Raw genomic sequence first — 55,819 nt, forward strand, 5'->3', positions numbered from 1 at the left:
AGATGTGTATAAGAGACAGGGCCACCATCGCCCCATACATTCGCTCCCGATACCGGTCGGAGCGCTCGCGCCGCAGGATGAGCCAGGCAACGCCCGCCGCCACGCCGGCACCAGCAAGCGTCGCGACCAGCGTGGACACGAAGCTCGGCCAATCCCTGCCCCCCCCCCACATGGACGCGGTCAGCTGGTCGATCGATTCGCGCAGGTCGCGTATGTCACTCACAGTCGAAAGCTAACGGACCGTTGTGCGCACACGCAGCGACACAACGACAGCAAACTCGATCGCGCCCATCTCGGTAGCCGATCGGCTACCGCACGTGCGTCGACGACACCCACCGCGGGTGAGTTGCGCTCAGTGAACGAACGACTCCGTGGACCCGAAGCAATCGGTTACCGACCTGGGAACTATGCGGCCAGGCGTCAGACCTGGAGCTGCTTCCCCCAGTAGGCGTAGCGCCTGTCGCCGTCAAGGTTTATGCCCTCCTCCCAGCCGTTGCCTGCGGCGAGTCGTTGCGCTGGGAGATTGTCGACGTGGATTGCTGCGGCGAGTTCCAGGGTCTCGCGGCCGTCCGCGTGGGTCCGGCACCAGCTGTCGAAGTCAGCGAGCATGTCGTCGCCAACGCCGGCTTGTGCTACTCGCACGTCTCGGGCCAGGGCAACGATGGCGAAGTCGTACGTGTCTTTGCGGGAGCCGACGGCACCGATGAGGGCCGCCTGGAGGGTCGGGGAAGATGCGTCGTCAGCGAGCAACAGTCTGGTGAACTGGGAACCGCGAGCGGGCAGTCGGGTACTACGGATGACGCCTTCAACGTCGGCTGCCCACGGCTCGGATTGGTAGGGACGAGCCGCGGTTCCTCTGCCGCGCATCACGGCAAGTGGTGCGCAGGTGAAGCCCGGTTGAACAGTCGGTGGACCGCGTCTCCATCGACCCAGTGGCTCAACGAGCAGTCTTGTGCTGTGCGGTCCGAGCGCGCTTTGCCCTCAGCGACGCTGCGGCTGCGTGGTCGTTGCGCAGCAGGGCGAACGCGTGCAGCTGGTCCGAGCCGGAGTCCTGAGAGCGGACTGGGGAGCGGAAGATCCACCGGGAGTGACCTGCGCCGACGCCGTGCGGGCGCAGTTGACTCGTCAAGTGCGCTGCGCGTTGTGCTTTCGTATTCATCGCGATCCTCCTCTGTCGATAGTAGTCAATGACGACTCAAGGCGCCTAGGCGTGGCTGGCGACGCTTCAACGAAACCCTCACCCCGCCGCCTGGCGCCTCGGGCAGCCGATCAACCACGCGCCGGTTGCTCCCAGCTGTGGCGCGTCGGTCCGCATGGCCGTAAGCGGATACGGCCAGGAGGCCTCCATGGCGCTGACCGGTAGCCGATCGTCTAACGGGCGCCCGATCTACGGGTTTCTGGCCGACCGCTCTGACCCTCGGGCCTGTCCACCCAGAATCGATCGTTTTTGACAGCTTTCTGACTCCGATTGCCACCGACAGCCGACGGAGGTGCGCCACACCGGCCAGCTCTCGTTCCTCCAAAAGCTCACATGACAGTCATTTAGATTACGTCGAACCTTAGACTTAGTCCATACCGCTCGACTTAGCGCACGATTTCTGAAAGAAGATCCCGCATGCCCCAGCTGCCTTCCGTCGCCCCGCGCTCGAGCACGCGCTTTCCCCGCCTGTGGACGCTTGCCGCCGTAGTAGCTGCCGCGCTCGGAGTCGTTGTGACACTCCTTGCTGCCGCGAACTTGTTCCCGGCGTCGTCGAACATCTTCACGCTCGCCGGCACCTACGTGTGGGCAAGCGCAGCCCCACACCTGGTCCTCGTCAGCTTGGTCGCTGCGCTGCTGACGATCCCGCTGTGGCGGGCGCGGCGACGACCCGTGCTCCGCGGCATCGCGTCCGGGGCTGCGGCGCTCGCCCTGGCCGCCTCGACCTTCATCACCGGTTCGTTGGCCATGGCCGTCACCTCCAACGGCGGATCCGTGGATCTCGTTCAGGCCGTCACGCTCTCGACGCCGACGGAGCCTCCGACCGAGGTCACCACCTACGTCACCGCCGGCGGCGAGCCGTTAGAGGCACGTGTGTACGAGCCCGAGGGCGGCGCTGCGGGCGCGCCGGTGATGATGTACGTCCACGGTGGCGGTTGGGAGACGGGTTCCGCCAAGGAGTCCGAGTCCACAGCCCAGCACTGGGCGGCGGAGGGCTGGTACGTCGTCAGCGTCAACTACCGCCTCTCCAGCACGCGGCAGCCGACGTGGGACAAGGCGCCGGCCGATCTTGCGTGCGCTCTCACCTGGACCGACCGTCACGCAGCCGAGGCCGGCGCTGACAACGACCGGCTCACTATCATGGGCGACTCCGCTGGTGGTCACCTGGCCGTGCTCCTCGGCTGGTCTGCCGCTGACGGTGCCGCGGCGTCGACGTGCGCCGATCAGGGTGAGGTTCCCGTGCCCGACGCGATCGTGGCGAGCTACCCCGCGATCGACGTCCAATACAACTACGACCACGGCGTCGCCCCGGTTCCGGGGATCGATCCTCAGGAGTTCACGCACCTCTTCCTCGGTGGTACGCCGGCCGAGTTCCCAGACCGCCTGCGGGCCATCTCCCCGCTGGCCTACCTTAGTGCGAACACTCCGTCGACCCTGGTGTTGCAGCCTGACCGGGATGACTTCATCCCGGCCGAGGGTAACTATCGCTCGATCAAGACCGCCCAGCAAGCGGGTGTCGACGCGAGGATCGTCTCCGTCCCGTTCGCGTGGCATGCCTTCGACGCCCTCCAGGGCAGTCTCGGCGGGCAGGTGAAGAACAGCGTCACCAAGACCTGGTTGGAGCAGCGCGACCTCGCACCCCAGCAGCGACAGGGGCCCTAGGCCGCAAGTCGGCCCCGGGTTCTTCTGGAACACGGGGCCTAGCGGGAATCGGCGTCCGGTTCGAGGTGCCTCCATCTCCTGCACCTCTCCGTGCTGTTCGCCGGTGACGCCCCTGCGTGCAGAAGGCGCCGCTCTGGTCGTCGTGACCGAAGCGGCGCCCTGTGCGCGTGCGGAGCTAGGGAGCGAGGTCGAGCCCCTGCAACCAGTTCACGACGATGCTGCTGCGGGTTTGGCCGCCGACGCTGCCCGGCAGGCTGTCGAAGCCGTGGTAGCCGAAGGGGACGCGGGCTACCGTGACGTCGGCCCCGGCCTGACGTGCCTTGTCAGCCACGGCGTAGTTGCCTGCTGCGGGGATGAAGTCGTCCCGCTCGGGCTCGACGATGAGGGTCGGCGGGGTCTTGTCCGAGACGTACGTGAGCGGGGAGACCGCCTCGAGTCGCTCGGGCTGCTCCGCCGGGGAGCCGCCGAGGAAGTCCCGGATGAACTCCTCCGGGTCGACTCCGAGAGGCGCGGTCCCGTTCTCGGACGTGTATGTCAGGTCGGCGACCGGGTAGGAGGCGATGACGGCGTCGGGGACGGGCACGTCTCCGAGCTCAGGGCACGAGGACGCGGCGGCGCCGTCGGCGGCGGACCAGCCGAGGAGCATGGCCAGGTGCCCGCCGGCAGAGTCGCCGATGACGGTGAGCTTGTCGGTGTCGGCACCCGCGGCGGCAGCTTGCTGCCCGGTCCAGGCCAGGCCGCAGGCGACGTCCGCGGGGGCCTTGTCCCAGGTCGGGTCGGTGGCGTCGGAGAGGCGGTAGTCGATGTTGACGACGTAGAAGCCCTTGCTGGCGAAGGAGCGGGCGATCTGGTCGGAGCCTTCCGCGGAGCCCATGTACCAGGCGCCGCCGTGGATGTACATCAGCACCGGAGCACCCTCGGCACCACCCTCGGGCTCGAAGACGCGCGCCTGCTGCTGCTCACCGTCGACGGTGACGTAAGCCGTGACCTCATCCGGCCCCTCGGGCGACGATGAGAGGGTCAACGCCTGCGCGAGGTTGACCGAGCCGCCGTTGTCCGACGCGGCCTTGACCATGATCCCGGTGATGACGGTCGAGGAGACGAGTGCGATGACCACCAGGCCCGAGGCAACGCCCCGCAGCACAGGGCGGCGCCTCGCCCGCCAGAGCGGGATGCACAGCAGAGCCGCGATCACGCTCAGCACGACGAACTGGGGGCCGAAGAACGACCACGCGAAGGCCGATGCCAGGGTCCCGAGGAACTCACCCGGCCCGAACGCGGTCCCGAGTGCGAGGAGGGCGATGATCCCTCCGATGATCGCCGCGACGACAGCGGCAGCGGTGCGCGCCTTGGCGAACCGCGCCGGGTGGGCGCCGGTGCCGCCTTGGTGCTCTCGTGCCGATCGTGGTGCTGCGTCGTGCTCGTGCATGTTCCTGGTGCCTCTCGATCAGTCTGCGGGGTGGGTGGTGCCGGCCCGATGGTGGTGCCAGCAGGTGGTGCGGGTGGTGGTGCGCTGCGGTCAGGGTGCGAGGTTGCGTTCCGCGAGCCAGTTCGTCGTCACGGTCGTCTTGATCTGTCCGCCGATGCTGTCGCGGGTGGCGTCGAACCCGTGCCAGGCGAACGGCACCTGGGCGATCGTGGCGTCGACGCCTGCGTCCTGGGCCTCCTCGATGACCTCGTCGTTGCCCTCGGCGGGGATGAAGTCGTCCCTCTCGGGCTGGAGGACGAGAGTCGACGGGGTGTCCGCGCCGAGGTAGGTGGAGGGCGAGACCGCGCGGGCACGGTCAGGGAACTCCGCCGGTGCCCCGCCGAGGAAGAACCGCGTGAACTCCTGCGGGTTGTAGGCGGCCAGGGGCGCTGCGCCGTCCTCGTACGTGTACTCGATGTTGCTCACGGGGTAGCCAGCCACGACAGCGTCGGGAACGGGCACGTCGCCGAGCTCGGGGCAGGTGGAGGCGGCGCTCCCGGCGGCGGCGGACCACCCGAGGAGCATGGCCAGGTGCCCACCGGCGGAGTCGCCCATGACGGTCAGCTTGCTGGTGTCCGCGCCGACCTTCTCCGCCAGCTGGTCCGTCCAGGTCAGTGCACACGCGACGTCGGCCGGGGCCTTGTCCCACGTCGCGTTCTCGGCGTCTGCGAGACGGTAGTCGACGTTGACGACGTACCAGCCCTCGTCAGCCCACCGCTGGGCCATGCTGTCCGACTCCTCGGCGGTACCGATGTACCAGCCACCACCGTGGATGTACATCATCACCGGCGCCCCTTCCGGGCCACCCGCTGGCTCGTAGATCCGGGCCTGTTGGGGCTGCCCGTCGGCGGTGACGTAGGTCGTGATCTCGGTCGGGGTCACGGGCGGGTTCGTCGTCGCCAACGACTGGGCCAGGTTGACGGACCCACCGTTCTCCATCGCAGCGTTCACCAGCGACGCGGTGATGGCAGTCGAGGCGACGAGCGCCACGGCCACCAGCCCGGAGGCGATGCCCCGGAGCACCGGGCGCCGCCTGGCCCGCCAGAGAGGAATGCAGAGAAGAGCCGCCACGACGCTGACGATCACGAGGTGAGGCGCGAAGCTCGCCCAGGCCATCGTGCCGCCGAGCGTCACAATGTTCGTCGCCGCGGGAACGAGGTTCCCCGCCGCGAGCAGCACCACCAACCCAGCGAGGACCGCCGCAACGACAGCCGCGAGAGTCCACACCCACCGGAACCGTCGGGACCAGTCAGCGCCGGCGCCTGGCTCACGGGTTGCCTGGATCTTGGGCGACTGCTCGTGCGCCTTCATGATGCCCTTCCTTGTGGAGCGACCCACTCAACGAGGAGACTACGTCTAAACATAGATGCCGTCTACCTATAGACGACTAGGCTGAGCGCATGAGTTCCTCTGCTCCCCCTCAAGGTCGTCGCGAGATGTTGAAGGCACGCTCGCGGCGCTCGATCCTCGACGCCGCGACGGCACTGGTCATCGAGCGCGGAGGCCCCACGTTCACCGTCGAAGAGCTCGCGGAGCGAGCCGACGTCTCACGGGCGACGGTGTTCAACTACTTCCCCTCGGTCTCAGACGTGCTCGTGACCGCGAGCGTCGAGCAGTTCGAGAACGCCTGGGCGACCTTCGACGAGGCCACGTCAGCGGCACCGGCAACTGACGGATCGCGTGCGGCCGTGTTCAACGAGGTGTCGCAGTCGCTCCGAGCGACGAGCATGCCCGACGTGATCCTGTCCGTTGGAGCAGTCGTCGGGAGAGGCGACCAAGCATCACCCCGCCACGAAGCCCTCCTCCGACAAATCATGGATCGAACCTCGCTGCACATGGCCGAGCACGTCTCTACCCGCTACCCGAGCTGGAACCGGCTCGAAGTGGATCTGCTCGTCGGCTCACTGATGAGCGGCGTCACCGTCGCCGCGAGCCACTGGCTCCTGAACGAAGGCGGCGACCTCAGCCCAGATTCTCGAGCCATCTGGGCCCGGATGCTCGACAGCGCCATCGAAGGCTCACGATCCGGATACGGCAACAACGACAGGCCCACCTGATCGCAACGCTTTTGTTCGATCAAGAATCCTCTACCGGACATTCGAGCGTTCGATCGAACGCCGCGAGGTATGAGCAGCTTTGCTCGGTGTCGCCCTTTTCGCAGCGCTACATGTCGTGATGGCGTCCCGCATGGGCGCCGCGTTGTCGCTCGAGGAGGGTCGTCCATCCAGGCCCCGGTGGCGGAACGGCTACGTCGAGATCGCTCAGCGCGCTCGAAGTCATGACCAGTCCCGCGAGCTGATTCTCGGCCGGTCTGACCTCGCCGAGTGAAAGCGTCCCTGCGCCCAACTAGTCCGGGTCGTACTGCATGCCGCGGGGCATCGTATGCATCGAGTACGTGGCCTTATGAGAGCGACCTGCTCGATACTGTTCGGCGTAACCGCGGTACTGCCGATCAGCTGGTGACTTCGCGGTGAACGAATCAAGCAACTGCCATTCCACGACGCCTCGGGCCGGCACCTCCACAGGCAGGTCCGGGCCCACGTACTGCGCGCGCTGCTCCGGCCCACCCCTCTCCGCTTGCTCTCGGTTCGTCATCTGCATCAGCTTCAACGAAGTCGAGACTCCCTGCTCGAGTTCGAGGAGGCCGGCGTCGTAGACCGTCACCCCACTGGCTCCTGAATTGGAGATCGTCAAGGTGAACTCGACGATGGTGTCACCCCGTTTCACGAGTGTCTCCTCGTCAAAGTCGAACTGGGTAGCACGAACGAGGCCGACCTTGATCCGGCCTAGCCGCCAGACTGCGGCCCCAATCTGCCAAGCGAGGGACACAACCGACAGCCCAAGAGCCGCGATTGCGACCCAGGTCACTCCCGAACTCATGACTGTGCGGCTCGCCGCCCTGGTGGACGCTCGCGCTCATGGCGAGTGCTGCCGGGCGCAGCTCCGCGCGCCTTGTCGATGTACAGCGTCCCTGCCCAGATGAGCACGATGCACGTGATGACGTTGAGGAGAGCGAGGGCCCCACCAACGAGGACGAGCGTCAGCCCAAAGCCGGTCAGGTCCCCTGAGAAGTCTGTGATCTGCACGGCGCAAGCCTATGAGCAGGCCGCGCAGCGATTGCGAGGAGTAGGGCATCATCACAATCGGCATCGGCTCGTTCGCTTCGCCTGGTGTCGCCCTAGCTTGTTCGGGACTCATCGTCGGGGACGTCGCGCGAACCACTGTCGTCGTGAGGTTGCCGTCGAGGCTGCCGACGGGCGCTCTGCAAGCGCCTGCTCATAGGCACCAAGCCAGACCACGGCGCGAGCGCGGTTCCGGTTGCCGAGCACCGCACGCTTCACTGACGGCAATGCCAGCGCTACGGCCACCGCGGCCAGCACGACACACACGATCGCAAATGCAGCAGTTCCAACCCACCCAGACCCAAGGTTTGCTGTTGCACTCCCGGAGGTCGGGACCCGGGAGAGCATGATTGCGAGGATTGTGACGGTGGCCGCTTCGAGAGCGAGGACCAGCGTTGCCTCCTGGTCCGCAGCTTGCGACCGCAATTCGGCGAGGACCAGCAGCTGCACAGCGTCATCGTCGCTGACGAACGCGTCCAGCTCGTTCCGGGTGACGATGATGTGTTCGTGCAGGTGCCGCGAAACCTCCGGCCGATCCTTGAGTGCCGTCCGCTTGCTCATCCGGCATCACTTGACTGCAGGAGGCGGATGCGCCGGTACAGGGTGGCGCGGGACATGCCGAGGTCGCGGGCGACTTGGGACGCCGACTCGCCGGCATCGAGGAGCCGGATCGCGGCGCGGACCTGGCTGTCGGTGAACACCGCGCGGCGGCCGCCGAGGTCCTGACCGGCGGTGCGGCGCTTCGTCACCGAGTCACGAACCCGTTCACGTTTGATCTCGAGTTCCATCTGCGCAAGCGCCGCCATGACGGAGAACACCATCGACCCCATCGGCGTTGCCGTATCGACATCGCCACCACCGAGATTTAGCACGCGGAGCCCCGCGTTCCGGTCACGGAGCTGCGCGGCGAAGCTGAGCATGTCGATCGTGGATCTGCCGAGCCGGTCGAGTGTGGTGACCGCCAACGTGTCCCCGTCGTGCAGCGCGTCCAGCGCCCGGTCGAACGCTGGGCGCGAGGCACGAGCCCCGGACACCCCCTGGTCGACGTACAGGTCATCCCTGCGCACTCCCGCGGCAAGCAGATCCTGTTCCTGCCGATCGGTGTCCTGCTGCCGGGTCGACACGCGCGCATACCCGATCAGCTTCACCACGATGCGGCAACTGTCTCACAACCAACCTTCATGACAGCGATCATGGCCCACACTTGCGACACATAGTTGCGAGACTCGCCGTCCCTCGGACTCTCGCGGAACTCGCTTGCACGATCTCGCCGCCGACGAGACCTCTCGCAACCGTAGGGATACAAGACTTGTCGCGGACCCCGTACAGGCATCAGCCCCCATCGAATTCCCATCAGTGCTACTGATCCCGCTCGTCGACTCAGGAGGAGACCCATGTCGGAACCACAGGACTTTGCATTCACCGCCGGTACAATGCAGGACTCACCGGCGATTTTCGGGCCATCATCCGCGGAGTTGCTAATTTCAGAAGTGCTCCCGATTTTAGTCGCTCCTCGACGGTACCAACCCGTACAACTCACGGCAACAGAACAATACGGCAGCCAGCTCGCGGAGTACGACGTGTGGGGCAAACCCATTGACTGGGGCTTGGCGAGCGGAGGACCGGAACACTGGTGACCTTGATTCCTACGATCCCGCCACACGGGAGTATCGACTGGCGGGAGAGCTGCAGGAGACGCATCCCGGCCAGTGGGGACTTGAGCCAGAAGTGGTCCGGCTTGCCCTCCCTATAACGTTGGGAGTCTGGGGCCGCGGAACGGACCCTTGGCGGATGGTCTCAGCGGCAAGTACCGGAGAAGAACTCTTGGTCACTCTCAGGAACACAAGAGACGACCACCTGCTGGGCTCACTGACCGTGAGTAAGCGCCTCGAGATGGTCACAAGATTCGATACCCCGGCAGGTTGTATTCGCTACCGGGATATCGAATCTGCGGATGGCTAGATGCCAGCCTCCTTCTTGTTCGGGTACCAGCACCGCTTGCCACATGAGCTGCAGTGGAAACGGTGAGAGGCGACGTTGGAACCGACGCCAAGCACCTTGTGGATCTTATAGGTGGGGTCATCTACGACCAGGTCCTCGATCTTCACAGATCCCGAGCCGTTGTAACCCTTGTACCTACCAACTAGATAGGAGGTGCCCTTCGCGCCCCCGGTCAGGCGGAAGAGGGAATGCGCCATTTCCTTGGGCTCCTTGAACGCACCGCGTTGCTGCTGGCTCGTCACGGTACCGCTCAGAGTGGGCTTACCTGCTGCCGGCACAGTCTGAATCTTGTTTTGAGCCGAGGGGTACCCGGCATACATGTCCCAGTAAACGAGAATGCTGCGGCTCCAGCTCTTCTTCCCGCCGCCGGTCTGACCGCGCTGCCCCGCACACACCGGCAGACCGGCCGGGTGCGCCACGCGGTGGGCTACGTGCTGCTCTGTCTGGTGGCCCTGCTGTTCGTCTCGCCGCTCATCTACATGGTGGCGACGAGTCTGAAGCCGTCGGCCGACGTGTTCACGACCCCGCCGACGCTCTGGGGCTCGTCCATCGAGTGGGGCAACTACGCACAGGCGTTCACGTACCTGCCGTTCGCCCGGTTCATCCTGAACGGTGTCTTCGTCGCCGCGGCCGGCACGGCGATCAACGTCGCCGTCGCGGTGCTGTCCGGCTACGCGTTCTCGCGACTGCGGTGGCGCGGCCGGAACACGGTGTTCGTCCTGTTCCTGGCGACGCTGATGATCCCGCAGGACGTCCTCGTCATCCCGATGTACGTGATGATGCAGGGCTTCGGGTGGGTCGACACGTTCCAGGCGCTCATCATCCCGTGGGCGTTCACGGCACTCGGCGCGTTCCTGGTGCGGCAGTTCTTCCTCACCGTGCCGCAGGAACTCGACGACGCCGCCCGGGTGGACGGTGCCGGAGCGATCCGGACGTTCTTCTCGGTGATGCTCCCGCTGGCCCGGCCGACGATGGCAGTCCTCGCCGTGTTCTCGTTCATCGCGTACTGGAACTCGTTCCTCTGGCCGCTCGTCATCGTCAACGACGTCGAGGCCCGTGGCACCATCCCGCTCGGCCTGCAGCAGTTCTTCGGGCAGCAGGGCTCCGAGTGGAACCTCGTGATGGCGGCCTCGGTGATCTCGATGCTGCCCACGGTGGTCCTGCTGATCCTGCTCCAGAAGCACCTCGTCAAGGGGATCGTCACCAGCGGTCTCGGCGGCCGGTGACACCGCCGACCGTCCCCCCTCGCCCTCCACTGAAAGGAACACTGGCCTCATGACCATCACCGCACCTGCCGAGCCGCAGACCGCGACCGACTCCGCGGGGTTCCCCGCGTGGTTCTCCCACGACCGGTTCGGCATGTTCATCCACTGGGGGCTGTACGCCCTGCCGGCACGGCACGAGTGGGTGAAGAACCGCGAACGGATCACCGACGAGGACTACCAGAAGTACTTCGACCACTTCGACCCGGACCTGTTCGACGCCGCGGACTGGGCACGTCGGGCACGGCAAGCGGGGATGAAGTACGTCGTCCTCACCACGAAGCACCACGAGGGCTTCTGCCTGTGGGACACCGCCCTGACCGACTACAAGTCCACGAACACCCCGTTCGGCCGCGACATCGTGCGCGAGTTCGTCGACGCCGTCCGTGCCGAAGGGCTGCGGGTCGGCTTCTACCACTCGCTCATCGACTGGCACCACCCGGACTTCACCGTCGACGGCGTGCACCCCCGGCGCGACGACTCGCCGGAGGAGATCGAGGCGTTCAACGAGGGCCGCGACATGTCGCGCTACCGCGAGTACCTCCACGGTCAGGTCGAGGAGCTGCTCACCGACTACGGGCAGATCGACTACCTGTTCTACGACTTCTCGGACCGGGACAACGACCACGAGGACATCTGGGGCGGCAAGGGCCGGGACGAGTGGGGGTCCGAGGAGCTCATGGCGCTGACGAAGCGGCTGCAGCCCGGCATCATCGTGAACGACCGGCTCGACATCCCCGGTGACCTGGTCACCCCCGAGCAGTACCAGCCCGACAAGCCGATGGAGGTCGACGGCGTCCCGGTGCCGTGGGAGGCCTGCCAGACGCTGAACGGCTCGTGGGGCTACGACCGCGACAACCTGAACCTGAAGCCGGTCGACCTGCTCGTCCGCATGCTCGTCGACGGCGTCTCGAACAACGGGAACATGCTGCTCAACATCGGCCCGACCGGTCGCGGCGAGTTCGACGGGGTCTCGCGGCAGACACTCGACGGCATCGGGACGTGGATGCACCAGCACGCTCGCTCGGTGTACGGGGCGGGGCCGTCGCGGTTCGTCGCCCCGCGGAACACCGTCTACACACAGAACGGCAACCGCCTGTACCTGCACCTGTTCGCGTGGCCGTTCGAGCACGTACACCTGCCCGACCTCGCCGGCCGGGTGGCGTACGCGCAGCTGCTCAACGACGCATCGGAGATCCACTTCCGCGAGATCCCGCCGGGCACTCGGGCGCAGAACACCGGGCTCGGCGGTCAGCCCGCCGGCACGCTCACCCTGACGCTGCCGATCGTGCGGCCCGACGTCGCCGTGCCCGTCGTCGAGCTGTTCCTGCGCGACTGATGCAGCGGATCCTGACGCGGACGCGACTGCGGGCCGGGAACGAGGCGGCGTACGACACCGTGCACGCCTCGGTCCCGCCCGCGCTCGCGGCGCGACTGCGCGAGGCCGGCGTGCACGACTGGACGATCTGGCGGGACGGGCTCGACCTGGTCCACCTGATCGAGGTCGAGGACCACCGGGCGATGCGCCGGGCGCTCGCCGACGACCCGGTCAACGCCGAGTGGCAGGAGACGATCAACCCGCTGCTCGAGGCGGACGACGACTACTCGGGCGACGACGACGGGGTCCCGCGGGTCTGGTCGCTGGCGGACCAGGTGCACCACGCGGATCAGGTGGACCCGTGACCGATCTCGACCTGGACCGTGGCCCGTTCTGGTTCGGCGGGGCCGGCATCGGCAACCTGCTCCGTCCGGTGTCCGACGACGACGCCCGCGCCACGGTCGACGCCGCGTGGGACGCCGGGGTGCGCGGGTTCGACACCGCCCCGCACTACGGCCTGGGCCTGTCCGAACGGCGGCTCGGGGCGGCGCTCGCCGGACGGCCCCGGCAGGAGTTCCTCGTGTCGACGAAGGTCGGGCGGGTGCTCGTGCCCGGGCGCGGTGACGGCGACGACCTGGCGTCCGGGGGTTTCGCGGTGCCGGACGACACCGTGCGGCAGTGGGACCCGTCGCCGTCGGGCGTGCGGCGCTCGCTCGACGAGTCGCTCGGCCGCCTCGGGCTCGACCACGTCGACGTCGCCTACCTGCACGACCCGGACGTGTACTCACTCACCGACGGTCTGACCCAGGCGCTGCCGACGCTCGCCGAGCTCCGCGACGAGGGCGTCGTGCGGGCGGTCGGCGTCGGGTCGAACTCCGTCGAGGCGCTGTCGGCGGCCGTCGACACCGGGCTCTGCGACGTCGTCATGCTCGCCGGGCGGTACACCCTGCTCGAGCAACCGGCGGCGGCGCTCGTCGACCGGTGCGCGTCGCTGGGCGTCGCGGTCGTGGCGGTCGGCGTCTACAACTCGGGGCTGCTCGGGCAGGAGCGCCCTTCGGCGGGTGCGACCTACGACTACGCCGAGGCCTCCGCGCAGCTGCTCGCGCGGGCGAATTCCGTCGCCGACGTCTGCGAGCGCCACGGGGTCACGCTGCCCGAGGCCGCGCTGGCGTTCCCGCGTCGGGCCCCGGCGGTCGCGGCGATCGCGCTCGGGGTGCAGTCCGCCGACCAGGTGCGCTCGAACGTCGCCCGGGCCGCCGCCGTCGTGCCCGAGGCGCTCTGGGACGACCTGCGTGCAGCGGGCCTGCTCGCGATGTGACGCCACGTACGACGAAAGTCACCCCGAACCACGCGTCTGCGTGGTTCGGGGTGACTTCGGTGGTGCGCCGGTCGGACCGGCAGCGTGGTGCCTAGCGGCGCGAACCGCGGCCGGCGACGCGCGTGTAGATGAACAGCACGATGATGGCGCCGATGATCGAGCCGATGATGCCGGCGGGCTGGAAGAAGCCGTCGTTCCCGTCGTGGTTGAAGATCAGGTAGCCGAGGAACCCGCCGACGAACGAGCCGACGATGCCCAGGACGATCGTCATGAGGATGCCGATGTTCTGCTTGCCGGGGATGATGAGCCGGGCGAGAGCGCCGGCGATGAGTCCGATGATGATCAAGCTGATGATGAGACCGAGCACGGTGTCCTCCTCGTGGGTGCGGTTGCCGCGGCATGGTTGCCGGAGTCAGGGCCGAGGACCGACACAACTCCGAGGTTCCTGGGAGGATTGTCGGGTTCAGTCGAGGGAGCGCCGCAACCAGCGCTCGACACCTTCGACGTGGGACACGACGAGGGCCTGCACGAGCTGCGGATCCCGGCGCCGGATGGCGTCGACGATGGCCGCGTGCTCGTCGAGCGTGCGCTGCACCGACCCGTTCTGCGTCAGTCCGCGCCACACCCGCACCCGTACCGTCTTGCTCGACAGTGCGTCGAGCAGCCCGGACAGGTACTGGTTGCCGCCGATGCCCGCGATGGTCGAGTGGAACAGCAGGTCGTGGGCGACGAGGTCCTCGACGCCGGTGTCCTCGCCGACGGACTGCATCAGGGTCGCGAGTTCGTCGATCTGCTGCTCCGTGGCACGGGCCGTCGCCAGGACGGCGGACGCCGGTTCCAGGATGCGGCGCACCTCGAGCAGGTCGACGAGCGACCGGTCGTGGTGCATGTCGACGACGAACGACACCGCCTCGAGGAGGACGCCCGGTTCGAGCGACGTCACGTAGGTGCCGTCGCCCCGTCGGACGTCGAGCACGCGGATCAGCTCGAGCGCCTTCACCGCTTCACGGAGGCTGTTGCGCGACAGCCCGAGCGACTCGCTCAGTTCCTTCTCGGGCGGGAGGCGCTGGCCGGGTTGGAGCTCGCCGCTCACGATCATCTGCTGGATGCGTGCGATCGCATCGTCGGTCAACGACGCCACGTCACCACCTCCTGTGGACCCGGCCGCGTGCGCGACGGGACGTCCCGACGATACCCGGGACGGGCCTCCAGGCCGGTGCGGCGGAGCCGCGGGACGACCATCAGGCCGGCCGCAGCCGGAGCGCCTGCATCCCGCCGTCGACCGCCAGCTCGACGCCCGTCGTCGACCGGGCGAGCGGGCTCGTCAGGTAGGCGACCGCCTCGGCGACCTCCGCCGCCTGCACCAGACGTCCGTGCGGCTGGCGTGCCTCGAGCGCGGCGCGTTCGGCGGCCGGGTCGTCCGCGGACGACAGGAGTCGCGCGATCCACGGGGTGTCGGCGGTGCCGGGGTTGACGGCGTTGACGCGGATGCCCTCGCGGACGTGGTCGGCGGCCATCGCGCGGGTGAGTGCGGAGATCGCCCCCTTCGTGGCGGAGTAGAGCGCCCGCTGGGGCAGCCCGGCGGTGGCCGCGACGGAGCACGTGTTGACGATGCTCGCGCTGTCCGACGCTCGGAGGTGGGGGAGCGCGGCGCGGGACAGGCGAACGGCGCCGAGGACGTTGACCTCGTACACGCGGCGCCACTCGTCGTCGGAGTTGTCCTCGACCGTCCCCTGGGCGCCGATGCCGGCGTTGTTCACGAGCACGTCGAGACCGCCGAGCTGGTCGACGGCCGACGCGACGGCGGCACGGACGGACTCGTCGGACGACACGTCGCAGGTGACGGAGACGAGTCCGTCGGCAGCGGACGGCTGCAGGTCGAGCACGGCGACCGCCGCGCCGCGCTCCTGCAGTGCGGCCGCGATGGCCGCGCCGATACCGGAGGCGCCGCCGGTGACGATCGCGCGGAGACCCGCGTGGGTGCTGGGCATCCCGGTCGCGGTGGTGTCGGTCATCAGGCTGCTCCCACTGTCTGGCGCTGCGAGCCGAGCCCGTCGGCGGTGAGCTCGACCACGTCGCCGGGCTGCAGGTACGGCGCGTGCCCAGCCAGGGCGACCCCGGCCGGGGTGCCCGTGCTGATGACGTCGCCCGGGTACAGCACCATGAACTGCGACAGGTACCGGACGATCTCGACGGGTCGGAAGATCATGTCCGCCGTGGTGCCGTCCTGCCGCACCTCGCCGTTGACGGTGAGCCGGAGTGCGAGCGCCGCCGGGTCGACCTGGTCGGGGGTGACCAGCCACGGGCCGAGCGGGTTGAACGTCTCGCAGGACTTCCCCTTGTCCCACTGCCCGCCGCGCTCGAGCTGGAATGCGCGTTCGGAGACGTCGTTGGCGATGGCGTAGCCGGCGATGCAGGCGCTCGCGGCCTCGTCGGAGTCGCAGTAGCGGGCGGTCTGCCCGATGACGACGGCGAGTTCGATCTCCCAGTCGGTCTTCTCGCTGCCGCGGGGGATCAGGACCTCGTCGTCCGGGCCGATCACCGTCATCGGGTCCTTCATGAACACGATCGGCTCGGTCGGGATCTCGGCGCCGGTCTCGGCGGCGTGGTCGCGGTAGTTCAGGCCGATGCAGACGACCTTGCCGGGACGGGCCACCGGTGCTCCGCGGCGGAGACCCTCGGCGTCGGGCAGCGCTCGGAGGTCCCCGGCGCTCCGCGCGTGCTGGACGCGGGCGACCGGGTCGGACGCCAGGAAGGCCCCGCCGATGTCGGTCGTGATCGGGCGGAGGTCGAGGACCTCGCCGTCGGTGTCGACCGCGACGGGGATCTCGCCGCCCGCGGGGCCGAGTCGTGCGAACTGCATCGTTCCTCGCTCTCCGGCTGCACCGGCGCAACCAGAGACATCCTATGTCTGCGCCGGGTTGCCGACAAGGTCGCCGGCGCTGAGGGTCCTCCCATGCAGGTACGTGCGCTCCGCCGCCCCGCTCAGCACCGACTGCCGTTCGTCCGCGGTCAGGTCGGCCAGCGCGTCGGTGGTCCGCCGCACCACGTCGTCGTAGGTCGTGGCGAGCGTCGAGACGGGCCAGTCCGACCCGAACAGCGACCGCTCCGGGCCGAACCGCTCGACCACGGCACGCACGTACCGGTCGACGGGCTGCTGTCGCCACTCCGGTCCGGCCTCGGTGAACAGTCCGGACACCTTGCAGGCCACGTTCGGCCGTGCGGCGAAGTCGTCGATCCGGGCCGCCCACCCGGGGGCCCCGCCCGCGATGTCGGGTTTGCCGGCGTGGTCGAGGACGAACGATCCCTCGGGCACGGCGTCGAGCAGCGCGAGGGCAGCGCGGTGCTCACGCGCTCGGACGAGCACGTCGAACACCAGACCGGCGGCGGCCACCGCACGGACCCCGCGGACGACCTCGGGGCGGGCGAGCCAGTCCGGGTCCGGTTCATCGTGCGCCTGGTGGCGGATGCCGACGAGGCGGTTGCCGGCCAGTCGGTCGCCACCCGGTCCCGCGATGAGGGCGGCGAGCCGGTCGACGACGTCCGGGGCGGTCAGGTCCACCCAGCCGACGACCCCGACGACCGGCTCGGGCTGCCCGAGGAGCCAGGCGGTCTCGCCGGGGTCGTGCACGGCCTGCACGACGATCGTCCGGGTGACGTCGGTGCTCCCGGCGGCGGTGCGGAGGTCGTCCACGTCGAACCGGCGGCGGATCGGAGCGACCGAGTCGTCCATCCAGGGGTACGACCGGTCGGCGGGATCCCAGAGGTGGTGGTGAGCGTCGATGATCACGCGATCATGATGCCCGATTCATCCGATGTCCGCCCGGTGCGGCCGGTGCCGCCGGTGCGGCGACCTTTCGCGCTCAGCGACACGTCACGGACGCTGCGGCGCGCGAGGTGTCGCGCAGCGCGTGGGGTCGCGTCGGCGAGCGCCGATCAGACGACGCCCGAGGCCTCGAGTTCGGCCCGCAGCTCGGCGTCCGACGGCTCGACGAAGTGCTTGCCGTTGGGCAGCACCACGACGGGGATGTTCTTCCGGCCGCTGATGGCCTCGGCACGGTCGGCCGCGGACAGGTCCTGCTCCACGTCGACGTACTCGTAGTCCACGCCGAGGGTGTCGAGCAGCGCCTTGGACCGACGGCAGTCGCGGCACCAGTCGGCACCGAACATGGTCACGCGGTCGGGGGCAGTCGTCGCATCGCTCATGTGCAGAGAGTACGTCGGAGCGCCCCCGGGCATTCCCGTGACACCCCTCGCCCTGCCCGGAGCACGATGTGCCCATGAGCCTGCCCTGGGACACGCCCGTCGCACACCCCCACCACCGCCACGGCTGGTGGTGGAAGACCCTGCTCGTCGGCTTCGTGCTGTGGGTCGTCACGATCATCGTCACGGTGTCGACGCAGAACACGAACCTCGTGCCGACGATCATCCTCCTCGGCAGCTTCCTCGTGCCGTTCACCGTCGTGCTGTTCGTGATCGAGCGGGTCACCGGCACGGTCAGCACCATGCAGCTCGTCACGGCGTTCTTCGTGGGCGGGATCCTCGGGGTGCTCGGGGCGTCACTGCTCGAGGCCGACCTGGAGCAGGGAGCGGGGCTGTACCTGGTCGTCGGCTTCGTCGAGGAGTTCGTGAAGGGCGTCCTGCTCGTCGTCGTGGGGTGGCGCGTCCGCCCGAAGACGGCGAGGCAGGGTGCGCTGCTCGGCGCGACGATCGGTGCCGGGTTCGCCGCGTTCGAGTCCGCCGGCTACGCCTTCAACGCGGCGATCACGGCCCGGGGGATCGACCTGGCGTCGCTCCTGCAGACCGAGGTGGTCCGCGCGGTGCTGGCGCCGGTCGGGCACGTGCTCTGGACCGCGATCCTCGGTGCGGTGCTCTTCGGTGCGGCCACCGGGCGTGCCCGTTTCCACTGGTCGTGGCCGCCGATCGTCGCGTACGTGGTGGTCTCGGTGCTGCACGGGCTGTGGGACGCGAACGGCACCATCGCGACGTTGATCGCGTTCGTCGTGTCCGGGGTCCCGTTCTCGGCCGCGCAGTACGGCATGGTCCCCGCGGCGGTCGGCGGGATCGTGACGACCGTCTACGTGATCGGGCTCGCGATCGTGAGCCTGATCGGGGTGGCCGTGCTCGTCGGTGTACTCCGCCACCACCGCGGGCGAACCCCGGCCGAGCCGACACCCGACGGCTGGGACACGACGCCAGGACCCGGCCACCTGCGCTGAGCCCTATCGCCGCCGCCGGTCGCCCTACGATTGGCACATGCCGCCAGCACCCGACGCCGAGACGCTGGCCTGGGCCTCGGCGGCCGTCCGGCGCTTCGCCGCAGCGACCAACCTGATCGTCGCCGCACGCCGGTTCCGCATCGTCGGCGGCGACCCCCGTGACGCCAACGCGCTCCGGCACCTGCTGACCGCACTCGGCGCACGCGAAGCCGAGCCGCAGCGGCAGTCGAACCAGCGGCAGTCGTCCGACCTCGTCGACCAGCTCTGGTGCCTCGGCACGCCCGGCGAATCGACCGCTGCGGTCGAGCAGGCCGCCGACCGCCCACGCGGCACCACCCTGGTCGTCATCGACGCCGGCCGGTACCTGCCCGCCGTCGACGAGGACGCCTTCGGCCCCGTCGCACCCGCCCGCCCCGGCGTGCTCGCCGTCCCGATGCTCTCCGACGACGTCTTCCTGGTGTCCACCGGTCGCGACCCCGAGGACGACCCTGCGGCCCACGCCCGCCTGCGCTGGGCACGACGGTCGATGCCGGTCGCCCGGTCGGTCGCCGCGGAACTCCGCGACGGCGGACTCCTGCGCGGCACCCGCATCGGCGTCGCGATGTTCCTCGAGCCCAAGACGGCGGTGCTGAGCCTGCTCCTCCGTGACGCCGGCGCCGAGGTCGTCGTCTACGCCCACGCCGACGAGACCGACGACGCCGTCGCCGACGCACTGCGGTCCGCCGGCCTGACGGTGTTCGCGAGCAGCACGGCGACGCTCCCCGAGCAGAAGCAGCTGGCCCTCGCGATGCTCGACACCGCGCCGCACATCCTGCTCGACGACGGCTCGCACGTCATCCGGCTCGCCCACCAGGAACGCCCCGACCTGCTGCCGACGATGCTCGGAGCCGCCGAGGAGACCACGAGCGGCCTCCGGCCCCTGCGTGCACTGGCAGCGCGCGGCGAGCTCGGCATCCCGGTGATCGCGGTGAACGACGCCCGCACCAAGACGTTCTTCGACAACCGGTACGGCACCGGGCAGTCGACGGTGTTCGCGGTGCTCGACCTGGTCGACGGGCTCGCGTCCGGCACCCACCGGGTGATCCCGGGAGGCGCGGCGGCGGTCGCCGGGTTCGGGCACGTCGGCGAGGGGGTCGCCCTGGTGCTCACCGCCCTCGGGTTCCGCGTGACGGTCGCCGAGACCGACCCGGTCCGCGCCCTGCAGGCGCGCTTCGCCGGGTACGCCGTGGCCCCGCTCGTCGAGGCGGTGCGCGACGCCGACCTCGTGATGAGCGCCACCGGGGTGCCGGACACCATCGACCTCGAGGTGCTCCGTGCCTGCGCGGACGGTGCGGTCCTCGCCGTCGCCGGAGGGGTCGACCAGGAGATCGCCGTGGACGACGCGCTCGCCGCCGGGGCCGAGCGCCAGGACGTGGGCCCGAAGGCCGAGCGGTTCGTGTTCCCCGGGTCCGACGGTGGGCCGATCGTGCTCGACGACGGTGGCTGCATCAACATCACCGCGGCCGAGGGCAACCCGGTCGAGATCATGGACCTGTCGTTCGCCGTGCAGCTCGGCGCCGTCCGGATGCTCCTGGAGCGCGGCGACGAGCTGGAGCGTGCCGTCGTGCCGATCGACCCCGCGGTCGACGACGTGACCGCCCGCACGGCGCTCGCCGCCTTCGGGAGCCGACCCGTGCCTCCCGGCCTTCCCGCTGAGCACCCGGCGGACCGCGAGCCGGACGTCCGGACGCACCGTTTCGGAGCCCCGTCGTGAGCGCCCGACAGCAGCCGGTCACGGTGCACTCGGCGCGCGTCGTCGTCCCGATGACCGCACCACCGATCGCGGACGGTTCGGTCGCCGTGCAGGACGGCCGGATCCTGCACGTCGGCGACCGGTCGTGGGTCATCGACCAGCTCACCGGGTCCGGCGCGACCTTCACCGAGCGGCAGTGGCGGGGGGCGCTCCTGCCCGGACTCGTGAACGCGCACTCGCACCTCCAGTACACCGGCATGGCCAGTGTCGGCCGAGAGCAGTACAGCGGATTCGAGGACTGGGCCGCAGCGTTCAACGTCGACTACGCCGAACCGCACGACTGGCGGGCCGAAGCCGCGGACGGTGCACGGGCGTCGATCCTGGCCGGCGTCACGAGCATCGCGGACATCGTCACCGACATCGAGGCCTCGACCGCCCTGCAGGACGCCGGGCTCGGCGGCATCGCGTACTGGGAGGTGATGGACTGGGAGAACGACGCCTGGCAGTCGCACGGTCGCGACCAGGTGCTGGACGAACTCGACCGGATCCCCACGACACCCGGTGCCGGCCTGTCGCCGCACGCGCCGTACTCGCTCGAGGTCGCCCCGCTGCTCGAGCTCCCCGACATCGTGCGGCAGCGCGGTCTGCGACTGCACCTGCACCTCGGTGAAGCGGCATTCGAGGGGGAGCGCACCGCCCTCGGTCCGGTCCCCGGGCTCGACGGGGTCGACGGCGTCGGCCACGGGAACGACTGGCACCTGGCGAACGTGCCGTCGTTCCGGGCGCTTCGGGCCCTGGGCTTCGGTGCCAGCGCGACCGCGTTCGTGGACCGCCTCGGCGTGCTCGGGCCGGACTGCCACATCGCCCACGGGGTGTACATGACCGCCGCCGACCGGGCGCTCCTGCGTGCGCGCGGCACCGCGGTGGCGCTGTGCCCCCGCTCCAACGCCGTCATCGGCCTCGACCCGCCGCCCGTCGCCGACTACCTGCGCGAGGGCAGCCCCATCGCGATCGGTACCGACTCCCTGTCGTCGTCGCCGTCCCTCGACCTGATGGCCGACGTCACCGCGCTCCACCGCATCGCTCGTGCCCAGGGCTACGGGCACCGTGACCTGCACGAGCGGCTGCTCGCAGCGGCGACCCTCGGTGGTGCGCACGCGATGGGGCTGGCCGTCGGGCCGGACCGCATCGGGCACCTCGCCGTCGGGGCGCGTGCCGACCTGGCGGTCTTCGACGTCGACGCCCGCACGGTGCCGGACGCGCTCGCCGAGCTCGTCGAGGACGGCGCCGGGCGGGCGGCCGCCACCGTGATCCGCGGGGTCGTCCGCGCCGCGGCGGGCGTCGTCACCGAGCCGGGCTCACCGCACATGGACACCCCCGCACCGCACCAGGAGGAACGATGACCGAGTCCGCACCCCACCCCGGCATGGCCGCACGCCGAACCGTCACCGGTGAGCTGATCGAGTGGCTCGACGTGCCGAAGCGCGCGATCGCCCTCGGCATGGAACCGCACCCCGAGGGTGGCTGGTACGTCCGCACCTGGACCTCGCCGGCGACGGTCACCACCCCCGCGGGGGAGCGTCCCGCCGCCACCCTGATCCACTTCCTGCTGCCCCCGGGCGAGGCCTCCGCCTGGCACCGGGTCACGAGCGACGAGATCTGGATGTGGCACGGGCCGGACACCGTCGACCTGCAGCTCGGCGGCGACGGTGACGTCCCCGAGCCCGGCGCGACGATCACCCTCGGCCCGGACGCCGGGCGCGACCGGGTGAACGATGCGCAGGCGTTCGTGCGCGGCGGGGTGTGGCAGCGGACGATCCCGGGCGACGGCGAGGTGCTGCTGAGCTGCCTGGTGTCGCCGGGCTTCTCGTTCGACGACTTCACGATGGCCGACTGACGTACCACATTGGTATGTTGGCTGGATGGAGTCCGGTCGTGTCCCTGCCCTCGCTCGCGCGGCGCTCGACGCGCCGTTCGAGTTCGCGTACGTGGACGAGACCGGAGACAAGGGTGACCCGGCTGCGTCTCCGGGCGCGACTCGTACCTACACACTGGGGTGCGTGCTCGTCCCGGGCGGTGACTGGACCGATCGGCTCGACTGGCTGACGGGGGTCCGTCGTGAGATCCGTGACACCTACGGCATCCTCCTGCGCCATGAGCTCAAGGCGAACGTGCTGCTGCGTGGGCGAGGAGACCTGCGTGACCTCGGGCTCGGAGACGGCCAGCGGCGTGACGTGTTCAGGAGGTCGCTCGGTGCGTTGACCGTCGTGGCATCGGGGGTCTTCGCGGTGGTGATCGACAAGGAAGCCCGGCCGATGGACTACCGGCCCGAGGACCGAGCGTGGACCTACCTGCTCCAGCGTCTGCGGATCCGGTCCGAGCAATCCGGCAAGCCGATCATCCTGGTGCACGACGCGGGCGACGACGCGACGGTCCGCGCGATCCACCGGCGCTTCCGTCGGCACAGCTTCGCGCCGGGCGGTTCTCGCGTCAGTGCGCCGCTGCTCGTCGAGGATCCGGTCCCTCGTGACTCGGGGTCGTCGTACTTCGTCCAGGCGGCCGACCTGGTCGCGTACGCAGGGTTCCGGCGGTTCCAGGCGCCCGGCACGAAGACCGGCAGCGTCTGCGACGAGACGATGTGGGACGAGCTGCGACCCGTCTGGCGCACCGAGGTGACGAACGCACGGCGCGACGCCGTCGTCGTCTGGCCGTGACGGCGTTCGGGGGCGGTCTGGAAACAGAAAGGGGGCGCCCCGTGCTGGGACGCCCCTTGATCTCAGACCTCAGCCGAGCATGCGCCCGGTTCAGCCTGCGTCGCCAGATTACCAGCCCGGTCCCGACCCGTCGACTGGTGTGTGACACGAGACCAGGGCACCAGGGCCGCCCGGAGTCGCGTTGGTATCCCACTGCGAAGTACACTTCGACCTGCCCCCACCCCCCCCTCGCACGAAGGCCCGACCGTGACCCGTCACCTCCGCTTCACCCTCGCCGTCGCCACCGCCGCGGTCGCCGCCCTCGCCCTGTCGGCCTGCTCCGCCGGGGGCAGCAGCAACGCCGACGGCACCGTGACCGACGGCAAGCTCACGATCGCCACCGGTGACCCGGCGTACTCGCCCTGGGTCGAGGACAACAAGCCGCAGTCCGGCAAGGGCTTCGAGTCCGCCGTGGCCTACGCGGTCGCGAAGGAGATGGGCTACGGCAAGTCCGACGTCGTGTGGAAGCGCAGCACCTTCGACAGCGCCATCGCGCCGGGCCCGAAGGACTGGGACCTCAACGTCCAGCAGTTCTCGATCGACGCGAAGCGCAAGAAGGCCGTCGACATGTCGAGCGCCTACTACACGACGACCCAGGCGGTCGTGACGACCTCCGGGTCGAAGGCCGCCGGCGACACCACGATCGCTGCCCTCAAGCAGGACGCGATCGGCGTCGCGACCGGTTCGACGAGCATCGCGAGCGTCAAGGACGTCCTCGGGGTCACGCCGCAGGTGTTCAACTCCAACGACGACGCCGTGCTCGCGCTCAAGTCCGGGCAGATCGACGCGATCGTCACCGACCTGCCGACGGCGTTCTACATGGCCTCTGCCCAGGTCGACGACGGCACCGTGTCCGCACAGTTCCCCGACGACGGCAAGGGCGACCAGTTCGGCTTCGTCCTGCCGAAGGACTCGGAGCTGACGAGCAAGGTCGACAAGGCCCTGAAGACCCTCGACGACGACGGCACCCTGCAGGACCTGCAGACCAAGTGGCTGTCGTCGGAGACCGGCACGCCGGTCCTGAAGTAACCGGATGACCCTGCCAGCAGGGGCCGGCACCCCGGTCGCCGCACCCGCGCCGAGCCAGGTCGAGCTCGAGCGTCGGCTCTACCGCCGCCAGCGTGGCCGTCGCTCGGTCGTGGTGTCGGTCGTCTCCACCCTGGTCGTGCTCGCCGTCGTGTACTTCGGCGTCGTGAATACCCCCGGCTGGGCGGCGGTGCAGCAGTCGTTCTTCGACCCGCAGACCGCGGTCGACACGTTCCCGGACATCCTGCTGGGCCTCTGGCTGAACGTCCGGATCCTGTTCTTCAGCGCCATCGGCGTCGCCGTGTTCGGCACGCTGCTCGCGGTCGTCCGCGGCCTGCGCAACCCGGTGTTCTTCCCGCTGCGGATGCTCGCGACCGGCTACACGGACCTGTTCCGCGGTCTGCCGCTCATCATCGTGCTCTACCTGGTCGGCTACGGCATCCCCGGGCTCGGGGTGTTCCCGCGGCTCCCCGCCGAGGTCTGGGGCACGATCGCGATCACCCTGACCTACTCGTCGTACATCGCCGAGGTGCTCCGGGCCGGCATGGAGGCCGTGCACCCCTCCCAGCGCCTGGCCGCCCGGTCGCTCGGACTCTCGCACGCCAAGACGCTGCGGCTCGTGGTGCTGCCGCAGGCGATCCGCAAGGTCACCCCGGCGCTCATGAACGACTTCGTGTCGATGCAGAAGGACGTCGGTCTGGTGTCGATCCTCGGGGCCGTCGACGCGGTCCGCTCCGCCCAGATCGCGCAGGCCGAGACCTACAACTTCACGCCGTACTTCGTCGCCGGGCTGCTGTTCGTGGTGATCAGCCTGCCGCTGATCCGCGTCACGGACGCGATCGCGCGTCGCCAGCAGCGGCGCGAGCAGATCGGAGGGACCGTATGAGCGAGGCCGGCCAGGAGGCCCGTGGTGCGTCCGGTACGGACGCCGCGGTCCTCGAACTGCGCGGGTTGCGCAAGGCCTTCGGCGAGCACGAGGTCCTGCGCGGGATCGACCTGACGGTCCACCGCCACCAGGTCATCTGCGTCATCGGGGCCTCCGGCTCCGGCAAGTCGACGCTGCTCAAGACGGTCAACCTGCTCGAGGGCATCGACGACGGCGAGATCCTGCTGCAGGGCACGGACATCGCCGACCCGCGCGTCGCCGTCGACGCCGTGCGAGCGCGCATCGGCGTGGTGTTCCAGCAGTTCAACCTGTTCCCGCACATGAGCGTGCTCGACAACGTCACGCTCGCCTCCCGCCAGGTGCACGGCATCGGACGCGCCCAGGCCGAGGGCACCGCGCGCCGGCTGCTCGACCGGATCGGCCTCGCTTCGTTCGCCGATGCCTACCCCGACCGCCTGTCCGGTGGGCAGCAGCAGCGCGTCGCGATCGTCCGGGCGATCGCGTCGGACCCGGAACTCCTGCTGCTCGACGAGGTCACGAGCGCCCTCGACCCGCAGCTCGTGGGCGAGGTGCTCGACCTGGTCACCGAGCTGAAGCGGCAGGGTTCGACGATCCTGATGACGACGCACGAGATGCACTTCGCGCGGAACGTCGCCGACCGGATCGTGTTCCTGCACCGCGGCGAGGTCGTCGAGCAGGGATCCCCCGCCGACGTCCTCGACCACCCGCAGCACCCGGCGCTCGTCGAGTTCCTCGCCCGCGTGCACGCCTAGGGCGTCAGCAGCACCTTGCCGATCACCTCGCCGTCGCGCACGCGGCGGTGGGCTTCCTCGACCTCGGCCAGGGGCAGCACCGAGTCGATGACCGGGCGCACCCGGCCGTCGGCGACCAGCGGCCAGACGTTGTAGCGGACCGCCTCGACGATGGCGGCCTTCTCGGCGAGCGGCCGTGGACGCAGGGTCGTGCCGCTGATCGTCGCGCGCTTCCGCATCAGCACCCCGAAGTCGAGCTCGGCGGTGCGGCCGCTGCCCGAGGCGATGACCGCGATGTGCCCGTTCGGGGCGAGGGCCTGCAGGTTCCGCTCCAGGTAGGACGGACCGACGACGTCGAGCACCACGTCGACGCCGACACCGTCGGTGAACGCCATGACGCGTTCCACGAAGTCCTCCGTGCGGTGGTCGACCACCAGGTCGGCGCCGAGGTCACGGGACGCGGCGACCTTGCGGTCGCCGCCGCTCGTCGCGATCACCGTCGCACCGAGGGCCTTGGCCCACAGCACCGCGTGTGAGCCCATGCCGCCCGTACCGCCGTGGACCAGGAGCGTCTGCCCCGGTCGGAGCCCGGCGAGCATGCCGATGTTGGAATAGACGGTGCAGGCGGCCTCGGGCAGCCCGGCCGCCTCGACCAGGTCGACGCCCTCGGGGACCGGCAGCACCTGGGTGACCGGCGCGACGACGAGCGACGCGTACCCGCCGCCGGAGAGCAGTGCGCACACCCGGTCGCCCACCGCCACGGTCGTGACGCCCGCACCGACGGCCCGCACCGTGCCGGAGACCTCGAGCCCGAGGATCTCCGAGGCCCCGGGCGGCGGCGGGTAGTTCCCCGCGCGCTGCTGCAGGTCGGCGTTGTTGACGCCGGCCGCGGCGACCTCGATCAGGACCTCGTCCGTGCCGGGTTCCGGGTCGGGCAGGTCGGTGACGGACATGGAAGCGTCGTCGAACGTGATGGCTCGCATGCCCTCGACGGTACGCGCCACGTGCCTCCGGCCGGGTGCCGGTCGCCCACAACCCGGCCGGTCTCCCTGTGGATGTTCCCTGTACGCTCGATGACGGATCTGCACCTCATCCGGGGGAGTGCGGACAGATCGAGGGGGACTCTCCACCATGCCCAAGAAGCTCATCGCGCTGGCCACCGCCGGCCTCGCACTCACGCTGCTCGCCGGTTGCTCGACCGGGCCGTCCAAGGCCGAGCAGTGCACGCAGTTCGAGAAGACGGTCAAATCCGCCGCCCAGGGCGTCCAGTCAGAGGCCGCGAACCTGCAGTCCGACCCGGACGCCGCCGTCACGAAGCTCAAGGAGCTCGACGAGAAGATCTCCGACGGCGTCGACGACCTGTCGGACGACGACCTGAAGGCCAAGGGCGACGCCTTCGAAGAGGCGTACGGCGACCTGGTCGACGACATCGAGGACATCGCCGACGACCCGCAGTCGGCCGACGTCTCGGCCCTGACGAAGTCCAGCACCAAGGTGCAGGACGCCGGCAACGCGTTCCAGAAGGAGTGCAACTCCTGATGCGCCGCACCCTCACCGCGCTCGCCACCGCCGGCCTCGCGCTCACGCTGCTCGCCGGCTGCTCGGGCGGCGACGGCGGTTCGTCCGACGGCGGCTCTTCCGGGGGTGACTCGGGCTCGTCCAGCGCCCCGTCGGCCTCGAAGACCGCCGCCGCGGCACCCGCCCAGACCAAGCAGGAAGCCTGCTCGCTGCTCGAGAACGAACTCGCGTCGTTCCTCAAGGAGCAGGGTTCCAGCTCTGCCCCGGCCGAGCCGAAGGCCCGTGCGGCGCTCATCGACGAGTTCGTCCAGCGCATCGACTCGGCGCTGACGAAGGTCTCGAACCACCAGGTGCACGACACGTTCGAGGACTTCTCCGGCGCGGCCAAGGGCTACAGCTCGGCCATCCGCTCCGGCGCGGCCGAGGACTCCACCGAGGTCACGAAGGCCCAGTCCGAGGTGCAGACCACGCTCGACCAGGTCTCGGCGGTCTGCCCCGCCAAGAGCTGAGCGGGCGCACGCCCGGCCACGCACGACGACGCCCCGCCGCTCCTTGACCAGGAGCGGCGGGGCGTCGTGCTTCCCCCGTCGGGGGAACGGGCGTCAGACGGCCGCGGGCTGCGAGGCGTCGAGGCGTGCGACGTCCTCCGGCCGCAGCCGCACGGTCGGCGCCGTGATCGAGTTCAGGATCGACTGCGGCCGCGACGCACCGGGGATCGGCACGACGACGTCGCTCTTCTGCAGCTCCCACGCCAGGGCGATGACCTGCGGGGTGACCCCACGGTCGCGGGCGATGTACGCGAAGTCCTCGAACGCCGTGCCGAGGTCCGCCGCGCTCCCGATGCCACCGAGGGGGCTCCACGGCAGGAACGCGATGCCGAGCTCGTCGCACAGCTCGAGTTCCGGCTCGCTCGACCGGAACTTCGGCGAGTACTGGTTCTGCACCGACGCCAGGCGTCCGCCGAGCACCTCGTTCGCGGTGCGGATCTGGTCCGGGTCGGCGTTCGAGATGCCCGCCATCCGGATGACGCCCTCGTCGAGCAGCTCGGCGAGCGCCCCGATCGAGTCGGCGTACGGCACTGCCGGGTCGGGGCGGTGGAACTGGTACAGGCCGATCTGCTCGACGCCGAGCCGCTTCGCCGAGGCCTTCGCCGCCTCCTTCAGGTACTCCGGGTGCCCGTTCTGTGCCCAGTTGCCGGCTTCCGGGCGCAGGTGTCCGCCCTTCGTCGCGATGAGGACGTCCGAGGTGTCGTCGTGGAACTCCCGGACGGCCCGCGCGATGAGCTCCTCGTTGTGCCCCACCTCGTCGTGGCCGCCCAGGTGGTAGGCGTCGGCGGTGTCGATGAGCGTGACACCGTTCTCGAGCGCTGCGTGGATCGTGGCGATGGACTGACGCTCGTCCGGTCGGCCCTCGATCGACATGGGCATCCCGCCCAGACCGATGGCACTGACGGACACGTCTCCGATGACTCGTTGCTTCATCGGCCCAGCATGCGCCCGCCCCCGACGCCGACGCCCAGTTCCCGCACCGACGCGCCACGAGCCCCCGTCACCGACGAGCCCACGACGGCGCGTGTTCCGGCAGCGGGCCGAACGCGATGCCGCGGGCGTAGAGGCCCCGGACCGGCGGGACCCAGCGCGCGAGCAACACGGGGAGCAGCGGCGGACCGTCCTGCAGGTGCCCGGCGAAGGCCCGCTCGAACACGACCCGGTGCAGCACCGCCTGCGCGGCCTGCACCAGAGCTGCGGGCGGGGTCCGGCGACGCTGGACGGCTGCGAGCGCCCGGTCGAGGCCGTCACCGCGGAGCCCCCGTCGGAGCGCCGGCACCAGGATCGTCGCGGTCGCCACCGCGTCCTGCACCGCGAGGTTGATGCCGACCCCACCAGCGGGCGACATCGCGTGCGCGGCGTCCCCGATGCAGAGCAGCCCCGGGCGCCACCACCGGCGCAGGCGGTCCATCCGGACGTCGAGCACGTGCACGTCGTCCATCGAGGCGATCGCGTCGACCCGGTCCGCGAAGTCCGGTCGGAGTCGCGCCACACGGGACCGGAAGGCCGTCACCCCCGCTGCGCGCAGGGCCGCGTCCGAGCCCTTCGGCGCGAAGTACGCGACCTGGTGGGAGTCCGGCCGCGGGAAGCTCAGCAGCACGTCCCGGTCCGAGAACGCGGGGGTGAGGGCGCTCGCCGCGTCCCCGGGGTGCCGGGGCAACCGGAACCACCAGGTGTCGAACGGCACCCGGAACGCTCGTGGCACGAGGCCGGCGGCGCGACGCAGCACCGAGTTCCGCCCGTCGCAGGCGATCACGACGTCCGCGCGGAGTTCCTCGGGTTCGCCGGTCCCGTCCCGCGGCCGCAGGTGGACCCCGGTCACGACACCGTTCTCCTCGATGAGCCCGGTCGCGGCGAGGCCCATCGAGATGCCGAACGACGGTTCCCGACGGGCGGCGGTCACGAGCAGGTCGAGCAGGTCCCACTGCGGCACCATCGCCACGTGGTCGTACGGCGGTGCGAGACGCGAGAAGTCACCGAGCAGCAGCCGTGAGCCGTCCGGCATCGGCAGCGAGAAGTCGTCGAGGCGTGACTGCGGCAGCGCCCGGAACGGTGCTCCGAGGCCGAGTTCGTCGAGCAGCCGGATGGTCGAGGCGTGCACCGTGTCGCCCCGGAAGTCCCGGTTGAAGTCGTCGTGCCGCTCGAGCACACGCACGTCGACGCCGGCGCGGGCGAGCAGCAGCCCGAGCACGACCCCTGCGGGGCCGCCACCGACCACCGCGACCGTCGTCCGCGACACCGTCACCATGCTCCGGACGCTACCCCGCTCCGGACTGGAGGCGCGTGGCGGCCCCGCCCCGCGCCTCCGGGCCGGAACGCACACGCGTTCTCGGACCCGGCACGCGTCGGACGACGGCGTCCGGTCGGAAGGGTGGTGTCGGTGCGCCGGTCAGGCGCTGGCGGACACCGACGACGAGGCAGGACCGCTGTCGACGGCGTTCGCGAAGACGACCCCGCCCCACACGATGACGACGATCGCGAGCACGAAGCCGATCGCGGCGATCCACCACGAGGGCTTCCGCCGGATCCACGCGCCGATCGACAGCACGATCGTGGCGACCCCGATGACGAAGGCGCCACCGACCGCGATGGCCGCGCCACCGAAGTACCCGCCGGGCGTGCAGCCCGACGAGGCGTCGCACTCCGCCGTGGCCGAGGCGATCGCGACGATGCCGACGACCGCCGTGATCGCGGTCATGACGGCACCGAACACCAGGAGCAGCACCGTCGAGATCCGGTCGGCGAGCTTCGCCGGCGGGAACAGCGTGGTGCCACCGCGCTCCCACGCCGCGCGCTGCGCGTCCGTGGGGCCGGAGGAGGACTGCGGCGGAGGGCCGGGGACGTTGGACCAGGTCATGCGTGCAGTCCTACCGCGCCTCGACCCCGAACGCCTGTGCGAGCCGCTGGATCTTCTGCGCCCGACCGAGCCGCGGCAGGTCGGAACCGTCGCGGATGACCCGGCCGCGGGCCTCGAAGTCGTCGAGGAAGTCCTGCGCCCAGGCGACGTCGGTCGGCGTGGGGGAGATGACCTCGTTGATGACGGGGAGCTGCTCGGTGTCCAGGCAGAGCTTGCCGGTGAGGCCGAGCGACACGGCCACCTGCGACTGCTCGCGGAGGATCGGGTGCGACGACCCGACCGTGGGGCCGTCGATCGGGCCCGGCAGGTCGCCGACGCGCGAGGCGACGACCAGCTTCGACCGCGGGTACGCCATCGCGAGCGTGTCGGCGCTGGTCCCGGTGTCGCGGCGGTAGTCGCCGGAACCGAAGGCCAGGCGGAACGCGCCCTGCGCCTTGGCGATCGACACGGACTCCTCGATGCCCAGGGCCGACTCGACGAGGGCGATCACCGGCGTCTGGCCGCCGAGCCGGTGCCAGGTGTCGGTGACCTGGGCCGGGGACTCGGTCTTGGCGAGCATGACGCCCTGCAGCCCGGGCAGGCCGCGGAGCTCCTCGACGTCGTCCGCCCAGAAGTCCGTCGTGACGTCGTTGATGCGCACCCAGGCCTCGCCACCGCCGGCCAGCCAGGCGGCGACGCCCTGCCGGGCCGAGGGCTTCGCGGCGGGGTCGACGGCGTCCTCGATGTCCAGGATGATCTGGTCGGCGCGGGAGCGCTGGGACTTGTCGAACCGGTCGGTGGCGGTGCCGGACACCAGCAGCCACGACCGTGAGATCTCGGCGGGGACCGATCGACGCCGGTTCGGCGTGGGGGCGGACGGAGCGGTGCGGTCGTCGATGGCCATGCCCCGTTGGTACCACACCGGACGGGGCCGCCGTCGGATCGGGCGCGCCGCACGTCGGGTCGGACGGTGGCGCACGTCGGGCCGGACGGCGGTCACGTCCGTGCGGAAACCCCGAAACCTCGGTTCATTGCCAGAGAGGCCGTCCGGTTCCGCCTACAGTGTCGGATGTGTGGCGAGCGGACAGGGTGACCGACGGTGAGGACGACGTGAACGACGACGTCCCCGTCGAGGGTGCCCGCGCGCGCCCCGACGACGATCGAGACGAGCAGCAGGACGTGGACCAGGAACGGACCGACGACGAGCCGGACCGCACGCTCCGCCCGGAGCTGCAGATGACGAGCCCGCAGGCGATCAGCCTGGGCGACCCGCGGCTGCAGGCCGGCAACGCGGCCGAACCGACGTGGGACGGCTGGCGCACCCAGCTGACCGGCGTCGGCGGCACGAGCCCGCTCACGCACTTCAGCGACCACCCGCGCGCCCGAATCGAGCTCTCGACCACCCACCCGGGCGGTCTCGCGCAGTTCATCACCGGCAAGACGACCCTGCTGTCCAGCCTGATCCGCGACGAGGTGGCGCTCCGTGCCGCCCGCGTGGCCGCCGGACACGTCGAGGCGAAGGGCACCGAGCTGGCCACCGTGCGCGGCATCGACGCCGTGAAGCTCGGCATCGGCATGGCCGACTGGAAGCACGGCGACGAGCAGTTCCGCGGCCCGGTGCTCCTGCGCCCCCTGGCGATCCGCCGACACGGACGCGACTTCGAGGTGCGCCTGCTCGGCGAACCGGTGCTCAACCCGGGCCTCGCCGACGCGCTGCACGAGCAGTTCGGGGTCATCCTCGACGCACAGTCCTTCGTGGCCCTCGCGCAGCAGGACGGCTCGTTCACGCCGAACCCCGTCATCGACCGCCTGCGTGGCCTGACCGCGCACATCCCCGGCTTCTCGGTGCACGCACGCCTCGTGGTGTCCGCCTTCGCCGAGGTCGCCACCGGCATGGTCGAGGACACCGGTGACCTGTCGCACCCCGTGCTCGACGCCCTCGCCGGCAACCCGAGCGCGAAGTGGCAGGTCGAGCAGTCCTACCACCCGGTCGAGCAGACCCCGTCGGACGAGCGCAGCCCGGAGACCGACACGCTCCTGCTCGACGCCGACGACGAGCAGGAGAACGTGATCGCGCAGATCACGGCCGGCAACTCCATCGTCGTGAAGACCCTGCCCGGCACCGGTGGCACCCAGACCATCGTGAACGCCCTGGGTGGCCTGGTCGCCGCGAACAAGCGCGTGCTCGTCGTGAGCCCGCGCCGCGCCACCCTGCGGGGCATCGCCGCCCGCTTCGGCGAGGTCCAGCTGCCCGGGGTCGCGGTCACGCCGTCGACCCTGCGCCGTGACGTCGTCCGTGCCATCGCCCGGAACGAGAAGGCCGCGCGTCCGAACCTCCGCGAGGTCGACGACGCCCTGGTCCGCCTGCGCAAGGTGCTCAAGGACTACCGCGGCTCGCTCACCCGCAAGGACCCCGACTTCGGCGTCTCGGTGCTCGACTGCCTGGTGGAGCTGTCGCGCCTGTCGCTGCTGCCCGTCGCCCCGTCGACCACCGCACGCCTGTCGAAGCAGTCCGTCGCCTCGATGGTCGAGGGCCGCTCACGCGTCGCCGAGACGATGGTCAGCGCTGCGAACCTCGGTGAGTTCCGCTACGGCCCCGACGACTCGCCCTGGTACGGCGCGAAGTTCGGTTCGAGCGACGGCGCCCAGCGTGCGCACCGCATCGCGAAGGACCTCGACGCCGACGGCCTGCCGACCCTGCTCCGCCGCGCCCACGACCTGGTGAGCTCGACGCACATGCGCCAGTTCACGACCATCAACGAGCTCGGCATCTACCTGCGCCTGCTCACCGAGATCCGTGACACGCTCGACCGCTTCCTGCCGGTGGTCTTCGACCGCTCGGTGTCCGAGCTCGTGGCCGCCACCGCGCCCCGCGGCGAGGGTGCCCCGATGTCGTCGACGAACCGTCGCCGGCTCAAGAAGCTCGCCCGCGAGTACGTCCGTCCGGGCGTGCACGTGTCCGACCTGCACGAGGCCCTGACCCGCGTCCAGCAGCAGCGGGTGCTCTGGCAGCGCTACGTCGCCGCCGGCGTGAACCCCGAGGTGCCCACCGGCATCGCCGACGTCCAGGTGCTGTTCTCGAACGTCGCCGAGGACCTCGCGCGCCTCGACGAGCCGCTGGGTCGCACCGAGCGTGACCGCCAGCTCGCGAACACCCCGGTCGACCAGCTCGTCCCGACCATCGCCGAGCTCGCCGCCGAGTCCGACGTCCTGCACAACCTGCAGGAGCGCACCGAGCTCATGCAGACCCTGCGCGACCTGCAGCTCGAACCGCTCATCACCGACCTGGCGAACCGGCACGTGCCGGACGTGCAGGTGCCGGCCGAGCTCGAGCTCGCCTGGTGGCAGTCCGCCCTCGAGACCATGCTCGAGTCCGACCGGGCACTGCTCGGCGCCAACACCGACATGCTCGACCGGGTCGAGGCCGACTTCCGCCTGGTGGACGACGCCCACGCGGCCGGGGTCTCCCAGGGCCTGGCGTGGCAGCTCGCCGAGAACTGGAAGGTCGGTCTCGTCGACTGGCCCGAAGAAGCGACCGCACTCAAGACCCAACTCCGCGACGGCGCGATCACCTCGCGCCTGCTGCAGGACTCCGCACCGCACCTGTCCCGGTCGATCGCACCCGTCTGGCTCGCCAGCCCGTACGAGGTGCCGCAGATCGCCGACACGATGCCCTTCGACACCGTGATCCTGGTCGACGCCGGCGCCGTGACGATCGCCGAGACCGTCGGTGCCGTCCGACGTGCCCGCCAGACCGTCGTGTTCGGTGACCCGGTCACCCAGACGCCGTCGCCGTTCCGCATCGCCGTGGACCCCGAGCACCGGGCGCTGCAGGTCGACGAGGGCACGCTCGACGCGTTCCACGCCGACTCCGCCCTGGCGAAGCTCTCCACTCTGCTGCCGACCCTGTCCCTGTCGCGGTCGTACCGCGCCGGCGGCGAGGACCTGGCCGAGCTCGTGAACCGTCGCTTCTACGGCGGCAAGATCGAGTCCCTGCCGTGGGCCGGCTCGTTCCTCGGCCACGGCTCGATCGCGCTCGACTACGTCAGCGACGGCAAGGCCGTCCCGGACCCGGAGTCCGGTGCCGTCGAGAGCGTCGACGCCGAGGTGGACCGCGTGGTCCGGCTCGTCATCGACCACGCCCGCACCCGTCCGACCGAGTCGCTCATGGTCATCACCGCGTCGGCGAAGCACGCCGTGCGCGTCGAGCAGGCCGTGCTGACCGCCGCGCAGGGCCACAAGGACCTGACCGAGTTCGTCATCGGCGACCGTGCCGAGCCGTTCATCGTGGCGACGCTCGAGCAGTCGGTGGCGCAGAGCCGCGACCGCGTCGTGTTCTCCATCGGCTACGGCCGCACCCCGCACGGTCGCGTGCTGCGCGACTTCGGTCCGCTCGGCAAGCCCGGCGGCGAGCGGCTGCTGGCGGTCGCCATGACCCGTGCGCGTCGCTCGATGGTCATCGTCACCTGCTTCCAGCCGTCGGACATCGAGGCCGAGCGCATGGGCCACGGCACCGTCGCCCTCGCCGAGATCCTGGCCGAGGTGCGTGCCCGCACCACCGCCGAGTACGTGCCGGACGACTCCGACCCGCTGCTCGTCGACCTGGCCCGGCGCCTCGAGATGCGTGGCATCCCGGTGGCGCTCGGACACCGCGGCAAGCTCGGCCTCGTCGCCGCGCACGGCGGGGTCTGCGTCACGATCGAGACCGACGCGTCGCTGGTCAAGGGATCGCTGCGCGAGTCCCTGCGCCTGCGCCCCGAGGTCCTCCGCCGACTCGGCTGGCACTACGTGCGCGTGCACGCGTTCCAGCTGTTCTCCGACCCGGACCGCGTCGCCGACACCGTCGCGTCCGTGCTCGGTGTCGACCGCGGTGCCACGCAGGAGATCTCGATACCGCCGATCCCCGCCCGCCGATGAGCCGCCGGGCCTCGCGGCCCGCCGGTCCGGTGACGCCGGAGACGGACCAGCTGGTGGGCACGTGGACGCGAGTCGACGACGCGTCGTCAGCCGCGCCTCCCGTCCGTCCCGCCGCTGACGGAGGCGAGACGGCGGACCAGCCGGGAGGCCCGGTGCGGCGCCGCAGACGCGTCACCACCCAGCCGGTGGCGGGCTACGACCCGACGCCGCCGCCGGAACCGGCGCGGCACCGCGACGGCGAGAACGACGACCAGCTCCGGCGCGACGTCCCCCCGCACTGGTAACCGGTAGCCTGGCCCGTGATGACTGACACCGCGCGGCAGCGCCCCGACTGGCAGACCTGGCCGAACCTGATCACGCTGTTCCGCCTCGTGCTGATCCCGGTGTTCATCGGCCTCGTCGTCGCCGGCCACCCGGGGTGGGCGCTCGTCGCCCTCGTCGTGATCGGCGTGAGCGACTGGGCGGACGGCTTCATCGCCCGCAGGTTCGACCAGGGCTCCAAGCTCGGCAAGGCCATCGACCCCGTCGCCGACCGCCTGGCGATCATCGCGATCGTGCTGTCCCTGGTGCTCGTCGGCCTGCTGCCCTGGTGGGTGGTGGCCGTCGTCGTGCTCGTCGACCTGGTGCTCGTCGTCCTGTCGAGCGTGCTGTTCCACGGCAACCCGGACCTGGACGTCACGTGGACGGGCAAGATCCGCTCGGCGCTGCTGTTCGTCGGGCTGCCGGTGCTGCTGTTCTCCGCGGTGCACACCGTCGACGAGAACGCGCCGTGGGTCCGGGTCGTGGCCCTGGTGTTCGTGTACCTCGGCACCGCGGGGCACGTGCTCGCCGGCGCCCAGTACGCCGTCGCGATGTTCGCGAAGCGCCGCGCGGTGCCCGCCGCCTGACGGGCCCCCGCGCAAAACACCGGTGTTCACGCTGCGCACCGCGGTTTGCGGGTGTGCAGAGCGGGAACACCGGTGTCGTGCGACGGCGCCGGGGCTAGAGCTTCGTCGAGCCGCCGATGCCGGGCCCCTCGGGAGCGTTCGACGGGGCGATGTGCGCGCCCGTGCTGGTCGCGCCGCCGTTCTGCGGGCGGAGCAGGTCGCGGATCTCGAGCAGCACCTCGACGTCGGTCGGGGGGACGTCCTGCGGGGTCTGCTCCTCGTCGTTCTTGACGCGCTCGAACGCCACCTTCTTCAGGTGGTTGACGGGCACGACGAGCGCGAAGTACACGACCGCGGCGACGATGACGAAGTTGATGACCGCGCCGATGATCGCGCCGAAGAGGATTTTGGCGCTGCCGCCGGACACCGTCGGAATGCTCCAGACGAGCGCCGTGTCCAGGCTCGAGGCGTTGAACACCGCACCGATGAGCGGGTTGATCAGGGCGTTGACGATCGTGGTGACGATCGCGGTGAACGCCGCACCGATGACGACTGCGACGGCCAGGTCGATGACGTTGCCGCGGAGCAGGAACTCCTTGAAGCCCTTCATGCGAGGGTCTCCTTCCGGGTCGAGGACGGCCGCCGAGTGGCGACGCGCCCCAACCTATCCGGAGAGCGCAGACCGCGTCAGGACGCGGCGGGCTTCGAGCCGCTGGGCTTCGACTCGGACTTCTTCGCCGGCTCGGACTTCTTCGGCTCGGACTTCGCGGGGGTGCTCGACGAGCCCTCGGACTTCGGGGCCGGGCGCGAGTCGGTGCGGTAGAAGCCGCCGCCGTTGAAGGTCACGCCGACCGGGGAGAACACCTTGCGCAGGACGCCGCCGCAGACCGGGCACTCCGTCAGGGTGGCGTCGGAGAAGGACTGCTTGATGTCGAACGCGTTGTCGCACTCGGTGCAACGGTACGAGTAGGTGGGCACGTCAGCTCCGGAACGTGATGATGCGCGACGGCGTGATGATGCCGTCAACGGGTTCGTCGTGGGGTTCGCGCGGGACCTCGTCGAGGTACTCCGCGTCGAAGATCACAGCATAGACGGGCGGGCGGTTCGCCATGGACCCGAGGGTCTTGTCGTAGTAGCCGCGCCCCCAGCCCATGCGGACGCCGTCGTGGCCCACCGCCGCCGCCGGGGCGAGGATCGCGTCGACGTCGTTGATCGCGAGCGGGGACAGGACCTCGCCGACGACCTCGGGCAGGCCGAGCAGGCTCTCGGTCTCGCTCTCGCCGTCTCCGACGGCCCAGTCGAGCAGGCCGTCCTCGCGGGTGACCGGCAGCAGCACGCGGATGCCTCGCTCCAGCGCCCAGTTCAGGAACGGCCGGACGTTCGGCTCGTCCGGTGCGGACAGGTACAGGGCGAGGGACGTCACCTGGCGCTCCTCGACGAAGCGCTGCAGGGTCGCGGTCAGGGTCTCGGTGTCCGCGTCGCGTTCGGTCGTGGTCCGGGTGCGCCGCCGCTGCCGGAGTTCGGCTCGCAGGGCGCGCTTCTCGTTCCCGAGATCGGCGATCATGCGCAGGAGTCTACCGAGGGGCACGGTTGCGGCTTCCCGCCGGGAACACGCGGGGTCCCGTGTCCCCCGGAGCGACGACATGCCCTCGAAAGGGGGATCGGATACGGTCTGAGCATGGGCTTCCAGATTTCGAAGGCGGTGATCCCGGCCGCAGGGCTGGGTACCCGCTTCCTCCCCGCGACCAAGGCGATGCCGAAGGAGATGCTCCCCGTCGTCGACAAGCCGGCCATCCAGTACGTGGTGGAAGAGGCTGTCGGTGCCGGGCTGACCGACGTGCTGATGATCACCGGGCGCAACAAGAACGCGCTCGAGAACCACTTCGACCACGTGTCGGAGCTCGAGGAGACCCTCCGCAAGAAGGGCGACCACGAGAAGCTGCAGAAGGTGAACCAGTCGACGGACCTCGCCGACATGCACTACGTGCGACAGGGTGACCCGCTCGGCCTCGGCCACGCGGTGCTCCGCGCGAAGATGCACGTCGGCCGCGAGCCGTTCGCCGTGCTCCTCGGTGACGACATCATCGACGCTCGTGACCCGCTGCTCCAGCGCATGATCGAGGTCCAGGGCGAGAAGAACGCCACGATCGTGGCTTTGCTCGAGGTCCCCGAGTCGCAGACGCACCTGTACGGCATCGCCACGGTCGAGCCGACCGACACCGACGACGTGGTGAAGATCACCGGCCTCGTCGAGAAGCCCCCGCAGGGCGAAGCGCCCTCGAACCTGGCCATCATCGGCCGCTACGTCATCCGTCCCGAGGTCTTCGACGTCCTCGAGAAGCAGGAGCCGGGCAAGGGCGGCGAGATCCAGCTGACCGACGCGCTCATGAAGATGGCGAGCGCCGAAGAGTGGACCGGCGGCGTGTACGGCGTCGTGTTCCGTGGACGCCGGTACGACACGGGTGACAAACTCGACTACATCAAGGCGATCGTGCAGCTCGCCTCGGACCGCGATGACCTCGGCCCCGACCTCAAGTCGTGGCTGAAGGAGTTCAACGCGGGCGAATAGTCGGCCATCCCGCTCGGGTCCGGTGATCACGGACCCGGGCGGGACACCCCGTCCCGCACCGGGGCGGGACCCCGGAGGAACCCAGCGATGACGACGATCCCGACCCTGTCCCACGGGCGGGTCACCATCCGGCCCCTCCGGCTCCGTGACACCCGCGACCTCGACGCGGCACTCGCGACGAACCGTTCGTGGCTCCGCACCTGGGAGGCCACGAACCCCTCCGGACACGTCTCCACCGACGTCCGGGGCAGCATCCGCGCGCTTCAGGCCAACGCCCGCGCGGGACTCGGACTCCCGTTCGCGATGGAGCTCGACGGCCGCTTCGTCGGGCAGCTCAACGTCTCCGGCATCTCCTACGGCTCGCTCGCGAGTGCCTCCATCGGCTACTGGGTCGTCGAGGACGCCGCAGGCCACAACGTGACGCCGATCTCCGTCGCCCTCGCCGTCGACCACTGCTTCCGCTCGCTCGGCGTGCACCGGATCGAGATCTGCATCCGGCCGGAGAACGCCCCGAGCCTGCGCGTCGTCGAGAAGCTCGGCTTCCGGTACGAGGGACTCCGTCGCCGCTACATCCACATCAACGGGGACTGGCGCGACCACTTCTGCTTCGCGCTGGTGGCCGAAGAGGTCCGCGGGGGCGTCCTCGAGCGCTGGGTGCAGGGGCAGGTGCCGCCCGGCGTGGGGGCCGTGCCGCTCGCCGCACGCGACGAGGCGGCGATGCCGCTGGACACGACGCCCCGCATCTGACGTCCCACGTCTGACGGGCCTGGAGGCGCGGCTCGCCTCCCACGGATTCCGTCCCGACACGCGCAACACGCGTCCGGCAATGACGCGGCGCGGGAACCGCCGCCCCTACCGTGTTCGCATGGCAGGAATCGGCTCGTGGGGTGGCGGCATCGTCCTGCTCGTCGCGGCCGTCCTCTGGCTCGTCTACCTGATGCCGTCGTGGGCCGCCCGCCGCCAGTACCTGGCCACCGAGCGGAACGCCATCCGGCTGCAGCAGACCCTCCGGATCCTCGCGCAGACCGCCGAGCTGCCGGACGAGGTCCGCATCGAGATGAACGCGAAGTCCCTCGCCCAGGCGCAGCGCGTCGCCCGGTCCGAAGAGGCCAAGCGCACCGCCATCGTCCGAGCCCACGAAGCCGCGCGGCAGCGTGAGATCACCCGCCGCCTGGCCGAGCAGGCACCGGTGCTCGAGCGGGCGTCCGCCGTGCCGGCCCTGACCGCGATGCGCATGCGCCGTTCCCGGCTCGGGGCGACCCTGTTCGGAACGCTCGGCGTCGTCATCGCCCTCGTGGTCTTCGTCGCGGCACCGTCGCTCTGGCTCGTCGGTGTCGCCGGACTCGTCGCCGCCGGTGGGTCCGCAGCGGTCCTGGCCCAGCTGCACCAGGTGGCGACGGCGCGGAAGCAGCGTCTCGCGGCCGCCGAGACGGGCGCGACCCGCGCCTCCCGGCCGGCCACCGCCTGGACGGACCCGGCGCCGCCTCTGTCGACCGAGCAGCCTGCCGAGCCCGCAGCAGACCGCTCCTGGACCCCGAACCACGTTCCGAAGCCCCTCTACGTGGAGCGGCCGGCTGCTCCGGCCGCCTCGCCCGAGTCGTCGGCGGAACTCGCTGCCCGCCTGAAGGAGCGCGTCGCCGCGGCCAAGGCGGAAGCCGAGGCCGAAGCTGCCGCGATCCGCGCTGGGGAGTCCGACCCGTCGCTGGCGCGGGTGTCGCGGATGCGACCCGAACTCGAAGAGGCTGCGGCGTCGCTGTCCGCGCACGACCAGGGGCGTCTGGCCGAGCGGCTCGGGCTCCGGGCCCCCGCCGCCCCTGCCGCGTCGGCCGGTGTTGCTCCCGGAGCTCCTGCTCCCGGCGCTCCTGCTCCCGCCGACGAGCCCGCCGACGAGCCCGCCGGGCCGCCGAGCAAGTGGGCCGGCATGGGTGTCCTCGACGACGACGCCTACCAGCAGGCCGACCTCGACGCGATCATGCGACGCCGCCGCGCGGTCTGACCCGCGGCACGCCCGAAGGGCCACCCGCGATTTCGGCTGGGCCGAACGAGGGTGCTAGTGTGGTCGAGCACTTGGGGCTATGGCGCAGTTGGTAGCGCGTCTCGTTCGCAATGAGAAGGTCAGGGGTTCGAATCCCCTTAGCTCCACCAGGTAGCAACTACGAGAACGGCCCGGAACCCACAGGTTCCGGGCCGTTCTGTCGGTGGCGGACGTGTCGAGGGGACCGTCCTCCACAGGCCGAGTCAGGTGGATCGTTCGACACAGTTCACGGACAGGGGTGGTGTGTTGTCCAACGCACCGCCCTAGACTCCCCGTGCGCCGGTGGGGCGCGGCCGACCTGTTCGGCCCGATCAGGGGGAGAGCATGTTCCGTATCAGTCGTCTCGTCGCGACCATCGCGACCACGGTGGTGGTGGCCGCCGGCATCGCCGTTGCCGGCCCGTCGTCGGGTGCATCCGCAGCGGTCACGCCGCTGGGTGTCGACATCTCCTGGCCGCAGTGCGGCAGCCAGGTGCCGACCGACCAAACGTTCGGCATCGTCGGCGTCAACGAGTCCCTCGGCAACACCACGAACCCGTGCCTCGCCGAACAGCTCGCCTGGTCGGCGAAGTCCGTCGGGGGTTCGGCCCAACCGAAGACGCAGCTGTACGCGCTGTTCGCCAACCCGGGTCTCCAGGCGTCGGTCTGGCCCACGTCGAACCGGTACCAGAACACGGTGCCCACGAACCCGTTCGGCAAGTGCGTGACCAAGGGCGGCAAGAAGCAGGTCACCCTGGCGTGCTCGTTCATGTACGGCTACGCCCGTGGGTACGACGACGTCCAGAGCCGTGGCGTCCCGAACCCGTCCGCCTACCGCTGGTGGATCGACGTCGAGACGGGTCTGTCCTACCAGCGCGACACCGCCCAGAACCGGGCGGCGATGCAGGGCATGATCGTCGGGCTCAAGACGGCCGGCGTGAAGCGGATCGGCCTCTACTCGACCACTTCGCAGTGGAAGACCATCGCCGGCACGGTCAAGTCGAACAGCCCGCTCTACGGCCGGTCGAACTGGATCGCGCTCGGCAAGAGCACGGTCACCAAGGCGCGGAAGGCCTGCTCCGGCACCCCGCTGCCCGGTGGCACCATCGCGATGGTCCAGGTCGTGGTGCCCTACGGGTCCGGCAGCATCGACCGCAACGTCTCCTGCACGTGATCGCACTGCCGTGACGTCGTGACGTCGTGACGTCGTGACGTCGTGATAGACGGGAGGCCCGGTGCCAGCTGGCACCGGGCCTCCCGTCCGTCTGTGGGTCGCGTCGGACCCGTCCCCGCCGTCGACGTGTCAGCCGGCGATGCTCTCCGTCAGCACGCCGGACTGCGCGAAGGTGGTGTGGATCGCGTTCGCGGCCTGCTCGAAGGCACGGTTGCCGCGCGAGATGCCGAGTGCTCCGCCCTTGATCGCGGACTTGCCGGAGCCGCGCAGCAGTCGGGCGACGGTGCGGCCGTCCGGGGCGATCATGATCTGGACGTCCAGGCGTGTGTGGAACGTGCGGTCGTTCGCCATGCCGCCGATGAGGAGCGTCAGGCCGAGGCTGCCGCGGGTCGCACGGAGTGCCCCCTGCTCGGCGTCGTCGACGGTGTAGCCCTCGCGTGACAGCGCCTCGCGCACCTGGGCACGGGCGGTCTCGGGGTCGGTGGCGACGAAGAAGTCGTGGCTCTCGGGCATGTGTGTTCCTTCCGAACGGGTCCGCTGGGACACGGAGGACGCTCGCCCCCGAAGACGATCATGCCGTGTCGGAACGACGGAGGTGTCGCTTACGCTGGTCGTGTCATGACTGCCTCGATGAACCGCCGCGCACTCCTGTCCCTCGCCGGCGTCGCCGGGATCGGGCTCGCCGTCGCGGCGTGCTCCTCCGGCAGCGACAAGGGCGGCGACTCGGGCAAGGGCTCGGGCGGCGGGCGTGGGAGCTCCGGGGGTGGGGACGCATCGTCCACCCCGACGGCGAAGCCCGTCGCGAAGGCCGTCACTCCGGCGCAGGTCCCGCTCGCCGGTGGCGTCACGATCACCGTGACGGGGACCGGACTCGCCGCCGTCAAGGGCGTCACCGTCGGCGGTGTCGCTGCGCGCGACGTCACGGCGACCGCGTCGAAGGTGACCTTCACGGCCCCGCACCAGGCGATGTACACGGCCGGTGACGCCGACGTCGCGCTCTTCACCTCGGTGATCGAGCCCACCGCGTCGGCGAACCAGTCCTCTGACGGCAACGGCAGCGCCGCGAACGACGGGCAGAGCGGCGCCACCCAGGACACCGCGACGACCACGCCGACCCCGACCGCCGCCGCGACGCCCGCTGCGGGCAGCGCGGTCGCCTCGACCACCCTGGCCTACGCCGCACTGACCGACGTCGACCGGCAGCTCGCCTACGCGATGCGGTACTGGAAGGACTACAACCTCGCCGAGTACGGCACGATGAACCCGATCGGCGGCGACTGCGCGAACTACGTCAGCCAGACGCTCATCGCCCGCGGGTGGGAGCAGCGGTCCGACTGGTACAACCGCGCGGCCGGTGCCGAGCACAGTGCGACGTGGACCTACTGCCCGACGATGGACCCGTGGCTCGAGACCAACGCGGCGGAGTTCGGGCTCACCCGGCGGTCGTCGGACGAGCGCGACAAGGTGAAGGTCGGCGACATCGTGTTCTTCGACTGGAACGCAAACGGGTCACCGGACCACACCACCATCGTGTCCGAGGTCTTCACCGAACCCGACGGCACCATCCGCATCAAGTCGGCGAGCCACAACCAGGACGGCCCCTACCGCGACCTCGACGAGATGATCACGGTGCAGCACCCCGGCGGATCGGCCTGGTTCCACACGTTCGACGCGTAGCGCTGCCCAGCACCGCTCACGGGTACCCGAGGAACCACAGCAACACGATGGCGAGCGGCTGCAGGCACACCCCGACGACCAGCCACGCCACCGCCCGCCGCCGTGTCCCCACGAAGACGTCCGATCCGAGCAACGGCGCCATCGGCATGAGCAACCGCGGCAACGACTGCTGCGGCAGGAACACCGCCACCAGGTACAGCCCGTAGGAGGCCGTGAACGCGAGCACGTCGGTCCCCAGGGCCCGGGTGCTCCTGCGTGAGAAGAACCACACCGCGCCGGCGAGGACCACCACGACGAGTCCGATGCCGAGCGGCCCGAGCCACGTCGACGCCATCGTGAACCACGGCGTCAGCGGCGCGAAGTGCTGGCGACCGACGAACCCCACCCACCACGACAGCTCGGTGTCCAGGTACGCGTTCGGCCGCCCCGTCACGGCCGTCGCGATCACCGGCCACGCCAGACCTGCAGCCGCGACGACGAGTCCGGCCACGACGATCGCGATCCGGTCGCGCCACGGGAACGCGTCCTGCTGCCGGCGCCACGCCACCCACCGCACGACCAGGTGCACGGCCAGTGCCAGCGCCAGCGCGAGGACCCCGGGCTTCGTGAACGCCGCCACGACACCGAGCGGCGCGATCAGCCAGTACCGTCGCCGGACCAGGGCGAGCAGGGCGCCGAACAGCAGCACGAGCAGCAGGCTCTCCGCGTAGGCGACCTGCAGCAGGAACCCCGTCGGAGCGAACGCGAACAGGGCCGTCGCCCAGCGGGCCCGGTGCGAGCAGCCGACGGCGAGCACCAGCCGGTACAGCAGCACGCAGGCGCCCGCTCCGGCGATCGACGCCACCACGACCCCGGCGACCCAGAACGAGGCGCCGGTCAGCGTCATCAGGAGCCGCACGACCGCGGGGAACACCGGCAGGAACGCCCACGCGTTCGGCAGGACGTGCCCGGAGTCGTCGACCGGCAGCGTCGCCGGGTACCCGTGCTCGGCGATGATCCGGTAGAACGACGCGTCCCACGAGCCCGAGAATGTGAAGAACGAGGGATCCTGTCGGTACGAGGCGAACGCCCAGCCGTTCGCGGTCGCCAGCAGGTACACGGTCGCCAGCAGCACGGTGCTGACCACCCGCGAGCCCGCCCAGATCAGCAGCGGTGCGGTCCAGGCGCTGCGCCGTCCGGTCAGCAGGCTGCGGAACCCCCGCCTGGAGGCCCGGCTCGCTTCCGCCACGTTCGTCACCCGCCCGATCCTCCCAGATCGCAGGCCGCGCCCCGCATCGCGGGCCGCCACCCGCCACCCGCCGGCGCGAGGCAACCCGTGTGCATCGTGAGCAGGAATGGTCGGGTCCGTCTGCCGGACCCGACCATTCCTGCTCACGAAGTGCGGGCCTCCCGGCTAGCGCCCCGTGACCGCGCGACGGATCTGCTCGATCGGGACCTTCGGGGAGCGGTCTGCGTTGAGCAGGCCGTTCGTCTCCTGCATGGTGTCGGTGAGCTGCGTGTAGCAGGACCCGGCGAGGAACGAGCTCGCGCGGATCGCGTCGTACAGCGCGGTGATGCGGGCGACCCAGTCGTCGCCGTCAGTGGCCGACGTGTAGCCCCAGCCGTCCTCGCGCTGGACGCCCGGCTGGTAGTTCACGCCGCCGAACTCGGTGAGCATGACCGGCTGGCCCAGGTCCTCGGCGCCGCCGACCAGGATGCGGCGATCCGCCGGCCCGATGCCACCGAGGAGTCGGGTCCGTGCGGTCTCGTCCGCGTAGGTGGCCGCGAGCCGGGGTCCGTCGCCCTCGTAGTCGTGGATCGTGACGATGTCGGAGTTCGTGTGCTCCCACCCGTCGTTCGAGATCACCGGACGCGTCGGGTCCAACGCCCGCGTGACGTCGGCGAGGGCCCGGGCGTAGGCCTGCTGGGCCGGGTCGGTGGCGATGTGCTGCACACCCCAGCTCTCGTTGGCGGGCACCCACGTGACGATCGACGGGTGCGAGGCGTCACGCTCGACAGCGTCCATCCACTCACGCATCAGACGCTGCACGGCGCGGGGGGAGAACGCGTAGGCGCCGGGGGCCTCGCCCCACACCATGAGTCCGAGCCGGTCGGCCCAGTACAGGAACCGCGGGTCCTCGATCTTCTGGTGGTTGCGGGCCGCGTTGAAGCCGAGCTCCTTGATGAGTTCGACCTCGCGGCGGAGTGCTTGGCGGGACGGGGCGGCGATGTGCGACTCGGGCCAGTAGCCCTGGTTCAGGACACTGCGGACGTCATGGCGTCGGCCGTTGAGCAGGAACGCGCCCCCATCGACCCCGACCGTCCGGATCCCGAAGTAGCTGGCGACGGCGTCGAGCGCGCCCGTGCCCACCGTCGTGCCGTTGCCGGAGCGTGGCAGCAGCGTGACCGTGGCGTCGATCAGCCGGGGCGTGTCCGGCGTCCAGTGCAGCTCGTCCTCGGCCTGCCCGTTCGTCTGCCGCGCGATCGGCACGACCACGTCGAACTCGTCCCCGGTCTCGCCGACGGTGGTCTCGATCGTGGCGAGGTGCTCGTCGCGGTCGTCCCAGCGGGCCTCGACGCGCAGGCGCTCGCCGCCGGTGCGGTAACCGTCGAGCCGGACCGTCAGGCGCATGGTCGCGTGGTCGACGTTCGTCCAGCGCAGGGACGCGATCGAGGCGGTCGGCACGGCCTCGAGCCAGACCGTCTGCCAGATCCCCGTGGTCCGGCGGTACCAGATCGCGTGCGGGTCCTCGTGCCAGTCCTGCTTGCCGCGCGGCTGGGTCAGGTCGTGCGGGTCGTCCTCGGCGCGGACCACCAGGGTGTGCACGGCGTCGGGGTCCGTGGTCAGCGCCTCGGTGACGTCGAAGGAGAACGGGGTGTGGCCGCCCTCGTGTCCGCCGATGAACTGCCCGTCGATCCAGACGCGGGCGCGGTGGTCGACGGCGCCGAAGTGCAGCACGAGCCGAGGCGCGCCGGTGCCGAACCCGGCGGCGTCGAGCTCGGAGCGGGTGATCGCGCGGGAGTACCAGACCACCGGGTGGAACCCGGGCTCGTCGATGCCCGAGGCCGGGGACTCCGGCGGGAACGGGACGACGATGTCCCGGGCGTCGGTGAAGCCGGTGCGCCAGGCGTCGTCGTCGCCGTCGTTCCGGAACGACCACGTGCCGTCGAGGTCGGCCCAGGCGGTGCGGAGCATCTGCGGCCGGGGGTACGTGCCGTCCTGCCGCGAAGCGAGTGGGAGGCCGGGGGCGGAAGCGGAGTCAGGTGCGGCCACGATGCCGTCGAGCGTGCTCATGCTTCTATGCTCCCGTGCCGGTACATCGTTGTAAAGAGGGAGTCGGGATTGCGCGGAGCAGGTTCCGTGGGGCGCTCGTCGAGTGGTCGCTCAGCCGATCGCGGCGTCGCGCGTGAGCACCATGACGTCCATCCGTCCCTGCTGGACGATCACGCCGTGCTGGTTCCGCAGGGCCACTGCTCGTTCGACGATCCCGGTCGTCCCCGAGCTCGTCAGCCGGGTGCCGAGGACCTCGACGGTGCAGGTCACGGTGTCCCCGATGAACACGGGCTCGGTGAACCGCCACTGGTCGATCCCGAGCAGTGCCACCGCGGACCCCTCGAACACCCCCGTGCGCGCGATGAGCCCGAGGCACAGCGAGGTGCCGAGCAACCCGTGCACGATCCGCTGCCCGTACCGGGTCTTCCCCGCGAACTCGACGTCCGTGTGCACCTGGTTGTTGTCGTTCGTCCACGAGGCGAACGACACCACGTCCGCCTCGGTGATGGTGCGCCCCGGCGTGGTGAAGGTCTGTCCGGCAGCGAGGTCCTCGAAGTAGTGCGGCACGGCCCGATTCTCGCACCCGGTCAGAGCCGCGCGAGCAGCTTCCGCGATCGGTGCAGGCCCTGCGTGCTGGCCGTCTGCTCGGTCGTCGCCAGGACGCCGTACCCGAACGTGTCCTCGCCGTGCTGCGCTGCCACGCCTGCCAGCCGCCGGTACGCATCGGCGGCGTGCGCGGCGTCGAGCGTCTCGCCGAGGGTCTCCTGCACCCGTCGCAGTCGACCGAGCCGGCGCTTCCCGACGTCGGGCACGTCACCGGCCGCCTGCAGGGCGTAGCGCAACCGGCGCGCGGCCTTCCGGACCTCGTGCAGGGTGTCGAGGTCATCGCTCGGATCACCCAGCAGCCGACCGACGCGTGCCCGCTCGTGCCGGATGCGCCGGGCGGCGAACGTGGCCGCGTCGTCGTCCGCGTGCGGGCCGGCCGGTGCCCGCAGCAGCAGGTCGTCGAGGGCATCGAGTGTCCGGAACCAGGCGTCGGAGCGCAGCGCTCGCCGGAGTTCAGCAGCGGCGACGCTGCGACGTTCCGCGGTCTCGGCGCCGATGCGGTCCAGGGTCTCGGTGTCCACGTACCCGTCGGGGGCGTCTGCCGCCGACCGGGACAGGCCGGCGTGCAGCACCTCGGCGTCGCGAGCGGTCCCGGCGATCCGTCCGGTCTCGGCCAGGGCGGCACGGAGGTCCTCGGTCGCCTGGCGGTCGAGCGCGCCGCGGAACGCCGCGAGCACACTCCGCAGGCGGCGCAGCACCTTCCGCAGGTCGTGCACGGCCTCGGGCTCGTCGGCTCGTACCCGGGGGTCCGCCGCGACGAGGTCACGCCGCAGGGCATCGAGCACCCGGAGGACGAACCCGGCGGCGGTGTCCGGCCGGGGGCGCTTCGCTCGGCCGCGTCGGCGTTCCGGCGCCGGCTCCGGGCCCCGGGGGAGCGGTACCGACGAAACGTCCACCGGGTCCGTCGCCGCGTCGTGCAGCGCTCGTTCGGTCGCTCGTGCCGTGGCACCGTCGCGTCCGTCGTCGGTCAGGGCCCACCACCGCGATGACCGCAGCACGGTGGTGTCCGGGTCGCCGTCGTCCACGCGCACGTCGGCGACCTCGGCCCGCACCCGGCCGTCCCTGCCGCGGAGGGTCACGAGCGTCGTGGTGGTGTCACGGACCAGGACGGTCCGCAGCGGACGACCACGCAGGAACACCTCGACGGCGTCGCGTGGGGGACCGTCGGACGCACCGTCGAGCGGTTCCGGACCGACCCCGTGGGCACCCCGGTCGATCGTCCAGGTGCCGTCCGGCGAGCGTGTGAGCACGACGCCCTCTGCGGCGAGCACCCGGTCGTCGGAGTCCCACACCGTCTCGCGCACCGTCACCGCTTCGTGACGGCGGACGTCGGCGGCGAACGGCTCGAGTGCGGGGCGCCTGCGGTCGTCGAGGATCCGCCAGGTCCGGCGGGGGTCGGGGAGCGCAGGTGCAGCGTCAGCGGCGGAGGCAGGAGCGGCAGCGGATCGGGGCATGCCGCAAGTGTCGTCCGGCGCACCCGTGTCAGACCGGGGGCAGCGGGGTTCTGTGGACGGAGCGCTCCCCGGCCCGTCCTGTGGGGGACTCGGCACCTCGCCAGGCCCCGGCGCGTAGGTTCCGCTGCATGAGCGACGGAGCACCCAGCGCCCCCGACACCCGCGCAGACACGAGCGCAGACACCCGCGCAGACGCCAGCGCCCCCGACACCAGCGCCCCGGACGCCAGCACGCCGAGCGACCGCGACCTCGAGTCCTGGATCGCCGACCGCCGCTGGTACGCCTCGAAGGGGTCCGTGCCACGCCTCCGGACGATCTCGACCGACGACGGGACCCGGCTGGTGCTCGACGAGGCCCCAGCGGTCCCCGTCCTCTACCAGTCACCGATCACCAGCGGGCCGGACGGCGCGATCGTCGACGCCACCACCGACCTCGCGTGGGTCTCGGCGCTCGCCGCACGCATCGACGCGGCATCGGACAGCCTCAGCCCGATCGGCCGGGTCACCGCCGCCCGCGTCCTGACGGGTGAGCAGTCCAACACCTCGGTCATCTGCGACACCGAGTCCGGCGACCGCGTCATCATCAAGGTCTTCCGCGTGCTGCACCACGGCGACAACCCCGACGTGACCACGCAGCTCGCCCTCACGGCGGCGGGCAGCACCCGTGTGCCGCGGGTCTACGGCGCCCTCCGCGCCGACTGGCCGGATGTCGGACGCCCGGACGGCACGGCGACGGGGCACCTCGCCTTCGCCCAGGAGTTCCTCCCCGGGCTCGACGACGCCTGGCGCGTCGCCCTGCAGGAGGCGCAGGCCGGCACGCCGTTCGGTGACCGCGCCGAGCAGCTCGGCACCGCGCTCGCCGACGTGCACCGCACCCTCGCCGGAGCGCTGCCGACGGAACCGGCCGACGCGCCCCGACGGGACGCCGCCGTCGCCACGATGCACGCCCGGCTCGACACCGCCGCCCGCGAGGCCCCGGCCGTCGCCGACCACGCCGACGCCGTCCGCGCGGTCTACGCCCGTGCCGCCGACGCGACGTGGCCGGACCTGCAGCGCATCCACGGTGACCTGCACCTCGGACAGGTCCTGTCGGCACCGGACCCCCGCGGGTGGGTCTTCCTGGACTTCGAGGGCGAGCCGCTCCGCCCCCTCGACGAACGCTCGCTGCCGGACGTCACCCTGCGCGACGTCGCGGGCATGCTCCGATCGTTCGACTACGTCGCGGGTGCGCTGGCGCACGACGCCGAACCGGTCGACGCGGCCGCCTGGGCGGCCGAGGCGCGGGCACGCTTCCTCGAGGGCTACCAGCGGGGCACCGGCGCGGACCTCACCGCCCACGGCGCGCTGCTCGACGCCTTCGAACTCGACAAGGCGGTCTACGAGGTCGTCTACGAGACCCGCAACCGACCCGACTGGGTCGGCATCCCGCTCGCGGCCGTCGCGCGCCTGGTCGGCGAGAGCGGGTCCTGACCGCGACCCACGAACGGACGGGAGGCCCGTGGCGACACCGCCACGGGCCTCCCGTCCGTCTCCGGGTGACGTCGTCTAGTTGACGGGACCCGTGTACTTCTCGCCCGGTCCGGCACCGATCGGGTCCGGGATCGCCGACGCCTCGCGGAAGGCGAGCTGCAGCGACCGGAGTCCGTCGCGGAGCGGACGGGCGTGGTGGTCGCCGATCTCGGTCGCAGCGGCGGTGACCAAGCCGGCCAGCGCGGTGATCAGCTTCCGCGCCTCGTCCAGGTCCGTCTGCTCCTGCGGGTCGTCTGCCAGGCCGACCTTGACGGCCGCGGCACTGAGCAGGTGCACCGCAACGGTGTTGATGAGTTCGACCGCCGGCACCTCCGCGATGTCCCTGGCGGCGTCGATGCCGGTGTCGTCGATCGGGGTGTCGCTCACGGTGCTCCTCTGCTAAGCTTGCTCGCGGCAGATGCTGTCCGTGTGCCATCAGACTTTCTGATCACATCCGGACGGTGTCACGAAAGAGGAGTCTCTCCCACCCGCGGCCGCGTTCCACCAGGCTACCGGGTCACCACCGCTCCGCGAGTGCACGTGTTGCACTCGTCGGTCGGATCCCTCGGATCCGATGCAGGGCGGCTGCCGAACGGGCCGACATCCCGTGCGTCAGATCTCCTCTCTCGTGCTGTCGTCCAGGGCAAACGCCCCGGACGGCCACCACCTGATTGAAGGAGCTCCGCATCACCGATCCCCGTACCAACGACCGAATCCGCGTTCCCGAAGTCCGACTCGTCGGTCCGCAGGGTGAGCAGGTCGGCGTTGTCCCGATCGCCATGGCACTGCGTCTCGCGCAGGAAGCCGAACTGGATCTGGTCGAGGTCGCGCCGAACTCGAAGCCGCCCGTGGCCAAGATCATGGACTACGGCAAGTTCAAGTACGAGGCCGCTCAGAAGGCCAAGGAAGCCCGTCGCAACCAGGTGAACACGGACCTGAAAGAGGTCCGTTTCCGCCTGAAGATCGACGTGCACGACTACGAGACGAAGCGCAAGCGCGCCGAGGGGTTCCTCCTCGGCGGCGACAAGGTGAAGGCGATGATCCTCTTCCGTGGCCGCGAGCAGTCGCGTCCGGAGCAGGGTGTCCGTCTCCTCCAGAAGTTCGCGGAAGAGATCGCCGAGTTCGGTGTCGTCGAGTCGCGTCCGACCCAGGACGGTCGCAACATGACGATGATCATCGCCCCGCTCAAGAACAAGTCCGACGTCAAGGGCGAGCAGAACGCCAAGCGTGCTGCACAGAAGGCCGAGCGTCGTGCCACCGAGCACGCCGCGAAGGGCAAGGACGAGGCTGAGGCCGGTTCCACGTCCGAGGCAGCTGCGGAATCCACGGACGCCGCGGCCGAATAGGTCCCCGGACCGAACCCGCAACGACGCGGCCCCCCATCCATCCCACGGAAAGGCACCACCATGCCCAAGCAGAAGACCCACTCCGGGTCGAAGAAGCGCTTCAAGGTCACCGGTACCGGCAAGATCATGAAGCAGCAGGCCGGTATGCGTCACAACCTCGAGGTCAAGAGCTCCAAGCGCAAGGCCCGCCTGAACGAGGACCAGGTCCTCTCCAAGGGTGACGCGAAGAACGTCAAGAAGCTCCTCGGCCACTGAGCCCCCGGATCGTAAAGGAATAGTGCAATGGCACGAGTAAAGAGAGCGGTCAACGCCGCCAAGAAGCGCCGCGTCATCCTCGAACGCGCCGAGGGCTACCGCGGCCAGCGTTCGCGCCTGTACCGCAAGGCCAAGGAGCAGGTCACCCACTCCCTCGTCTACGCGTACCGCGACCGTCACGCGAAGAAGGGCGAGTTCCGTCGCCTGTGGATCCAGCGCATCAACGCTGCGTCCCGTGCGAACGGCCTGACCTACAACCGCCTCATCCAGGGTCTCAACCTGGCCGGCGTCGAGGTCGACCGTCGCATCCTCGCCGACCTCGCGGTGAACAACCCCGAGACCTTCACCGCGCTCGTCGAGACCGCGAAGAAGGCCCTCCCGGCCGACACCTCGGCCCCGAAGGCTGCGTAGTCAGTTCTTCTGCTCGCGAAACCCCCGCCGCATGGCGGGGGTTTCGTCGTTCCTAGACTTGGGTCGTGAGCGATCTCCTCGAGAACCCCCGTGCCGGACGCGTGAAGGCCGTTGCGGCCCTGGCCAAGAAGGACGTCCGGGCCGAGACCGGCCTGTTCCTGCTGGAAGGGCCCCAAGCGGTCCGCGAAGCGCTGGAGTACGCCCCGGAGCTCCTGCGCGAGCTCTACGTGACCCCGACCGCCGCAGCCCGCTACGGGCTGGACGACGCGCCGGTGGACACCTGGTTCGTGACCGAGCAGGTGCTCGACGCGATGGCCGACACGGTCACCCCGCAGGGCGTGGTGGCGGTGTGCCAGCAGTTCCCGACGTCGGTGAAGGACGTCTTCCCGGACCGCGCTTCGGCCGCCGCCGACCGGGAGGCTCGTGATGCGTCCGACGAGCAGGCCGCGTTGCCCGGACTGGTCGCCATCCTCGAAGAGGTGCGGGACCCGGGGAACGCCGGCACGATCATCCGGGCCGCCGACGCGGCCGGCGCCGACGCGGTGGTGCTGACCGGACGCTCGGTCGACCCGTACAACCCGAAGGTCGTCCGGTCGACGACCGGGTCCCTGTTCCACGTCCCGGTGTCCGTCGGCGTGACCCTGGCCGACACGATCGAGCGGGCGAAGGCCCTCGGTTACACGGTGCTCGCGGCGGACGTCTCCGGCGACGACCTGCCGGTGGTCCGCGCCGAGGGGATGCTCGACGGTCCGACCGCGTGGGTCTTCGGCAACGAGGCCCGCGGACTCACCGCCGACGACCTGGCGCTCGTCGACCGCGCAGTCAAGGTGCCGATCTACGGGCAGGCGGAGTCGATGAACCTCGCCACCGCTGCGTCGGTGTGCCTGTACGAGTCGGCCTTCGCGCTCCGGAGCTGACGCTCCTCCCTCCCCAGGCCGGTCGTCGGCGTCGGTCATCCACCGTCCGCTCGGTGCAGGTGGGTGGTATCCCGACGGCCGGTAGGCTTGGGTCTCGTGTCAGAACCTCTCGAGATCAGCGAATCGGCCGTCGCCGACGCGGTGGACGCGGCCCTCGCCGCCGTCCGTGCCACGACGACGGTCGCCGAACTGAAGCAGGCCAGGGCCGAGCACACCGGTGAGCAGTCACCGTTGGCGCGGATGAACGCATCGATGCGCAGCGTGCCGCCGGAGCAGAAGGCCGCGGCGGGCAAGCTCGTCGGGCAGGCCCGTGGGCGGGTGAACGCGGCGATCGCCGAGCAGGAATCCGTCCTCGCGGTGGCCGAGGAACACGCACGGCTCGAAGCCGAGCACGTCGACGTCACCGCGTTGCCGGTCCACCGCGCCACCGGCTCCCGCCACCCGCTCTCGCTGCTGAACGAAGCCGTCGCCGACATCTTCGTCGGCATGGGGTGGGAAGTGGCAGAAGGCCCCGAGCTCGAGCACGAGTGGTTCAACTTCGACGCGCTGAACTTCGACCAGGACCACCCGGCCCGGGCCATGGCGGACACGATCTTCGTCGAGCCCGTCGACCGGCACCTGGTCATGCGCACCCACACCTCGCCGGTGCAGGTGCGGTCGCTGCTGTCGCGCGACCTCCCGCTGTACGTGATCGCGCCGGGTCGCGTCTACCGTGCCGACGAGCTCGACGCCACGCACCTGCCGGTCTTCACCCAGGTCGAGGGCATCGCGATCGACAAGGGCCTGACGATGGCGCACCTGCGCGGGACGCTCGAGCACTTCGCCCGGCAGATGTTCGGCGCCGAGGCGCAGATCCGGCTCCGCCCGAACTACTTCCCGTTCACCGAGCCCAGCGCCGAGATGGACGTCTGGCAGCCGAACGCCAAGGGTGGCGCGCGGTGGGTCGAGTGGGGTGGCTGCGGCATGGTGAACCCCAACGTCCTGCGTGCCGCCGGGATCGACCCGGACGAGTACCAGGGCTTCGCGTTCGGCATGGGCATCGAGCGGACGCTGCAGTTCCGCAACGGCCTGAACGACATGCGTGACTTCCTCGAGGGCGACATCCGCTTCTCGCAGCAGTTCGGAACGGTGGTCTGATGCGCGTCCCACTCCGTTGGCTCGGTGAGTCCGTCGACCTCCCCGAGGACGTCACCCTCGAGCACGTCCACGCGGCGCTCGTGTCGGTCGGCTTCGAGGAAGAGGACGTCCACACCTTCGACCTGACCGGTCCCATCGTGGTCGGTCGGGTCCTCGAGCGCGTCCCCGAGCCGCAGAAGAACGGCAAGACCATCAACTGGTGCCAGGTGGACGTCGGCGAAGCCGAGCCCCGCGGCATCGTCTGCGGCGCGCACAACTTCGACGTCGGCGACCTCGTCGTCGTCACGCTGCCCGGCGCGGTCCTGCCGGGGCCGTTCCCGATTGCCGCCCGCAAGACCTACGGGCACGTGTCCGACGGCATGATCGCCTCGGCCCGCGAGCTCGGGCTGGGCGACGAGCACGACGGCATCCTGCGCTTCGCCGACCTCGGCATGGACCCCACCGTCGGTGCCGACGCCATCGCGCTCCTCGGCCTCGACGACGCCGCGGTCGAGATCAACGTCACGCCGGACCGCGGCTACGTCCTCAGCATGCGCGGGGTCGCCCGTGAGTACGCGCACGCCACCGGAGCCAGCTTCCACGACCCCGTCGACCGCGTCGCGCCGCGTGCGGCCGAGGGGTTCCGGGTCGCGATCGACGACCAGGCCCCGATCCGGGGTCGGGCCGGAGCGTCGACGTTCGTCACGCGCGTCGTGCGCGGGATCGACCCGACCGCGAAGACACCGTCCTGGATGGTGTCGCGCCTGTCGCTGGCCGGGGTGCGCTCGATCTCCCTCCCCGTCGACATCACGAACTACGTCATGTTCGAGCTCGGCCAGCCGCTCCACGGCTACGACCTGCAGACCGTCGCGGGCGGCCTCGGCGTGCGCCGGGCGACCGCTGGCGAGACGCTCGAGACCCTCGACGGCACGGTCCGGAAGCTCGACCCCGAAGACCTCGTCATCACCGACGACGACGGTCCCGTCGGCCTCGCCGGCGTCATGGGCGGAGCCCGCACCGAGATCTCGGCGAGCACCACCGACGTCCTGATCGAGGCCGCCGGGTTCGACCAGGTCTCCATCGCCCGCACCGCTCGTCGCCACAAGCTCCCCAGCGAG

59 protein-coding genes and 1 tRNA gene (1 of these 60 cut by a window edge) are annotated in these 55,819 nt (G+C 70.5%); 31 read left to right on the plus strand and 29 right to left on the minus strand.

The features are described 5' to 3' along the window. Together DEJ03_RS18140 and DEJ03_RS16085 are read right to left on the minus strand one after the other, a co-directional pair. A partial coding sequence (locus DEJ03_RS18140) for a hypothetical protein (RefSeq protein ID WP_220034152.1) occupies positions 1–223 on the minus strand: 223 nt, incomplete at its 3' end. Between the two features lie 197 nt (positions 224–420). Continuing rightward, the gene (locus DEJ03_RS16085; RefSeq protein ID WP_110865405.1) at positions 421–750 is read right to left on the minus strand and encodes a hypothetical protein; all 330 of its coding nucleotides are present in this window, start codon (positions 748–750) and stop codon (positions 421–423) included. An 865-nt stretch (positions 751–1,615) separates the two neighbouring features. On the opposite strand from DEJ03_RS16085, the gene DEJ03_RS16090 reads away from it, so the two are divergent. Beyond that, complete coding sequence (locus DEJ03_RS16090) at positions 1,616–2,860, plus strand: alpha/beta hydrolase (protein ID WP_110865406.1); 1,245 nt, start codon at positions 1,616–1,618, stop codon at positions 2,858–2,860. A 175-nt stretch (positions 2,861–3,035) separates the two neighbouring features. Here DEJ03_RS16090 and DEJ03_RS16095 read toward each other — a convergent pair whose 3' ends face one another. Beyond that, a complete protein-coding gene (locus tag DEJ03_RS16095) occupies positions 3,036–4,289 on the minus strand; it encodes an alpha/beta hydrolase (protein WP_110865407.1) in 1,254 nt (417 codons plus the stop codon). A 90-nt stretch (positions 4,290–4,379) separates the two neighbouring features. Beyond that, the gene (locus tag DEJ03_RS16100; RefSeq protein ID WP_181422758.1) at positions 4,380–5,351 is read right to left on the minus strand and encodes an alpha/beta hydrolase; all 972 of its coding nucleotides are present in this window, start codon (positions 5,349–5,351) and stop codon (positions 4,380–4,382) included. 377 nt (positions 5,352–5,728) lie between these two features. Between DEJ03_RS16100 and DEJ03_RS16105 the strand changes: the two genes are divergently transcribed. Next, positions 5,729–6,385: a TetR/AcrR family transcriptional regulator gene (locus tag DEJ03_RS16105; RefSeq protein ID WP_110865409.1), complete on the plus strand. Its 657-nt coding sequence runs from the start codon at positions 5,729–5,731 to the stop codon at positions 6,383–6,385. 289 nt (positions 6,386–6,674) lie between these two features. Here the strand turns inward: DEJ03_RS16105 and DEJ03_RS16115 are convergent, their stop codons facing one another. The 5 genes from DEJ03_RS16115 to DEJ03_RS18080 all read right to left on the minus strand — a co-directional run bounded on the left by DEJ03_RS16115 (position 6,675) and on the right by DEJ03_RS18080 (position 9,870). Beyond that, entirely contained in the window at positions 6,675–7,196 is a 522-nt protein-coding gene (locus DEJ03_RS16115; RefSeq protein ID WP_110865411.1) for a hypothetical protein, read from the minus strand. A gap of 8 nt (positions 7,197–7,204) precedes the next feature. Next, on the minus strand, positions 7,205–7,414 hold the full coding sequence (locus DEJ03_RS17755; protein WP_146237763.1) for a hypothetical protein: 210 nt from the start codon (positions 7,412–7,414) through the stop codon (positions 7,205–7,207). Between the two features lie 108 nt (positions 7,415–7,522). Further along, a complete protein-coding gene (locus tag DEJ03_RS17760; protein ID WP_146237764.1) occupies positions 7,523–8,011 on the minus strand; it encodes a hypothetical protein in 489 nt (162 codons plus the stop codon). Beyond that, positions 8,008–8,601 carry a recombinase family protein gene (locus tag DEJ03_RS16120; RefSeq protein WP_110865412.1) on the minus strand — a complete coding sequence of 198 codons (594 nt, stop codon included), beginning with the start codon at positions 8,599–8,601 and terminating at the stop codon, positions 8,008–8,010. The genes DEJ03_RS17760 and DEJ03_RS16120 overlap by 4 nt, the downstream gene beginning before the upstream one ends. 807 nt (positions 8,602–9,408) lie before the next feature. Continuing rightward, complete coding sequence (locus DEJ03_RS18080; RefSeq protein WP_181422760.1) at positions 9,409–9,870, minus strand: hypothetical protein; 462 nt, start codon at positions 9,868–9,870, stop codon at positions 9,409–9,411. On the opposite strand from DEJ03_RS18080, the gene DEJ03_RS16125 reads away from it, so the two are divergent. From DEJ03_RS16125 to DEJ03_RS16140, 4 genes are read left to right on the plus strand one after another with little or no spacing between them, the layout of a single operon-like run. Further along, positions 9,862–10,677: a carbohydrate ABC transporter permease gene (locus tag DEJ03_RS16125; protein WP_164941182.1), complete on the plus strand. Its 816-nt coding sequence runs from the start codon at positions 9,862–9,864 to the stop codon at positions 10,675–10,677. The two genes, DEJ03_RS18080 and DEJ03_RS16125, sit on opposite strands and share 9 nt — an antisense overlap. A gap of 49 nt (positions 10,678–10,726) precedes the next feature. Then, positions 10,727–12,052, plus strand: a complete 1,326-nt coding sequence (locus tag DEJ03_RS16130) for an alpha-L-fucosidase (protein ID WP_110865413.1) — start codon at positions 10,727–10,729, stop codon at positions 12,050–12,052. Next, positions 12,052–12,396, plus strand: coding sequence for an L-rhamnose mutarotase (locus tag DEJ03_RS16135; RefSeq protein ID WP_110865414.1), 345 nt, complete (start codon positions 12,052–12,054; stop codon positions 12,394–12,396). The genes DEJ03_RS16130 and DEJ03_RS16135 overlap by 1 nt, the downstream gene beginning before the upstream one ends. Next, a complete protein-coding gene (locus tag DEJ03_RS16140; RefSeq protein ID WP_110865415.1) occupies positions 12,393–13,349 on the plus strand; it encodes an aldo/keto reductase in 957 nt (318 codons plus the stop codon). The genes DEJ03_RS16135 and DEJ03_RS16140 overlap by 4 nt, the downstream gene beginning before the upstream one ends. 91 nt (positions 13,350–13,440) lie before the next feature. Here DEJ03_RS16140 and DEJ03_RS16145 read toward each other — a convergent pair whose 3' ends face one another. The 6 genes from DEJ03_RS16145 to DEJ03_RS16170 form a co-directional block, all read right to left on the minus strand. Beyond that, positions 13,441–13,716 carry a GlsB/YeaQ/YmgE family stress response membrane protein gene (locus DEJ03_RS16145; RefSeq protein ID WP_110865416.1) on the minus strand — a complete coding sequence of 92 codons (276 nt, stop codon included), beginning with the start codon at positions 13,714–13,716 and terminating at the stop codon, positions 13,441–13,443. A 96-nt stretch (positions 13,717–13,812) separates the two neighbouring features. Further along, entirely contained in the window at positions 13,813–14,490 is a 678-nt protein-coding gene (locus DEJ03_RS16150) for a FadR/GntR family transcriptional regulator (protein WP_110862381.1), read from the minus strand. 100 nt (positions 14,491–14,590) lie between these two features. Continuing rightward, a complete protein-coding gene (locus DEJ03_RS16155; RefSeq protein ID WP_244993256.1) occupies positions 14,591–15,364 on the minus strand; it encodes an SDR family NAD(P)-dependent oxidoreductase in 774 nt (257 codons plus the stop codon). After that, complete coding sequence (locus DEJ03_RS16160) at positions 15,364–16,212, minus strand: fumarylacetoacetate hydrolase family protein (RefSeq protein ID WP_110865417.1); 849 nt, start codon at positions 16,210–16,212, stop codon at positions 15,364–15,366. Before DEJ03_RS16160 ends, DEJ03_RS16155 begins: the two co-directional genes overlap by 1 nt. 42 nt (positions 16,213–16,254) lie before the next feature. After that, positions 16,255–17,139 (minus strand): amidohydrolase, encoded by an 885-nt coding sequence (locus DEJ03_RS16165; protein WP_110865418.1) that lies wholly within the window; start codon positions 17,137–17,139, stop codon positions 16,255–16,257. Positions 17,140–17,285: 146 nt separating this feature from the next. After that, on the minus strand, positions 17,286–17,555 hold the full coding sequence (locus DEJ03_RS16170; protein WP_017888006.1) for a glutaredoxin family protein: 270 nt from the start codon (positions 17,553–17,555) through the stop codon (positions 17,286–17,288). A 74-nt stretch (positions 17,556–17,629) separates the two neighbouring features. Between DEJ03_RS16170 and DEJ03_RS16175 the strand changes: the two genes are divergently transcribed. The 8 genes from DEJ03_RS16175 to DEJ03_RS16210 all read left to right on the plus strand — a co-directional run bounded on the left by DEJ03_RS16175 (position 17,630) and on the right by DEJ03_RS16210 (position 25,738). After that, entirely contained in the window at positions 17,630–18,568 is a 939-nt protein-coding gene (locus DEJ03_RS16175) for a PrsW family intramembrane metalloprotease (RefSeq protein WP_110862378.1), read from the plus strand. A gap of 37 nt (positions 18,569–18,605) precedes the next feature. Then, positions 18,606–20,321, plus strand: coding sequence for an adenosylhomocysteinase (locus tag DEJ03_RS16180; RefSeq protein WP_110865419.1), 1,716 nt, complete (start codon positions 18,606–18,608; stop codon positions 20,319–20,321). Further along, complete coding sequence (locus DEJ03_RS16185; RefSeq protein ID WP_258370885.1) at positions 20,318–21,703, plus strand: amidohydrolase family protein; 1,386 nt, start codon at positions 20,318–20,320, stop codon at positions 21,701–21,703. Before DEJ03_RS16180 ends, DEJ03_RS16185 begins: the two co-directional genes overlap by 4 nt. Continuing rightward, a complete protein-coding gene (locus DEJ03_RS16190) occupies positions 21,700–22,197 on the plus strand; it encodes a cupin domain-containing protein (RefSeq protein ID WP_244993246.1) in 498 nt (165 codons plus the stop codon). The genes DEJ03_RS16185 and DEJ03_RS16190 overlap by 4 nt, the downstream gene beginning before the upstream one ends. 25 nt (positions 22,198–22,222) lie before the next feature. Continuing rightward, positions 22,223–23,014, plus strand: a complete 792-nt coding sequence (locus DEJ03_RS16195; protein ID WP_071404035.1) for a DUF3800 domain-containing protein — start codon at positions 22,223–22,225, stop codon at positions 23,012–23,014. A gap of 246 nt (positions 23,015–23,260) precedes the next feature. Next, a complete protein-coding gene (locus DEJ03_RS16200) occupies positions 23,261–24,082 on the plus strand; it encodes an ABC transporter substrate-binding protein (protein WP_110865420.1) in 822 nt (273 codons plus the stop codon). Between the two features lie 4 nt (positions 24,083–24,086). Next, positions 24,087–24,965: an amino acid ABC transporter permease gene (locus tag DEJ03_RS16205; RefSeq protein WP_071404033.1), complete on the plus strand. Its 879-nt coding sequence runs from the start codon at positions 24,087–24,089 to the stop codon at positions 24,963–24,965. Then, on the plus strand, positions 24,962–25,738 hold the full coding sequence (locus tag DEJ03_RS16210; RefSeq protein ID WP_110865421.1) for an amino acid ABC transporter ATP-binding protein: 777 nt from the start codon (positions 24,962–24,964) through the stop codon (positions 25,736–25,738). The genes DEJ03_RS16205 and DEJ03_RS16210 overlap by 4 nt, the downstream gene beginning before the upstream one ends. On the opposite strand, the gene DEJ03_RS16215 is transcribed toward DEJ03_RS16210, so the two are convergent. Next, positions 25,735–26,700, minus strand: a complete 966-nt coding sequence (locus DEJ03_RS16215; RefSeq protein ID WP_110865422.1) for an NAD(P)H-quinone oxidoreductase — start codon at positions 26,698–26,700, stop codon at positions 25,735–25,737. The two genes, DEJ03_RS16210 and DEJ03_RS16215, sit on opposite strands and share 4 nt — an antisense overlap. Positions 26,701–26,848: 148 nt before the next feature. Here DEJ03_RS16215 and DEJ03_RS16220 point away from each other — a divergent pair, with 148 nt between their 5' ends. Both DEJ03_RS16220 and DEJ03_RS16225 read left to right on the plus strand, forming a co-directional pair. Next, on the plus strand, positions 26,849–27,256 hold the full coding sequence (locus DEJ03_RS16220) for a hypothetical protein (RefSeq protein WP_071404030.1): 408 nt from the start codon (positions 26,849–26,851) through the stop codon (positions 27,254–27,256). Further along, the gene (locus DEJ03_RS16225) at positions 27,256–27,744 is read left to right on the plus strand and encodes a hypothetical protein (RefSeq protein WP_110865423.1); all 489 of its coding nucleotides are present in this window, start codon (positions 27,256–27,258) and stop codon (positions 27,742–27,744) included. The genes DEJ03_RS16220 and DEJ03_RS16225 overlap by 1 nt, the downstream gene beginning before the upstream one ends. A gap of 93 nt (positions 27,745–27,837) precedes the next feature. Here the strand turns inward: DEJ03_RS16225 and DEJ03_RS16230 are convergent, their stop codons facing one another. The 4 genes from DEJ03_RS16230 to DEJ03_RS16245 all read right to left on the minus strand — a co-directional run bounded on the left by DEJ03_RS16230 (position 27,838) and on the right by DEJ03_RS16245 (position 31,523). Beyond that, the gene (locus DEJ03_RS16230; protein WP_071244093.1) at positions 27,838–28,716 is read right to left on the minus strand and encodes an aldo/keto reductase; all 879 of its coding nucleotides are present in this window, start codon (positions 28,714–28,716) and stop codon (positions 27,838–27,840) included. Between the two features lie 67 nt (positions 28,717–28,783). Continuing rightward, on the minus strand, positions 28,784–30,031 hold the full coding sequence (locus DEJ03_RS16235) for an FAD-dependent oxidoreductase (RefSeq protein ID WP_110865424.1): 1,248 nt from the start codon (positions 30,029–30,031) through the stop codon (positions 28,784–28,786). Between the two features lie 141 nt (positions 30,032–30,172). Continuing rightward, positions 30,173–30,640 carry a DUF6264 family protein gene (locus DEJ03_RS16240; RefSeq protein WP_110865425.1) on the minus strand — a complete coding sequence of 156 codons (468 nt, stop codon included), beginning with the start codon at positions 30,638–30,640 and terminating at the stop codon, positions 30,173–30,175. 10 nt (positions 30,641–30,650) lie between these two features. Further along, positions 30,651–31,523 carry a CoA ester lyase gene (locus DEJ03_RS16245; protein ID WP_017887994.1) on the minus strand — a complete coding sequence of 291 codons (873 nt, stop codon included), beginning with the start codon at positions 31,521–31,523 and terminating at the stop codon, positions 30,651–30,653. A gap of 185 nt (positions 31,524–31,708) precedes the next feature. Here DEJ03_RS16245 and DEJ03_RS16250 point away from each other — a divergent pair, with 185 nt between their 5' ends. Continuing rightward, positions 31,709–35,536 carry an ATP-binding protein gene (locus DEJ03_RS16250; RefSeq protein ID WP_110865426.1) on the plus strand — a complete coding sequence of 1,276 codons (3,828 nt, stop codon included), beginning with the start codon at positions 31,709–31,711 and terminating at the stop codon, positions 35,534–35,536. A gap of 302 nt (positions 35,537–35,838) precedes the next feature. Next, a complete protein-coding gene (locus DEJ03_RS16260; protein ID WP_071244104.1) occupies positions 35,839–36,423 on the plus strand; it encodes a CDP-alcohol phosphatidyltransferase family protein in 585 nt (194 codons plus the stop codon). Positions 36,424–36,517: 94 nt separating this feature from the next. Here the strand turns inward: DEJ03_RS16260 and mscL are convergent, their stop codons facing one another. The 3 genes from mscL to DEJ03_RS16275 all read right to left on the minus strand — a co-directional run bounded on the left by mscL (position 36,518) and on the right by DEJ03_RS16275 (position 37,966). Further along, positions 36,518–37,012 (minus strand): large conductance mechanosensitive channel protein MscL, encoded by a 495-nt coding sequence (gene mscL, locus DEJ03_RS16265; protein WP_110865428.1) that lies wholly within the window; start codon positions 37,010–37,012, stop codon positions 36,518–36,520. Positions 37,013–37,089: 77 nt separating this feature from the next. Continuing rightward, positions 37,090–37,380, minus strand: coding sequence for an FmdB family zinc ribbon protein (locus tag DEJ03_RS16270; RefSeq protein WP_110865429.1), 291 nt, complete (start codon positions 37,378–37,380; stop codon positions 37,090–37,092). A 1-nt stretch (position 37,381) separates the two neighbouring features. Beyond that, on the minus strand, positions 37,382–37,966 hold the full coding sequence (locus DEJ03_RS16275; protein ID WP_110865430.1) for a 5-formyltetrahydrofolate cyclo-ligase: 585 nt from the start codon (positions 37,964–37,966) through the stop codon (positions 37,382–37,384). Between the two features lie 114 nt (positions 37,967–38,080). Between DEJ03_RS16275 and galU the strand changes: the two genes are divergently transcribed. The 5 genes from galU (at position 38,081) to DEJ03_RS16300 (ending at position 42,158) form a co-directional block, all read left to right on the plus strand. After that, positions 38,081–38,971, plus strand: a complete 891-nt coding sequence (gene galU, locus DEJ03_RS16280) for a UTP--glucose-1-phosphate uridylyltransferase GalU (protein WP_027466560.1) — start codon at positions 38,081–38,083, stop codon at positions 38,969–38,971. Positions 38,972–39,058: 87 nt separating this feature from the next. Next, positions 39,059–39,718 carry a GNAT family N-acetyltransferase gene (locus DEJ03_RS16285; RefSeq protein ID WP_110865431.1) on the plus strand — a complete coding sequence of 220 codons (660 nt, stop codon included), beginning with the start codon at positions 39,059–39,061 and terminating at the stop codon, positions 39,716–39,718. Between the two features lie 118 nt (positions 39,719–39,836). Next, positions 39,837–40,967 (plus strand): hypothetical protein, encoded by a 1,131-nt coding sequence (locus DEJ03_RS16290; protein ID WP_110865432.1) that lies wholly within the window; start codon positions 39,837–39,839, stop codon positions 40,965–40,967. A gap of 73 nt (positions 40,968–41,040) precedes the next feature. Continuing rightward, positions 41,041–41,116 (plus strand) — tRNA-Ala (locus DEJ03_RS16295). 214 nt (positions 41,117–41,330) lie between these two features. After that, positions 41,331–42,158 carry a hypothetical protein gene (locus tag DEJ03_RS16300; protein ID WP_110865433.1) on the plus strand — a complete coding sequence of 276 codons (828 nt, stop codon included), beginning with the start codon at positions 41,331–41,333 and terminating at the stop codon, positions 42,156–42,158. A gap of 129 nt (positions 42,159–42,287) precedes the next feature. On the opposite strand, the gene DEJ03_RS16305 is transcribed toward DEJ03_RS16300, so the two are convergent. Continuing rightward, positions 42,288–42,671, minus strand: a complete 384-nt coding sequence (locus tag DEJ03_RS16305; protein ID WP_071405149.1) for a hypothetical protein — start codon at positions 42,669–42,671, stop codon at positions 42,288–42,290. Between the two features lie 105 nt (positions 42,672–42,776). Between DEJ03_RS16305 and DEJ03_RS16310 the strand changes: the two genes are divergently transcribed. Then, complete coding sequence (locus DEJ03_RS16310) at positions 42,777–43,835, plus strand: amidase domain-containing protein (RefSeq protein WP_258370888.1); 1,059 nt, start codon at positions 42,777–42,779, stop codon at positions 43,833–43,835. 16 nt (positions 43,836–43,851) lie between these two features. Here the strand turns inward: DEJ03_RS16310 and DEJ03_RS16315 are convergent, their stop codons facing one another. From DEJ03_RS16315 to DEJ03_RS16330, 4 genes are all read right to left on the minus strand, one after another. Beyond that, positions 43,852–45,072 carry a hypothetical protein gene (locus DEJ03_RS16315; RefSeq protein ID WP_181422759.1) on the minus strand — a complete coding sequence of 407 codons (1,221 nt, stop codon included), beginning with the start codon at positions 45,070–45,072 and terminating at the stop codon, positions 43,852–43,854. Positions 45,073–45,228: 156 nt separating this feature from the next. Further along, positions 45,229–47,109: a glycoside hydrolase family 2 protein gene (locus DEJ03_RS16320; protein WP_110865434.1), complete on the minus strand. Its 1,881-nt coding sequence runs from the start codon at positions 47,107–47,109 to the stop codon at positions 45,229–45,231. 90 nt (positions 47,110–47,199) lie between these two features. Beyond that, on the minus strand, positions 47,200–47,655 hold the full coding sequence (locus DEJ03_RS16325; protein WP_110865435.1) for a MaoC/PaaZ C-terminal domain-containing protein: 456 nt from the start codon (positions 47,653–47,655) through the stop codon (positions 47,200–47,202). A gap of 20 nt (positions 47,656–47,675) precedes the next feature. Continuing rightward, a complete protein-coding gene (locus DEJ03_RS16330; RefSeq protein WP_110865436.1) occupies positions 47,676–49,148 on the minus strand; it encodes a CHAD domain-containing protein in 1,473 nt (490 codons plus the stop codon). 128 nt (positions 49,149–49,276) lie between these two features. Between DEJ03_RS16330 and DEJ03_RS16335 the strand changes: the two genes are divergently transcribed. Next, a complete protein-coding gene (locus tag DEJ03_RS16335; protein WP_220034153.1) occupies positions 49,277–50,617 on the plus strand; it encodes a phosphotransferase in 1,341 nt (446 codons plus the stop codon). 75 nt (positions 50,618–50,692) lie between these two features. Here the strand turns inward: DEJ03_RS16335 and DEJ03_RS16340 are convergent, their stop codons facing one another. Further along, positions 50,693–51,043 (minus strand): DUF1844 domain-containing protein, encoded by a 351-nt coding sequence (locus DEJ03_RS16340; protein WP_027466553.1) that lies wholly within the window; start codon positions 51,041–51,043, stop codon positions 50,693–50,695. 284 nt (positions 51,044–51,327) lie between these two features. Between DEJ03_RS16340 and infC the strand changes: the two genes are divergently transcribed. The 6 genes from infC to pheT form a co-directional block, all read left to right on the plus strand. Next, on the plus strand, positions 51,328–52,002 hold the full coding sequence (gene infC, locus DEJ03_RS16345) for a translation initiation factor IF-3 (protein ID WP_081827403.1): 675 nt from the start codon (positions 51,328–51,330) through the stop codon (positions 52,000–52,002). 60 nt (positions 52,003–52,062) lie between these two features. Further along, positions 52,063–52,257, plus strand: a complete 195-nt coding sequence (gene rpmI / locus DEJ03_RS16350) for a 50S ribosomal protein L35 (protein ID WP_017887976.1) — start codon at positions 52,063–52,065, stop codon at positions 52,255–52,257. A 27-nt stretch (positions 52,258–52,284) separates the two neighbouring features. Further along, on the plus strand, positions 52,285–52,668 hold the full coding sequence (rplT, locus tag DEJ03_RS16355) for a 50S ribosomal protein L20 (RefSeq protein ID WP_017887975.1): 384 nt from the start codon (positions 52,285–52,287) through the stop codon (positions 52,666–52,668). A 65-nt stretch (positions 52,669–52,733) separates the two neighbouring features. Beyond that, entirely contained in the window at positions 52,734–53,585 is an 852-nt protein-coding gene (locus tag DEJ03_RS16360) for an RNA methyltransferase (RefSeq protein ID WP_110865437.1), read from the plus strand. Positions 53,586–53,681: 96 nt separating this feature from the next. Then, positions 53,682–54,722, plus strand: coding sequence for a phenylalanine--tRNA ligase subunit alpha (gene pheS, locus DEJ03_RS16365; RefSeq protein WP_110865438.1), 1,041 nt, complete (start codon positions 53,682–53,684; stop codon positions 54,720–54,722). Continuing rightward, on the plus strand, positions 54,722–55,819 hold the beginning of the coding sequence (gene pheT / locus DEJ03_RS16370) for a phenylalanine--tRNA ligase subunit beta (protein ID WP_110865439.1). Its footprint extends 1,395 nt past the window's final position; only the first 1,098 of its 2,493 coding nucleotides appear in the window; its start codon is at positions 54,722–54,724; its stop codon lies off the right edge, out of view. The genes pheS and pheT overlap by 1 nt, the downstream gene beginning before the upstream one ends.

The organism is Curtobacterium sp. MCLR17_043 (genome assembly GCF_003224215.1).
Taxonomy (GTDB): domain Bacteria; phylum Actinomycetota; class Actinomycetes; order Actinomycetales; family Microbacteriaceae; genus Curtobacterium; species Curtobacterium flaccumfaciens.

Coding starts and splice junctions, on each gene's coding strand:
- DEJ03_RS16090 (WP_110865406.1), top strand. CDS start 1,616: ATGCCCCAGCTGCCTTCCGTCGCCCCGCGCTCGAGCACGCGCTTTCCC.
- DEJ03_RS16095 (WP_110865407.1), bottom strand. CDS start 4,289: ATGCACGAGCACGACGCAGCACCACGATCGGCACGAGAGCACCAAGGC.
- DEJ03_RS16105 (WP_110865409.1), top strand. CDS start 5,729: ATGAGTTCCTCTGCTCCCCCTCAAGGTCGTCGCGAGATGTTGAAGGCA.
- DEJ03_RS17760 (WP_146237764.1), bottom strand. CDS start 8,011: ATGAGCAAGCGGACGGCACTCAAGGATCGGCCGGAGGTTTCGCGGCAC.
- DEJ03_RS16130 (WP_110865413.1), top strand. CDS start 10,727: ATGACCATCACCGCACCTGCCGAGCCGCAGACCGCGACCGACTCCGCG.
- DEJ03_RS16135 (WP_110865414.1), top strand. CDS start 12,052: ATGCAGCGGATCCTGACGCGGACGCGACTGCGGGCCGGGAACGAGGCG.
- DEJ03_RS16155 (WP_244993256.1), bottom strand. CDS start 15,364: ATGACCGACACCACCGCGACCGGGATGCCCAGCACCCACGCGGGTCTC.
- DEJ03_RS16160 (WP_110865417.1), bottom strand. CDS start 16,212: ATGCAGTTCGCACGACTCGGCCCCGCGGGCGGCGAGATCCCCGTCGCG.
- DEJ03_RS16170 (WP_017888006.1), bottom strand. CDS start 17,555: ATGAGCGATGCGACGACTGCCCCCGACCGCGTGACCATGTTCGGTGCC.
- DEJ03_RS16175 (WP_110862378.1), top strand. CDS start 17,630: ATGAGCCTGCCCTGGGACACGCCCGTCGCACACCCCCACCACCGCCAC.
- DEJ03_RS16180 (WP_110865419.1), top strand. CDS start 18,606: ATGCCGCCAGCACCCGACGCCGAGACGCTGGCCTGGGCCTCGGCGGCC.
- DEJ03_RS16190 (WP_244993246.1), top strand. CDS start 21,700: ATGACCGAGTCCGCACCCCACCCCGGCATGGCCGCACGCCGAACCGTC.
- DEJ03_RS16195 (WP_071404035.1), top strand. CDS start 22,223: ATGGAGTCCGGTCGTGTCCCTGCCCTCGCTCGCGCGGCGCTCGACGCG.
- DEJ03_RS16205 (WP_071404033.1), top strand. CDS start 24,087: ATGACCCTGCCAGCAGGGGCCGGCACCCCGGTCGCCGCACCCGCGCCG.
- DEJ03_RS16210 (WP_110865421.1), top strand. CDS start 24,962: ATGAGCGAGGCCGGCCAGGAGGCCCGTGGTGCGTCCGGTACGGACGCC.
- DEJ03_RS16215 (WP_110865422.1), bottom strand. CDS start 26,700: ATGCGAGCCATCACGTTCGACGACGCTTCCATGTCCGTCACCGACCTG.
- DEJ03_RS16220 (WP_071404030.1), top strand. CDS start 26,849: ATGCCCAAGAAGCTCATCGCGCTGGCCACCGCCGGCCTCGCACTCACG.
- DEJ03_RS16225 (WP_110865423.1), top strand. CDS start 27,256: ATGCGCCGCACCCTCACCGCGCTCGCCACCGCCGGCCTCGCGCTCACG.
- DEJ03_RS16230 (WP_071244093.1), bottom strand. CDS start 28,716: ATGAAGCAACGAGTCATCGGAGACGTGTCCGTCAGTGCCATCGGTCTG.
- DEJ03_RS16235 (WP_110865424.1), bottom strand. CDS start 30,031: ATGGTGACGGTGTCGCGGACGACGGTCGCGGTGGTCGGTGGCGGCCCC.
- DEJ03_RS16240 (WP_110865425.1), bottom strand. CDS start 30,640: ATGACCTGGTCCAACGTCCCCGGCCCTCCGCCGCAGTCCTCCTCCGGC.
- DEJ03_RS16245 (WP_017887994.1), bottom strand. CDS start 31,523: ATGGCCATCGACGACCGCACCGCTCCGTCCGCCCCCACGCCGAACCGG.
- DEJ03_RS16260 (WP_071244104.1), top strand. CDS start 35,839: ATGACTGACACCGCGCGGCAGCGCCCCGACTGGCAGACCTGGCCGAAC.
- mscL (WP_110865428.1), bottom strand. CDS start 37,012: ATGAAGGGCTTCAAGGAGTTCCTGCTCCGCGGCAACGTCATCGACCTG.
- DEJ03_RS16275 (WP_110865430.1), bottom strand. CDS start 37,966: ATGATCGCCGATCTCGGGAACGAGAAGCGCGCCCTGCGAGCCGAACTC.
- galU (WP_027466560.1), top strand. CDS start 38,081: ATGGGCTTCCAGATTTCGAAGGCGGTGATCCCGGCCGCAGGGCTGGGT.
- DEJ03_RS16285 (WP_110865431.1), top strand. CDS start 39,059: ATGACGACGATCCCGACCCTGTCCCACGGGCGGGTCACCATCCGGCCC.
- DEJ03_RS16290 (WP_110865432.1), top strand. CDS start 39,837: ATGGCAGGAATCGGCTCGTGGGGTGGCGGCATCGTCCTGCTCGTCGCG.
- DEJ03_RS16300 (WP_110865433.1), top strand. CDS start 41,331: ATGTTCCGTATCAGTCGTCTCGTCGCGACCATCGCGACCACGGTGGTG.
- DEJ03_RS16305 (WP_071405149.1), bottom strand. CDS start 42,671: ATGCCCGAGAGCCACGACTTCTTCGTCGCCACCGACCCCGAGACCGCC.
- DEJ03_RS16310 (WP_258370888.1), top strand. CDS start 42,777: ATGACTGCCTCGATGAACCGCCGCGCACTCCTGTCCCTCGCCGGCGTC.
- DEJ03_RS16320 (WP_110865434.1), bottom strand. CDS start 47,109: ATGAGCACGCTCGACGGCATCGTGGCCGCACCTGACTCCGCTTCCGCC.
- DEJ03_RS16330 (WP_110865436.1), bottom strand. CDS start 49,148: ATGCCCCGATCCGCTGCCGCTCCTGCCTCCGCCGCTGACGCTGCACCT.
- DEJ03_RS16335 (WP_220034153.1), top strand. CDS start 49,277: ATGAGCGACGGAGCACCCAGCGCCCCCGACACCCGCGCAGACACGAGC.
- rpmI (WP_017887976.1), top strand. CDS start 52,063: ATGCCCAAGCAGAAGACCCACTCCGGGTCGAAGAAGCGCTTCAAGGTC.
- rplT (WP_017887975.1), top strand. CDS start 52,285: ATGGCACGAGTAAAGAGAGCGGTCAACGCCGCCAAGAAGCGCCGCGTC.